Raw genomic sequence first — 56313 nt, forward strand, 5'->3', positions numbered from 1 at the left:
CGTCGTAGCGCCCCTCGGTTACCCAGTACGTGGAGATGTAGCAGCCCGCGGTGACCGGCTGGGCGACCGCCGACTTCTCCGGGTAGCGCAGGAGCTGGAGGTCGCGGGTCGCCACCCAACGACGGCCCGCGTACATCCAGGGCATGGCCATCGCGCCGGCGTAGTAGTGGTCGTCCTCGTACCAGCGGTTGTACGCGTACTCGTGGCCCGGGTGCGGTTCGACCATGGTGATCAGGGCGTGGCCCGGGTGGACGCCGTACGGGCCGAGGGCGGCCAGTTCGGCGTACGTCTCGCTGCGGGTCTCCTCCGACATGACGTTCCCCTTCCTTCTTCCGCCGGACGCCCATACTCTGACGCTCCGTCAGACAATGCGCCAGAGTCACGGCAACCTACGGCGAGTGAGCCGCAGGGGCGCGCCGGAGGCGAACCGAGCCACAAAAAGGGGTGTTTTCGATGTCACTGCTCGCGGGCAAGACCGTCGTCGTGTCGGGCGTCGGGGCCGGTCTCGGCCATCAGGTCGCGGCGGCCGTGGTGCGCGACGGGGGCAACGCGGTGCTCGGGGCGCGCACGGAGGCGAATCTCGCCAAGTCGGCGGCCGAACTCGATCCGGACGGCGCGCACACGGCGTACCGAGCGACGGACATCACGGACGAGGGACAGTGCGAGGCGCTGGCCGCGCTGGCGGCGGAGCGGTTCGGGGGGATCGACGCGGTGGTCCATGTCGCCGCCTGGGACAGCTACTTCGGCGGCCTGCAGGACGCCGACTTCGCCACCTGGCAGTCGGTCATCGACGTGAACCTGCTCGGCACCTTGCGGATGACCCGCGCCTGCCTGCCCGCGCTCAAGTCGCGCGGCGGCTCGGTTGTCATCATCGGCACCCAGTCGTCGGTGGCCGCGCCGAGCCAGGTGCGGCAAGCGGCGTACGCGGCGTCGAAGGGCGCCCTGACGAGCGCGATGTACTCCCTGGCGAGGGAGCTCGGCCCGCATCGGATACGGGTCAACACTGTGCTGCCGGGCTGGATGTGGGGCCCGCCCGTCGAGGCGTACGTCCAGTTCACCGCGCACACCGAGGGCGTGCCGCAGGCGGACGTACTGGCCCGGCTCACCGAGCGGATGGCCCTGCCCGAGCTGGCCACGGACGGGGATGTGGCGGACGCCGCGGTGTTCCTGGCGTCCGACCGGGCACGCGCCATCACGGGGCAGTCGCTGCTCGTGAACGCCGGCGAACTCATGCGGTAGGTACGGCCGTCGCGGCTCCCTTCCCAGTCGCACGGGACCCGCATCCCGTACGCCCGTCGTCTCTGTCGTCCTGCCGATCGTTGCCGATCGCCGCGGCGATCGCGGTGTCGATCGTCGTGTCGATGTCCTGCTGACGAAGTGCCCGCTCATCGTGTGTTCCACGTCACGAGCACGACAACAGCCCTACGGGTAAAGTAGAGGCAAAATCGTTCTGCTTTCTGATCTGTGTTCATATCTGTGACCGCGAGAGGTCTTGACCGGTCGGTCGAACCAGCGGTTCAATCCCCGAAGTCCCCGCTCCCGCACGGGGGCGCCGCCCATGCACGTACTGGCGAAGTGCCGTCCGGTATCTGCAGGTTCACAAGGCGGACCCCTGGAGGGGGCACATGAACGGTCTCGACTGGGCCGTCCTGGTCGCGTACTTCGGCGTCATGACAGCGATCGGCTTCTGGTCCCACAAGCGTGTCGACGACGTCAGCGACTTCTTCACCGCGGGCGGCAAGATGCCCTGGTGGCTGTCCGGCATCTCGCACCACATGTCGGGCTACAGCGCGGTGATGTTCACCGGCTACGCCGGCATCGCGTACACCTACGGCATCACGTCATACGTCACCTGGGCGCTGCCCATCGCCATCGGCGTCGCCATCGGCGCCAAGGCCTTCGCGCCCCGGCTCAACCGGCTGCGCTCGCGACTGCACGTCGCCTCGCCGCTCGAATATCTCAAGGACCGCTACAACGTACCGACGCAGCAGGCGCTCGCCTGGTCCGGCATCCTGCTGAAGATCGTGGACGTCGGCGCGAAGTGGGCCGCGATCGCCACCCTGCTCACCGTGTTCACCGGGGTCACCCTCACCCAGGGCATCATCATCACCGGTGGCATCACGGCCGTGTACTGCACGATCGGCGGGCTGTGGGCCGACGCGCTCACCGAACTCGGCCAGTTCGTCATCCAGTTGCTGGCCGGTGTCTCGATGCTGGTCATTGCGCTGAACAAGATCTCCGACCAGGGCGGGTTGTCCAAGGCCCTCGACTCGCCGAAGCTGGACGGTCACGGGGACGGCTTCGCGGGCCCGTATCTCACCGTCTTCTTCATCGCGTATCTCTTCATCAAACTCTTCGAGTACAACGGCGGCATGTGGAACCAGGCCCAGCGCTACATGGCCACCGGCAGCGCCAAGCAGGCGACGCGCTCGGCGTTCCTGTCCGCCGGGCTGTGGTTCGTGTGGCCGGTGATCCTCTTCATCCCCATGTGGCTGTCGCCGCTCCTCGTCACGGCGAAGAAGCCCGACGGGTCGGACGCGTACGGCCTGATGACCGAACAGCTCCTTCCGCACGGCCTGTTGGGCCTGGTCGTCGTCGGGTTCTTCTCACACACGATGGCCATGTGCTCGTCCGACGCGAACGCGATCGCCGCCGTGTTCACGCGGGATGTGATGCCGGTGCTGTCGAAGGCCGCGCGGGCCTGGGACACCCGGGCCGGGCTGATCGCGGGCCGCGTCACCACCGTCGCCTTCCTCGGCTTCTCCATGGCGGTGGCGACCCAGGTCAACTCCCCCACGTTCAAGGACATCATCACGGTCGTCATCAAGTGGGTGGCCGGTCTGATGGGCCCGATCGCGATCCCGTTCATCCTCGGCCTGCTCCGACCGTTCCGTAAGTCCGGCCCGACGGCGGCCCTCACCAGCTGGGCCTGCGGCCTGCTCGCCTTCTTCTTCGTCAACTACAACCTGGACTTCTCCCAGCGCACGGACGTGAAGCTGGAGTACCAGGTCTCCCTCCCGATGGCCATCTCTCTCGTCCTGTACATCCTCATCGGCTTCCTCAAGCCCGAGGACACGCCTGAGCGGGACGCGATCATCGAGAAGATCAACACGGATGACGACGGGGCGGCGGCCGTGGCCATTCCCGCGCCGGCGGGGGCGGGCGACGGGGTGGCGACCCCGGTCAAGGACTAAAGGACCAGTGGTTTCCCGCGCCCCGTCAGGGGCGCGGGAAACCACGCGACCAGCCCCCACCCACCCGCACCCGAAAGACAAACCCGGGGGGGGGCTGGGGGTGCAGCCCCCCGGGGACGGGAATGGGCAGGGACGGCGGGGGCGGAAAACCCGTAGGCCTCAGCCCCGCGGATACCGGCTCAGCCACCCGGGAGACGACCCCCCGGGCCCATGCAACGCAGGCCCCTGCGTCATCTCCATCGCGAAGTCGTCCGCGAGGACCAGCATCGTGGGACGGCCCTCCAGCTCGGCCAGCCAGGCCGGCGGAAGGGCCGTCTCGCCGTGCAGGGCTCCCAGCAGCCCTCCGGTGAGGGCACCCGCCACACCCGAGGGCCCACCCTGGTTCACCGCGAGGCGCAACCCGTGCCGGATGTCCTCGCCGACCAGCGCGCAGTACACCGCGACCGCGAGCAGCCCCGCCGCCGTACCGTCCCCGGCGAGCTCCTCGACCCGCCCGGGCGACGGCAGCCCCTGCCGTACGGCGCCCAGAGCGTGCTGGAGCGCGTCGGTGACGGGCTCGTGCCCCGGCCGCGCGGCGAGCATCGCGAGGGCCCGCTGCACGGCCGCGTCGAGGCTCTCGCCGCGGGCCAGCGCGTGCACGATCACGGCGTACGCGCCCGCCGACAGATACGCCGTGGGGTGCCCGTGCGTCTGCGCGGCGCACTCGACGGCGAGCTGCACCACGAGCTGCGGCTCCCAGCCGACGAGCAGCCCGAAGGGCGCGGAGCGGGCGGCTGCCTCGGGCCCGAGCTCGCCGGGGTTCTTGGGCGCGTCCAGCGTGCCCATCGTCTCGTCGCCGAAGCCGAGCAGACAGGAGCGGGCCGGGTCGCGGCGGGCGTACAGCCACTCCTCGCGGGCCAGCCAGCCGTCGTCCTTGCGGCGCTCGTCGGGCCCCCAGTCGCTCTGGGTGGCCGCCCAGCGGCGGTAGGCCCGGTGCAGGTCGGTCGGCGGATGCCAGGCGCCGGTGTCGCGGCGCACCTGGGCGCGGATCAGTCCGTCGACGCTGAACAGCGTGAGCTGAGTGAGATGCGTGACGGCGCCGCGTCTGCCGTGTCCGAAGGCCAGATCGGTGAGGCCCTCCGCGCCGTACGCCTCCCGGATCTCCGCCAGGCCGAGCCCGTCGGCCGGCGTGCCCAGGGCGTCGCCGACGGCCGCGCCCAGCAGCGTCCCGCGCACCCTGCTCCGGAAGTCCTGCTGTTCGGCACGGCCCCAGACGGCACCGGCTGTCGCACCCACCGAGACCTCCCCAGGAACCGTCCGTACGTCCGACAGCTCAGCACTGTAATCGAACGGGAATGGTCGGTTCAGGGACCGGATCGGTATGCGAAATGTGACCCACCAGATCCCAACAGATCACTTCTTAACATCGTTCAGTCGCCCCTTCCGGTCATGCCGCTTCCCCTCCCGTGTCACTCCGCGTATCGCGCCCGGATGGCGTCCCGTGCCTCCCTCACCCGCTCCAGCCGGGGCCCGAGGCTGACCCGGTCCGTGCCGGGACTCTCCATGAGTTCGCCGAGCAAATCGGCCAGCCAGGCCATGTCGACCCACTCGCGGGGCTCGGAGAGCAGCCGGGTGAGGCGGTCGTCGAGGGCGGGCCAGTCCGCCAGGCCCGCGTCGATCACGGCGTACAGGAAGTCGGAGGCACCGCTGGTCAGATCCCAGCCGGAGGCCGGCCCGGCGGCCGCCTGCCACAGCGGCCGGGCGGCTGCCGCCCCTTCGTCGCCGCCGACCGTCATCGCAAGACAGAACGCGCCGCCCGCCGCGTGCCGCGCGCGCATCCGCTCGGCCGTGCGCCGCGCCTTCGCCCACTCCCCGGACTTGCGCTCCGCCCGCGCCAACTCATCCAGCCCGGCTGGCTCTTCGAGACCGTGTGCGAAGGCGGCGGTCAGCGCGTCCTTCGCCTCCGCGGCACGGCCGTACAGCAGATGGACCTGGGCGAGCGTGTGATGCGCCCAGGCCAGGTCGTCGGCCTCGTCCCCTCTCCCGACGTAGTGCTCCAGACCGGCCAGGCCATCCTCCGGGCGGCCCACCGCCAGCAGGGTGATGATCCGCCGCATCCGGTACCAACTCCCGTCCGGATCGAGGGCGACGGCCCGGTTCAGGTCGGCCAACGCCTCGCGGAACAGGCCCAGTTCGTGCAGGACGGCGCCCCGGCAGCCGTTCGTCCACGCGTTGTCCGGGTCGAGTTCGAGCGCCCGGTCCAGATCGGTGCGGGCTTCCTCGAAGCGGCCGAGACAGCGCAGCGCCTCCCCCCGGTTCCACAGCACCCACGCGTTGTCGGGCCACAGCTCCGCGGCTCGCTCGGCATCGGCGTACGACCGCTCGTAGACGGCGAGCCCGCGGTGCACCGCGGACCGCTGGACGAGCGCCCACGCGTAGGAGGGGTAGAGCTCCAGGGCGCGGTCCAGATCCGCGAGCGCCTCCTCGTGGCGGCCGAGCCTGGTGCGGGAGACGCCGCGGCTCGCGTACGCCGACGCGTACGCGTCGTTGAGCGCGAGCGCCCGGTCGTAGTCGACGAGAGCTTCCTCGTCCCGACCCGCGCCCCGCAGCGCGTCGCCCCGCTCGCAGGCCACCCAGGCCAGGTCCGGGGCCAGCTCGACCGCCGTGTGCAGATCGGCGATCTGCTCGTCGTGCTCACCCCGCGAACGCCGCACCCGGGCGCGCCGCACGAGCGCCCAGATGTGTCCCGGGTCGAGTTCGAGCGCCCGGTCGAGGTCGGCGAGGGCGGCGCCGGTGCGGCCCATGCTGTGCCGGGTGACGCCCCGGGAGGCCCAGGCGCCCGCGAGTTCGGGGTCGATCGCGACGGCGCGGTCCAGGTCGTCGATGGCCTGCTCGTAGTGGCCCGCGATCCGGTGGTAGTCACCGCGGACGAACAGGATCCGCGCCTTGCCCGGACTGAGTGCGTCCGCGCGGTCCAGGTCGGCGATGGCGCCCTCGTAGTCGCGCTGTTCGGCGCGCGTGACACCGCGACCGTAGTACGCGCGCTCCAGTTCCGGGTCGAGCGCGAGGGCCGCCTCGTACTCGACGAGTGCCCGCTCGAAGTCGCGGTCCACACGATGGCCGAGCCCGCGCAGCATCCGGGCGACGGCCTGGCCGCGTGCGTCCAGCCCGCCCCGGTTCAGCAGCAGCGCGAGCGTCTCGTGGGCGCCGTCCTCCAGCTCCTCCAGCAGGTCGCGCCCCCACTTCTCCACGGTCCCCGCGTCCGTGTCCGCGCCCGCCTCGACGAGCACCCGGGCCCACCGCCGGGCCACGGCAACGCCCTCGCCACAGGCGTCGACGACATCGCGCAGGACGGTGGGCAGCGCGTTCCGCTCCCTCGCGCACAGCAGGTGATACGCCTCCGCGAGCCGCAGCTCGCGCCACTGCTCGTCGCCCCACAACTCGTCCTCGGCCAGGCCCGCTCCGGCCTCCGTCCGCCACCCGGCGAAGGTCTCCGCGAGGCGGGTGTGCCGTTCGGTCCAGCCGCGTGGGGAGCGTCGGCGTTGCAGGCGCAGCATCGGGGCCCGTACGACGTCGTGGTACTGGACGCGGTCGCCGCGGTCGCTGACGAAGGGCAGCCCGCGCAGCCAGGCGAACAGGGCGTCGGCCTCGTCGTCCGGGCAGTCCACGGCGGCCCGGAAGACGTCCGCGTCCAGGCGGCGGGGCAGGGCGCAGGCCAGCGCGGCGGACCGCCTTACCGGGTCCTGCTCCCACTTGAGGAAGCGTTCCACGGCCGTCGCGCTCGGGTCTCCGACGTCGTCGGGGTCGCCGGGCCGGGACTCGGCGAGCGTCGACACGAGGACGGGGAGCCCGCCGGTGAGCCGCAGCACCTCCTCGACGACCGGCTCCGCCACCACGCCCCTGTCGGCGAGCAGCCCCCGCGCTTCGGCCTCCGTGAAGGGCTCCAGGGGTACGTCCGTCACGAAGTCCGGGAAGCCGCCCCAGCGGGCGGTGTCGAAGGGCCGCTGCCCGGCCGTGACGACCACGACGTTCGCGGGCAGCGCGCCGTGCCGGTCCGTCGTCATCACCTCGTGCAGCCAGCCGTCGAGGAACGGGCCGGTCCGCTCGTACGTGTCGAAGAACAACACGAGCCAGGGGGCGTCATCGGCGGCCTTCGCCAACTCGCCGAGCAGCACCGGAGTGAGCACGCGCTCGGGCGACAGGACGAGCTGTACGTCGTCCTGGTTGCGGAAGCGGGCGGTGAGCCCGGCCCGCAACCGGTCGGCGCCGTGCGCGAGTTGGGCCGCGTCCAGAGCCCCCGCGAACGGGCCGACGACAGGCACCAGACCCAGCCCGACCAGACTGGCCCGGGCTGCGATGATGCCGGCCGGTGACGGCTGCGGCTCCAGCGTCTCCACGACCGCCGACTCCGCCTCGTGGCGCCGCTCCCGATGCGCGGCCAGCAGCCGGTCCAGCTCCTTGAACCGGTGCCCCTGCCGGGCGAACTGCGCGCTCACCGCCGCCATCGCCTCGGGCACACTGCCCACGCCCTCGTCGACGTACGCGGTGAGCGCCCCGCGTTCCCGCGCGAGCTGCTCCAACTCCCTTACGAGGAAGGTCTTTCCGACCCCTGCATTGCCGTGCACATGGAACAGGAACCGGTGCCGCTCGTCCTCCGGCCGGAGGTCGAAGTTCGCCCGGAACGCGGCCCGTTCCGAACCCCGGCCCACGAACCCGGCACGCCTGCGCTGCCGGATCAGCTCCTGCATCGACGGCCGCGCCTGCGCCACCCGTACGTCCCCTCGTCCGCCCGCCTCAGACCTCGCGCGTCTTCATTCTGGTCTTCATTCTGGCCGAATGTGCGCGGGCTGTACCGGACAGCGCGGGGAAAGAGACCGGCATGGCCACCCCCACCACGCGCGCCCTCCCCCTCACCGCCACCCTCCTCACCGGCACCGTCGCCCTCTACATCGCCCTCGTCGCCTTCGGGAACATCACGGACTTCGGCACCAACCAGCAGTTCGTGCGGCATGTCCTGGCGATGGACACGACCTTCAAGGACGACGACCTGATGTGGCGGGCCGTCACCAGCAAGGGCCTTCAGGACGCGGCGTACATCGCCATCATCGTCTGGGAGACCGTCGCCGCCCTCGTCCTCATCTACGGGACCTGGCTCTGGGCCCGTCACGACCACCCCCGCGCCCGCCGGATCTCCACCTACGGCCTGCTGATGGTCATGCTGCTGTTCGGCGCCGGGTTCATCGCGATCGGCGGCGAGTGGTTCGCGATGTGGCAGTCGCAGGACTGGACCGGGCTGGAGGCGGCGACCCGGGTGTTCCTGCTGAGCGGGGTCGTGCTGCTGGTCGTCCACCTGCCGTTCGGACAGACCGGCTCGGCTGCTTGACCAGGGCCGCCGTCGTGCCGCCGTCCCTCACTCGAGCACCGGCAACAGCTCCGGCAGATGACCGTCGGAAGCGGCCGCCGCCCGCTGCCGCTCCTCCGGCACCTCCCCGTACAAGGTCGTCCGCGGCTTCGCCGGACGCCCCGCCGCCTCAGCCACCGCGATCAGGTCCTTGACCGACTTGTAGGAGCCGTACGACGACCCCGCCATGCGGGAGATGGTCTCCTCCATCAGGGTGCCGCCCAGGTCGTTCGCGCCCGAGCGGAGCATCTCCGCCGCGCCCTCGGTCCCCAGCTTCACCCAGCTGGTCTGGATGTTGGGGATGTGCGGGTGCAGGAGGAGGCGGGCCATCGCCACGACCGCGCGGTTGTCGCGGGTCGTCGGGCCGGGGCGGGCGATGCCGGCCAGGTAGACCGGGGCGTTGGTGTGGATGAAGGGGAGGGTCACGAACTCGGTGAAGCCGCCGGTCCGCTGCTGGATGCGGGAGAGCGTGCGGAAGTGGCCGAGCCAGTGGCGGGGCTGGTCCACATGGCCGTACATCATGGTGGAGGAGGAGCGGATGCCCAGTTCGTGGGCGGTCGTGACGACCTCGATCCACGTGGCCGCGGGCAGCTTGCCCTTCGTCAGGACCCAGCGCACCTCGTCGTCGAGGATCTCCGCCGCCGTGCCGGGGATCGTGTCCAGTCCGGCCTCCTTCGCGGCGGTCAGCCACTCGCGGATCGACAGGCCGGTGCGGGTGGCGCCGTTCACCACCTCCATCGGGGAGAAGGCGTGCACGTGCATGCCGGGAACGCGCTCCTTCACCGCCTTGGCGATGTCGAAGTAGGCCGTGCCGGGCAGGTCGGGGTGGATGCCGCCCTGCATGCAGACCTCGACCGCGCCGACGTCCCAGGCCTGGGCGGCACGGTCCGCCACCTGCTCCAGCGACAGCGTGTAGGCGTCCGCGTCGGTGCGGCGCTGGGCGAAGGCGCAGAAACGGCAGCCGGTGTAGCAGACGTTCGTGAAGTTGATGTTCCGCGTGACGATGTACGTGACGTCGTCGCCGACCGCCGACTTGCGGACGTCGTCCGCGATCCGGCAGAGCGCGTCGAGCGCCGGGCCGTCGGCGTGCAGCAGCGCGAGCGCCTCGTCGTCGGTCAGCCGCGTCGGGTCGTCGGCGGCCGTCGCGAGCGCCGCGCGTACGTCGGTGTCGATGCGGGAGGGCACCATCCCGGGCGCCGCGGCCTCGCGGAGCGCCTGCCAGTCGCCGTAGACGACGTCGAAGTCGTCCCGGCGGTCGCCGGTGCGTCCCTCGGTGTCGATCGACACGTGCAGGTCGGTGCGTCCGGAGGAGGTGAAGGCCTCTTCCGGCTCCTGCCACGGATGTCCCTCGACCACCGCGTCCTCGCGGGCCAGGCCCGTCTCCGGGTCTGCCAGCGCGCGGACGTGCGGCAGCAGCCGCGGGTCCAGCCAGGGCTCGCCGCGCTGCACGAACTCGGGGTAGACGCAGAGCCGTTCGCGCAGCGCGAAGCCCGCAGCGGCCGACTCCGCGGTGAGCAGCTCGATCTGCGGCCAGGGACGTTCCGGGTTCACGTGGTCGATGGTCAGCGGCGAGACCCCGCCCCAGTCGTCGATCCCCGCGCCGATCAGCCGCCCGTACTCGCTGTCGACGAGATTCGGCGGCGCCTGGAGGCAGGCCGCCGGGCCCATGATGTGCCGAGCCACCGCGACCGTGGCAACCAGCTCGTCGAGCTCCGCGTCCGGCATGCCGCGCATCGCGGTGTCCGGCTTGGCGCGGAAGTTCTGGATGATGAGTTCCTGGATGCCGTGGTACGACCGCGACACACGGCGGAGCGCGAAGAGGGACTCGGCGCGCTCCTCGTAGGTCTCGCCGATCCCGATCAGCAGGCCGCTGGTGAACGGGACGGAGGAACGGCCCGCGTCCTCCAGTACGCGCAGCCGCACCGCCGGTTCCTTGTCGGGCGAGCCGTAGTGCGGCCCGCCCGGCTCGGACCACAGCCGGGTGGCCGTGGTCTCCAGCATCATGCCCATGCTGGGCGCGACGGGCTTGAGCCGCTGGAAGTCGGTCCACGACATCACCCCGGGGTTGAGGTGCGGAAGCAGCCCGGTCTCCTCCAGAATGCGGATCGAAATCGCCCGTACGTACGCGATCGTGTCGTCGTACCCGTGCGCGTCCAGCCACTCGCGGGCCTCGGGCCAGCGGTCCTCCGGCTTGTCGCCGAGCGTGATCAGGGCTTCCTTGCAGCCGAGTTCGGCGCCCCGGCGTGCGACGTCGAGGACCTCGTCGGAGGACATGAACATCCCGTGGCCCGCCCGGCGCAGCTTGCCGGGCACGGTGACGAAGGTGCAGTAGTGGCATTTGTCCCGGCACAGCCGGGTCAGCGGGATGAAGACGCTCTTCGAGTACGTGATGACGCCGGGGCGGCCCGCCGCCTCGAGCCCCGCGTCCCGCACCCGGGCCGCGGACGCGGCCAGGTCGTCGAGGTCCGCGCCGCGCGCCCGCAACAGCACCGCCGCCTCGGTGACGTCGAGTGCGACGCCGTCCCGCGCACGCTTGAGCGCGCGTCGCATGGAGTTCGCCGTCGGCCCGGTTCCGGGAGTCGCGGAAGTCGTCATCCTTCGAGCATACGATCGCGTTGATCAGGCGTTACAGGCCTGGGCGTATTCCTCGCGCGCGGCGGATCGTTACAGGGTGGTACTGGAACCGGGCGAGCGGGTCCGGCGGAGCGTCGCGGGGGGTGACAGCAGTCGGGCCTCCGCACAAGCCGCAGCAGCAGGTTCAGCGCAAGCCGCGGCCGCCGGTCCCGTGCAAGCCGCCGGTTCCGCGCAAGCCGCCGATTCCCTTCCCGTGCACCGGCGTTCACGGCCGAATACCAGGGTTGTACGTGTCACACCCTCCGCCCACCATGTCATGTCACTGTCACGCTCGACACCTGGGAGCAGCAGCATGTGCGAGGACGACCACGGAAACGGGATGGCCAGACGCGCCCTGATCGTGACGGGTGCCGCCGCCGCGCTTACGTTGGGAAGCGTGAGCTTCTCCAACGGCCCCGCAGCCGAAGCGGCAAGCAACCAAGAGACGAAGACGGTACGCGGCACTCTTCCCATCGGGTCGCCGGACTTCGTGTACCTCCCGGTCGAAGTCCCGCACGGCGTACGGGAGATCAAGGTCGCCTACACCTACGAGAAGCCGTCCGTGCCGGCCGGCACCATGGGCAACGCCCTCGACATCGGCATCTTCGACGAGCGCGGCACCGAGCTGGGCGGCCGGGGCTTCCGCGGCTGGTCGGGCGGGGCGCGCACGGAGTTCTTCCTCCGCGGCGACGACGCGACCCCCGGCTACATCCCCGGCCCCATTCGCCCCGGCACCTGGCACATCGCGCTGGGCCCGTACACGGTGGCGCCGCAGGGACTGCCGTACGAGGTCACGATCACGCTCACGTACGGGGAGCCCGGTGTCGTCGCGCAGCCGACGTACCCGCCCTCGAGGGCCAAGGGCCGCGGCCGCGACTGGTACCGCGGCGACTGCCATCTGCACTCCTGGTACTCGGACGGCCGCCGCACCCCCGCCGAGATCGCGGCGCTGGCCCGCGCGGCAGGGCTGGACTTCATCAACACGTCCGAGCACAACACCCACTCCTCGCACGCGCATTGGGCGGACCAGGCGGGCGACGACCTCCTGATCATGCTCGGCGAGGAGGTCACGACGAGGAACGGCCACGTCCTGGCCCTCGGCACGGACCCGGGCACCTTCGTCGACTGGCGCTACCGGGCCCGCGACAACCGCTTCGGCAAGTACGCGCGCCAGATCCGCCGCGCCGGGGGCCTGGTCGTCCCCGCCCATCCGCACGCCACCTGCATCGGCTGCGGCTGGAAGTTCGGCTTCGGGGAGGCGGACGCGGTCGAGGTGTGGAACGGCCCGTTCACCCCCGACGACGAGGTGTCCCTCGCCGAGTGGGACAACACGCTGGTCGCCGCCGTGCGCTCCGGCCGCGACTGGATCCCGGCGATGGGCAACAGCGACGCCCACCGCGACCCCGACCCGATCGGCACCCCCCAGACGGTCGTCCTCGCCGACGACCTGACCCGCGAGGCCATCCAGGCCGGCATCCGCGCCGGCCGCTCCTACGTGGCCGAGTCGAAGCTGGTCTCCCTCACCTTCACGGCATCCGGCCCCAAGGGCGAACACGCGGGCATCGGCGAACGCCTCCACGTGGACAAGGACACCCCGGTCACCATCCGCCTGGAGGCCACCGGCGCTCCCCGCTGCACGATCCGTTTCGTCACCGATCAGGGCGTGCTCTTCACCAGCGCGCCCCTGCCGGTCTCCGGCTCCGGCACGGCCGAGTGGCAGACGACGGCGGCGTACGCGGCGTACGTGCGGGCGGAACTGCGCCACGAGGTGGCGGTGGGCCCGTTGCCGGGAGCGATGGCGGCGTTCACGAATCCGGTTTTCCTGGGGGCGCCCGGGGAGCAGGAGTAACACTCAGAAGCAGCCGCGGTCGAGCCGGTCCGGAAGTGGCTACGGGAGCCACGGGTGAGGGGGCCCCGGGCCGGCCGAGCGGCTGCGGAGGATGGGCGGCGGCTCAGGCTTCCAGCGTGCGCAGGCCCGGGCAGGGAGTGACAACGCACGGCGTCCGGTGCGGAGCCGTGGGTGGCGCAGGAGGTGTCAGCGGTCGGCGATGTCCTCGCGGAGGCCGTCGGAGAATTCCCACCACGACAAAGGAAGCCAGTCGCCGTTGATGAAGGCGTCGACAGTCGCGCCTCGACCGCGGACGGTCACGGTCGTCCCTGGCGGGTAGGTGGTGCCGGAGAGCCCTGGTACGGGGACAAGCAGGGTTCCCAGTCGCTGTGCTGACACGTCTCGTCCTCCCTCTCCATTGTTTTCTCGGTACGGCGGCAGTTGATTATTCATTCAGATATTACCGGGTTGTCCTATCGAGCAGGCCGGAGAATCATGAGAGATAGGTCACGCGGCAAAAAGCGGGGCGGGCGCGTGGCACATGGACACACGCGTCACCGAGCGGAGGTCGCGATCATGAAGGCCGTCGTTTACAAAGGACCGTTCACCGTTGCGGTCGAAGACGTTGAAAAGCCGAGCATCCAGCATCCGAACGATGTGATCGTACGGATCACCTCCACCGCCATATGCGGCTCCGATCTGCACATGTATGAGGGCCGCACCGCCGCTGAGCCCGGCATTGTCTTCGGACACGAGAACATGGGAATCATCGAGGAACTCGGCCAGGGCGTCACCGCGCTCAAGGAGGGCGACCGCGTCGTCATACCCTTCAACGTCGCCTGCGGGTTCTGCACCAACTGTGTCGAGGGATTCACCGGATTCTGCCAGACCGTCAATCCCGGTTTCGCGGGCGGAGCTTACGGATATGTCGCCATGGGGCCCTGGAAGGGCGGCCAGGCCGAATATCTGCGCGTTCCCTACGCCGACTTCAACTGCCTGAAACTGCCGCAGGGAAACGAGCACGAGAGCGATTTCATATTGCTCGCCGACATCTTCCCCACCGGCTACCACGGCTGCGAACTCGCCCAGGTCCGGCCCGGGGAGAGCGTCGCGGTGTACGGCGGTGGGCCCGTTGGTCTCATGGCCGCCTACTCGGCTCTGATCCGCGGCGCGAAGAAGGTGTTCGTCGTGGACCGGGTCCCCGAGCGGCTGCAGAAGGCCGAGGAGATAGGCGCGGTTCCGATCAACTTCGCCGAAGGCGACCCGATCGAGCAGATCAAGGAGCAGACCGAGGGCATCGGCACGGACAAGGGCGTTGACGCCGTCGGCTATCAGGCGATGGCGCGCGGCACGGACCAAGAGGAACCGGCGACCGTCCTGAACTCGCTCGTCGGCACGGTCCGAGCCACCGGAGCGCTCGGCGTGCCAGGCCTCTATGTCCCGTCCGACCCCGGAGGCCCGGACGATCAGGCCAAACACGGCATGCTCTCCGTCGCGGTCGGCAGGCTCTTCGAGAAGGGCCTGCGGATGGGCACCGGGCAGTGCAACGTGAAGCGCTACAACCGGTACCTGCGAGACATGATCATCGAGGGCAGGGCAAAGCCCAGCTTCGTCGTCTCCCACGAACTGCCCCTGGATCAGGCCCCGTCGGCCTACGACAAGTTCGACAAGCGGATCGAGGGCTACACAAAGGTGGTGCTGCACCCGTAGGTCCGGCACGTGTACATCCCCGGGTGCCGCAGGCGCACCCGGGGATCTCTCACCTCCGGCCCTACTCGGGCGGCGCGTTCGAGAGGCGGTCCAGCCACTCGGAGAGCAGGGCGCCCTCGGCCGGGGTGAAGGCCGGGTTCGGGGTCTGCCGGAGGAGGGCGCCCAGGCGGGTCGCGGTGGCGGGGACGCCGCTCTCGGCCGGGGTGGTCGGGGACGGCGTACGGGATTGCGTCACGTCCGGGGTGAAGACCACCGTGTGCACCGCGTCCCGTACCCGGCGGGAGACCGTGCGGTCGGTGAAGGTCGCCGGGCGGGAGACCAGCATCAGGGCGACGCCGACATTGGCGGACATGATGATCTGGGCGGCCAGCTCCGGGGCGAGGCGCACCTTGCCCTGTTCGGCGGCTCGGCGAAGGTCCGCGGTGAGAATCTCGTGGGACTCCAGGGCCGCGGCCGGCGGCGTACGCATGGCCGGGGAGTTCATGAGGCGGTAGAGGTTCGGGTTCTGGAGTGCGAACTCGGTGTGGGTGTCCCAGCCGTCGCGCAGATCCTGGACCGGGTCGGTACCGGGGCGGCGTTCGCGCTTGGTCGCCAGGTACTTCTCCCACCCGTGGTCGACGACCGCCGACAGCAGGCCCTCCTTGTCCCCGAAGTGGCGGTAGAGCGCCGGGGCGCCGACCCCGGCGGCCTCGCAGACCGCCCGGGTCGAGACGTCCCCGTTCGGGGACTCCGCGACCAGGGCGGCCGCCACTTCGAGAATGCGCGCTTTCGTACTCACGGGAGCGACGCTATCCGAGGTCGTACGGCTGGTCGTGCGCCTGGTCGCAAGGCTGGTCATACGGCCGTCTCGTGCGGGGCGAGGAGGTCCTCCAGGCCGATCCTCGTCAGGAACTCCGCCCGGATGCGGTCCGCGACCCGGCTGACCTCCTCGGAACCGTCGTTCGACGGGTCGACGTGGACCCGGAAGGGCCGCTTTCCGTGCGGAGTGCCGACGACCTCGACGATCGCGTCGGCCACCTGGGACACGTCCGCGTCAGCGGGCGCGAGGGCGGCCAGGCGCTGGGCGACCTGGTCCATGAGGCCCGCGTAGCGCTCCTCGTACGCCGGGATCACGGTCTGCTCGGAGGGGTGACCGCCCGTGGCGAAGTGGTTCGTGCCGGAGGTGAAGGCGCCCGGCACCACGATGGTCGTCTCGATGCCGAAGCGGGCCAGCTCGGCGGCGTACGACACGGCGAGCGCGTCCATCGCGGCCTTGGCGGCGAAGTACGGCGCGAGATACGGCGGGGTGCCGCCCCTGCTGGACGTGGAGCCGACCCACAGCACCAGCCCGTGCCCCTGTGCGCGCAGGTGCGGCAGCGCGGCCCGGTTGACGCGCTGGGTGCCGAGCACGTTGGTGTCGTACACCGCGGCCAGTTCCTCGGGGGTGAAGGCCTCGGTCGGGCCGGTCACCATGTGGCCCGCGTTGTGGACGACGACGTCCAGCGAGCCGGTCTGCGCCAGCACGGTGTCGACGGCGGCGTTCGCCGACTCCTGGGAGAGGACGTCCAGTTCGACCGTACGCAGATCCACTTGGTGCTCTGCGGCATACGCCTCGGCCTCCGTGACACGGCTCGCGTTGCGGCCCGCCGTGTCACGCATCGCCGCGTAGACCGTGTGTCCGGCGCGGGCGAGTGCGCGGGCGGACAGGGCGCCGAAGCCGGAACCAGCGCCGGTGATGAGGATCGTCTTGCCTGTGACGGACATGGTTGAACTCCAAGGGTGAAAGGTCGGAGGGATTACGCGATGCCGCCGTTGGCCCGGACCACCTGGCCGTTGACCCAGCGCCCGGCCGGTCCCGCCAGGAAGGCGACGACCCCGGCGATGTCCTCGGGGGTGCCGAGGCGCTCCAGCGGCGACTGGGCGGCCATCCGCGCGATGGTCTCCTCGTCCTTGCCGTCCAGGAACAGGGCGGTGGCGGTCGGCCCGGGGGCCACGGCGTTGACGGTGACGTCCCGGCCGCGCAGCTCGCGGGCCAGGATCAGCGTCATGGCCTCGACGGCGCCCTTCGTGGCGGCGTACGCGCTGTAGCCGGGGATGGCCAGCGCCAGCACGGAGCTGGAGAAGTTGATGATCGCGCCGCCCGCCCGCAGCCGGCGCGCGGCCTGCTGGTCGACGACGAACGTGCCGCGGATGTTGGTGCGGTGCATCCGGTCGAGGGCGTCGAGGTCGAGGTCGACGAGCGGTGCGAGGGTCATGACGCCCGCCGCGTGCACGAGGACGTCGACCCCGCCGTACGCGGACTCGGCCGCCTCGAAGAGGGCGGCCACCTCGGTCTCGTCGGCCACGTCGGCGCGGACGGCGATCGCCCGGCCGCCGGCCTCGGTGATCGCGGCGACGGCCTTGTCGGCCTCGGCCTCGTTGCCCGCGTAGTTCACGACGACGGCGTAACCGTCGGCGGCCAGTCGCTCGGCGGTTTCCCGGCCGATGCCGCGGGATCCGCCGGTGACGACGGCCACGCGGGGGGAGGTGCTCGACGGCTCGTACTGCTCGCTCATGGCGTTGCTCCTTGTCGCTGCTGGGGTAGCGATGATTCGCTCCCCGACAGAAGCAACGCTAACACCGATGCGGTAGCGACGCTACCCCCGGCCGTAACATCGCTACGCCCGCCCCACCGGCCCCGTGTAATTTCATTGGCGACGAACAGGAGAGGCGGCCCCCACATGACGCGCTACGCCGAGCTCAAGTACCGGATCGTCACGCCGTTCCAGCGGCGCGTCGGCAACCCGGTTCTGCGCCGTCTGCCGATTCAGACCGTGCTGGAGACCACGGGCCGGAAGTCCGGCCTGCCCCGCCGTACCCCGGTGGGCGGCCGTCGCGTCGGCGACTCCTTCTGGCTGGTCTCCGAGTACGGGGAGAGGTCCCAGTACGTGCGCAACATCCGCGCGGACGCGCGGGTTCGCGTCCGGATCAGGGGCCGCTGGCACAGCGGCACGGCCCACCTTCTCCCGGACGACGATCCCCGGGCCCGTCTGAAGACGCTGCCCCGGATGAACAGTGCGGCTGTCCGGGCGGTGGGGGGTCGGTTGCTGACGGTGCGGGTGGACTTGGAGGACTGAGTTTCTTCGCCCCCTCCGCCCCTGCCCATTCCCGTATCTGGGGGCTGCGCCCCCAGACCCCCCGCCAAACGATTGCGCAGTTCCCGCGCCCCTTTTCAGGGGCGCGGGGAACTGCGCGACCGGGGTCCGGGGCGGAGCCCCAGCCTCACCCAGGCCAGACGATCGCCTGCACCTCGCTGTACGCGTGCAACGCGTACGACCCCACGTCCCTGCCCACGCCGCTCTTCTTGAAGCCGCCGAAGGGGGCCTCCATGTTGCGGCCGACGGTGTTCACGCCCACGCCGCCGGCCCGGAGGCGACGGGCGACGCGGAAGGCCCGGGCGACGTCGCCGGACCAGACGTAGTCGATCAGGCCGTAGTCGCTGTCGTTCGCGAGGGCGACGGCCTCCTCCTCGTCCTCGAAGGGGACGACCACGACGACCGGGCCGAAGATCTCCTCACGGACCACCCGCATGTCGGGGGTGCAGTCGGCGAGCAGGGCAGGGGCGACGTAGAAGCCGCGTTCGAGAGCGGGGCGTTGGCCGCCCGTGACGACCCGCGCCCCTTCCTTCCGGCCCAGCTCGATGTACGACTCGACGCGGTCCCGGTGGGCGGAGGAGATGACGGGGCCGACCACCGTCCCCTGCTCCCGCGGATCGCCCACCTTCATGTACCCGGCGTACGCCGCGAGTTGCTCCACCAGGCGGTCGTGCACACCCCGCTGCACCAGTACCCGTGTCGGCGCCGTACAGATCTGCCCGCTGTAGAACGAGAACGTCGTGCCGATCCCCGACACCGCCGACTCCAGGTCGGCGTCGTCGAAGACGACCGCCGCGCCCTTGCCGCCCAGCTCCATCAGTTGCCGTTTCATCCCCCGGCCGCACACCTCGGCGATCCGCTGCCCGACGGCGGTGGACCCGGTGAAGCTCACCATGTCCACGTCGGCACAGTCCACCGCCGCCTCCCCCACCTCCGGGCGCGAGCCGCTCACCACGTTGACCACCCCCGGCGGCGCGCCCGCCGCCTCCAGCGCCTCCGCCATGCGGTACACGGACAGCGGGTCCTGCGGGGCCGGCTTCACCACCACCGTGTTGCCCATCGCCAGCGCGGGGGCGATCTTGCCGGCCGGGTTCGCCCAGGGGTTGTTGTACGAGGTGATGCAGGTGACGACGCCGACGGGCTGGCGTACGGCCAGCGCGCCCATCACGGCCGCCTTGCCGAACGGCCCGGCCTCGTTGATCTGCGGTGGCAGCGGCTGCTCGACGGGCTCGGCCTTCGCGTAGCGCCGGAAGCGGGCCACCCCGACGCCCACCTGCATTCCGCGCGCCGTCCCCGTCGTCGCGCCGCTCTCCGCCTGGGCGAGTTCGGCGTACGGGACGAAGTTGCGCTGGATGATGTCCGCCGCCCGGCCGAGGACGGCGGCGCGCTCTTCGGCGGGCGTGCGCGACCACGCCTCGAAGGCCTCGCGGGCCGCGGCCGCGGCCGCGTGCACCTGCTCCCGTGAGGCTTCCGGCGCCCGCCCGACGACGCCCTCGGTCGCCGGGTCGATCACCTCGTAGTACCCGTGGTCGGGCGCGACCCACGACCCGCCGATGAACAACCGCTGCTCGTCATCGCTCACTTGGTGCTCACCGTCCGCGTGTCCCGTCCGGAGCGCAGCACCTTCCCGGGCACCGCCCCCGTCACCACATCCCGCCGTATCGCCTCGACCCCGTTGACCCACACGGCGCTCACCCCGATCGCCTTCGAGTCGAGACGCGGACTGTCTCCCGGCAGGTCGTGCACCAAGGTGGCCTTCCCGGCGTCGATCCGTTCCGGGTCGAAGAGCACGAGGTCCGCATGCCACCCCACCTCGATACGTCCGCGCTCGCGCAGCCCGAACAGCCGCGCCGGATCGTCCGTGAGCATCTGCACGGCCCGCTCCAGCGTCACCAGCTTGCGTCCGCGCAGGCAGTCGCCGATGAAACGGGTGGTGTACGGGGCTCCGCACATGCGGTCCAGATGGGCGCCCGCGTCGGAGCCGCCGAGCATGACGTCCTGGTGCTGCCAGGTCTCGGCGCGCAGCGCCCATGAGTCGGGGTCGTTGTCGGTGGGCATGGGCCACAGGACCGTACGCAGGTCGTCCTTCGCGCAGATCTCCACCAGGCACTCGAACGGCTCCTGGCCGCGCTCGGCCGCGATGTCGTTCACGACCCGGCCGGTCAGGCCTTCGTTCGCCGCGCTGTACGTGTCCCCGATGACGTACCGCCCGAAGTTGGCGAGCCGCCGGAAGACGCCCGCCTCCTTGGAGTCCGCGCGCCGCAGCATCTCGGCCCGCACGTCCGGATCGCGCAACCGAGCGATCCGCTCGGGCACGGGCAGTCCCAGGATCGGCCCCCAGCCGGGGATCAGGTTCAGCGCGCAGAAGGTGCCGAGCGACATGTTCATCGGCGTGAGGATCGGCATGGTGAGCGCGACGACGCGGCCGCCGGCCTTGCGGGCGCGCTCGCTGGCCTCCAGCTGCCGGGGAACGCGCTCGGGGACGGCGGCGTCGATGGTCAGGACGTTCCAGTTGAGCGGGCGGCCCGCCGCCGTGCTCATCTCCACGAACAGATCGATCTCGGCGTCGCTGAACTGGTCGAGACAGCCGGCCACGATCGCCTCGATCTGGGTGCCCTCGTGCTCCCCCACCGCCTTCGACAGAGCCAGCAGCTCGGCGGGTTTCGCGTGCCGGGAGGCGACCGGCTTCCCGGCACCGTCGGAGTGCGTGGAGGACTGGGTGGTGGACAGGCCCCACGCTCCGGCGTCCATCGCCTGGTGGAAGAGGGCGAGCATCTGCGACAACTGCTCCTCGGTGGGCTGCCCGCCCACCGCGTCCGGCCCCATCACATACCGCCGCAGCGCGCAGTGCCCCACCATGAAGCCCGCGTTGACGGCGATCCGCCCCTCCAGGGCGTCCAGGTACTCCCCGAAGGTGTGCCAGTTCCAGGGCGCACCCTCCTCAAGCGCGACCAGGGACATGCCCTCGACCTTGGACATCATGCGACGCGTGTAGTCGGCGTCCTCGGGTCGCGCGGCGTTGAGCGGGGCGAGGGTGAAGCCGCAGTTGCCGCCCGCGACCGTGGTGACCCCGTGGTTCAGGGACGGGGTCGCGTACGGGTCCCAGAAGAGCTGGGCGTCGTAGTGCGTGTGCGGGTCGACGAAGCCGGGGGCGAGGACGAGCCCGGCGGCGTCCTCGCTGCTACGGGACGGCTCGGTCACCGTACCGATCACGGCGATACGGCCGTCGCGTATCCCCACGTCCGCGGTGTACGCGGGCGCGCCCGTCCCGTCCACGACGGTCGCGCCCTTGATCAGGTGGTCGAGCATCGCGGCGGAACCCCCTAAGCAGCCTGACGGAACCGGGTGGTCCGATGCACCGGATCCGTGTCGATCTTCGGAATCACGTGCTCGCCGATCAGCCTGATCGTCTGCAGCGTGTACTCGGGCGGGACTCCGACCGGCAGTCCGAAGGAGAGCTGGTCGGCACCCGCCTGCTCCCAGCGCTTGCACTGGGTGAGCACCTCGTCAGGGTCGCCGCAGATCAACAGCTCCTCCTCGATGAGGAGTTCGACGAACTCCTCGTTGTACTCGGGGAGCGTCTCGGGCCAGACAGGGAAGCCCTCGGGGCGCGGGAAGGTGTCGTGGTAACGGAAGACGAGGGAGGGCAGGTAGTGCAGCCCGCCGCCGACCGCGATCCGGATGGCCTCCTCGTGCGTCGGCGCGCAGATCGCGGTCGTCGTCACCATCACGTTGTCGTTGACGAAGTCCCCGATCGGCTCGGCGTTCACGACCGCCGTCTTGTACTGCTCGAGGACCCACTCCATGTCGGAGACCTTCTGCACGCTGAAGCCGAGCACCCCGAGGCCCTTGCGGGCGGCCATGGCGTACGAGGGCGGCGACCCGGCGGCGTACCACATGGCCGGGTGCGATTTGCCGTACGGCTTGGGCAGCACCTTGCGCGGCGGGAGCTGCCAGTGCTTGCCCTTGAACCCGGCGTACTCCTCCTGGAGCCACATCTTCGGGAACTCGGCGATGGTCTCTTCCCAGATCTCCTTGGTGTAGTTCATGTCGGTGATGCCGGGGAGGAAGCCGAGGATCTCGTGCGAGCCGGCGCCGCGGCCGCTGCCGAACTCGAAGCGGTTCTCGGAGAGATGGTCGAGCATGGCGACCTTCTCGGCGACCTTCACCGGGTGGTTGACCTGGGCGAGCGGGTTGAAGATCCCGGAGCCGAGGTGGATGCGGTCCGTCGCGTGCGCCAGATAGCCGAGGTAGACGTCGTTCGCCGAGAGGTGCGAGTACTCCTCCAGGAAGTGGTGCTCCGACGCCCAGGCGTACTTGAAGCCGGACTTGTCCGCCTGGATGACGTACTCGGTCTCCTCCATCAGCGCCTTGTGCTCCGCGAGCGGATCGGTCTCGGCCCGCTTGCCCACGTATCCCTGTACAAAGAGCCCGAATTCCAAGGAGGTTCACCGTCCCCAAGTTAGGATCAGCCTAATCTGACGTACCGTCAGATTTATCTGCCGCCGACTGTTGCACCGCGCCCATGCACCGTCAATAGCTGACGCCATGTCAGCTGGTGACTCGATGCGCGATCAGAGAACACTCACGCCCGCCAGCCACCCTCCGTCGATCACGAACGGCTGTCCGGTGATGTACGAGGAGTCCGCGCCGGTCAGGAAGAGGGCGAGGCGGGCCACCTCCTCCGGCCGGCCGATCCGGCCGAGCGGCACGAGCTTGCGGTACAGCTCGTCGAGCGCCTGAGAGGCCGCCGCACTGTCGGCGGGGTCGGCGTCCGGGTCGAGCTGGGCGGGGTTGCTCATGGCGGTGTCGATGGCACCCGGACAGACGGCGTTGACCCGGATCTTCTTGGCGGCGAGCTCCAGGGCGGCGACCCGGGTCAGCCCGACGATGGCGTGCTTGGTCGCGGAGTACGCCCCCACCCACGCCATTCCGGTGAGCCCCGCGTACGAGGCGGTATTCACGATGGTCCCGCCGCCTGCCGCCGCGATCTCGGGGGCGACGGTCTTGATCCCGAGGAACACCCCGACCTGGTTGACCTGCACGATCTGCTGGAACTCGTCGAGAGGCGTGTCGACCAGCTCGTTGAAGCGGAGGATGCCGGCGTTGTTGACGAGGCCGTCGATGCGCCCGTACGCCGCCTTCGCGGCCGCCGTCGCCGCGCGCCAGTCGGCCTCCTGGCTCACGTCGAGGTGCACGTAGCGCGCGCCGATCTCCTTGGCCAGGGTCTCCCCCTGATCGTCGAGCACGTCGGCCACGACGACCTGCGCGCCCTCCTCGACGAACAGCCGCGCCTCCTGCTCGCCCTGCCCGCGCGCCGCACCGGTGATGAGGACGACGCGTCCGTCCAGCTTGCCCATGCCCTGACTCCCTAGTTGAGGTGGGGCGCGACATCCGCGCCGAACGCCGCTATCTGGTCGATGAGTTCGCCGCGGCTCCTGCTGCGGAACCGCACCTGTATCTGGTGCACGCCCATCGCGCGGTACGCCCGCAGCGACTCGGCGAGCGCCTCGGGCGCCCCGTGCAGCGTGCGCCGCCCGACGTCCCAGCCGGGCTCACCGACATAGAGGGGCTCGGTGATCGCACCGACGACGACGGGCTCGGTGATCCCCGCGTCGTCCCTGATCCAGCGCAGTTTGGCGATCTGCTCCGGCAGCCGGTCGCGCGGATCCCCCTGCGGCAGCCAGCCGTCTCCCCGGAGCGCGGCCCGGCGTACGGCGGCGGGCGAGGACCCGCCGACCCACACGGGCACCCGCTCCTGCGCGGGCCGCGGCCGCTGTCCGAGCCCCTCGAAGTCGTACAGCTTCCCGTGGTGAACGGGGAATTCGTCCACTCCGAGCGCGGCGCGCAGCGCGTCGATGGACTCGTCGAGGACCGCGCCGCGCCGCCCGAAGTCGGCCCCGACCGCCTCGAACTCCTCCGGTACGTGTCCGGCGCCGACCCCGAGGATCAGGCGGCCCCCGCTCAGGTGGTCGAGGGTCGCGTACTGCTTCGCGGTCACGAGCGGATGCCGCAGCCCGACGATCGCGACATGACTGAGCAGTCGTACGCGCTCGGTCACGCCCGCCAGGTAGGCGAGGGTGGCGACGGGGTCGTACCAGATGGTGCTCATCGCGGGAGCCAGGCGTCGCGGGATGGCGACGTGGTCGCAGCTCGCGAGGTACGCGAAGCCGGAGCGGTCGGCGGCGCGGGCGATCTCGACGAGGTCCTCGGGCCCGGCGCCCGCCTCCCACGCCTCCGCGTAGATGGTGCTCTGCGACTGGATCGGGAGCTGCATCCCGTACGCCAGTCGCCCTTCGGGCAGCACATGCATGGGCGCGCACCTCTTATCTGACGGTCCGTCATCTCATCGCGCTGCCCGCCATGGTCGTAGCTGACGGACCGTCAGACAAGGGGTTGGACGGTGGGACCGGTATTCAGGGCGCCCAGAGGCCGTCGCCCGTGAGCCCCAGCAGATCGATCGCGTTGCGCCGCACGATCCGGTCGACCACGTCCGCGTCGAGGTGTCCCATCTGGGCCTCGCCGACCTCCCTGGACTTGGGCCAGGTGGAGTCGGAGTGCGGGTAGTCGGTCTCGTAGAGGACGTTGGCGACCCCGATGGCGTCGAGGTTCTTCAGTCCGAAGGCGTCGTCGAAGAAGCAGCCGTAGACGTGCTCGGCGAAGAGTTCGGACGGCGGACGGTGGACCTTGTCGGCCACGCCGCCCCAGCCGCGGTTCTCCTCCCACACCACGTCGGCGCGTTCGAGGATGTACGGGATCCACCCGATCTGCCCCTCCGCGTACATCACCTTCAGGTTCGAAAAGCGCTCGAACTTGCCGCTCATCAGCCAGTCGACCATCGAGAAACAGCAGTTGGCGAAGGTGATGGTGGAGCCGACGGCGGGCGGGGCGTCGGCGGAGGTCGACGGCATGCGGCTGGACGAGCCGATGTGCATGGCGATGACGGTGCCGGTCTCGTCGCAGGCGGCGAGGAAGGGGTCCCACTCGTCGGTGTGGACGGACGGAAGCCCCAGATGCGGCGGAATCTCGGAAAAGGCCACGGCACGTACGCCACGGGCGGCATTGCGCCGTACTTCTTCCGCCGCAAGTTCGGCGTCCCAGAGCGGAATGAGGGTGAGCGGAATGAGACGCCCCCGGGCAGCCGGCCCGCACCACTCCTCCACCATCCAGTCGTTGTAGGCCTTCACCCCGAGAAGGCCCAGCTCACGGTCCTTGGCCTCGGTGAACGTCTGGCCGCAGAAGCGCGGGAAGGTGGGGAAGCAGAGGGCGGACTGGACGTGGTTGACGTCCATGTCGGCCAGACGCTGGGGGACGTCGTACGACCCCGGCCGCATCTGCTCGTACGTGATGACTTCGAGGCGTATCTCGTCCCTGTCGTATCCGACGGCGGTGTCGAGGCGGGTGAGCGGCCGGTGGAGGTCCTCGTACACCCACCAGTCGCCGATGGGGCCGTCGTCGCCCGGGCTGCCCATGACGGGTGCGAACTTCCCGCCCAGGAAGGTCATTTCCTTCAGGGGTGCGCGGACGATGCGGGGCCCGGTGTCCTGGTACTTCGCGGGCAGCCGGTCGCGCCAGACGTCGGGGGGCTCCACCGTGTGGTCGTCCACCGAGATGATCTTCGGGAAGGTCCGGGATGTCTCCATGGTCTCCATGAGGTTCACGGTAGCGCTGATCTGACGGTCCGTCAGCTAGCCTGCGGGCACCTCCGGGTTGAGTGAATCCGCGCCAACGTGTGGGGAGACGTTGTGAGGGCCTTGTGGTGTACCGTGCGGCGCCCTGTGATCGAGGTCTCCCACGGCTGACGCATCCGCCATGAACAAGGCAAACTGGCGTCGTTGTACTGACGGTTCGGCAGGGGGACAGCGATGGACGGTGTGCCGCGAGTACCGGAGCAGCGGCGTCCCGAGGAATCGGCGGCGTTGCGCTTCAGCGTGCTCGGACCGGTGCGCGCCTGGCGCGAGGACGAGCCCCTGCCGGCGGGGTCACCGCAACAGCGCGCCCTGCTCGCCGCGCTGCTGCTCCGCGAGGGCCGCACGGCGACGGCTTCCGAGCTCATCGACGCCCTGTGGGGCGACGAGCCCCCGTCCCAGGCACTGGCCGCCGTACGCACCTACGCGTCCCGGCTCAGGAAGGCGCTGGGCCCCGAGGTCCTGGTCAGCGAGTCGGGCGGTTACGCGATCCGGTCACTCGGGGAAGGCGCGCTGGACCTGGCCCGGGCCCAGGAGCTGGCGGCGGATGCCGAGAAGGCGCGTAGCGCCGGAGACCTCTGCCGGGCCCGCGAGCTGCTTCGGGACGCGCTCGGCCAGTGGGACGGGGAGCCGTTGGCGAGCGTGCCCGGACCCTACGCGGAGACGCAGCGGGCACGCCTGGAGGAGTGGCGGCTGCAACTGCTGGAGTCCCGACTGGACATGGACCTGGAGCAGGGCTGCCACGCGAAGGCGGTCTCCGAGCTGACCGCCCTGACCGCGGCGCACCCCCTGCGGGAGCGGCTCCGCGAGCTGCTGATGCTGGCGCTGTATCGCTCCGGCCGCCAGGCGGAGGCGCTGGCCGTCTACGCGGACACACGGCGCCTGCTGGCCGACGAGCTGGGAGTGGACCCGCGGGCGGGCCTGAAGGAACTCCAGCAGCGCATCCTCCAGGCGGACCCCGGCCTGGCGGAACCCTCCGCGCCGCCGGCCGAGCCCGCGGCCGCACCCGTCCGCCCTGCCCAACTCCCCGCCACCGTCACGGACTTCACGGGCCGCACCTCCTTCGTCCAGGAACTGAGCGACGTCCTGGCCTCCGCCTCCTCCGCCGAGGGCCGGGTGATGGCGGTCTCGGCGCTGGCGGGGATCGGCGGCGTGGGCAAGACGACCCTCGCGGTACATGTGGCGCACCGGGCGCGCGGTGCCTTCCCGGACGGGCAGCTGTACGTGGACCTGCAGGGCGCGGGGGCACGGGCGGCGGAGCCGGAGACGGTGCTGGGGGCCTTCCTCCGGGCCCTGGGCACGGCGGACTCGGCGATCCCGGACTCCCTGGAGGAGCGCTCGGCCCTGTACCGCTCGGTCCTGGACGGCCGCCGGGTGCTGGTACTGCTGGACAACGCCCGGGATGCCGCACAGGTGCGTCCGCTGCTCCCCGGCACCGAGGGCTGCGCGGCGCTGGTGACATCGCGGGTGCGCATGGTGGACCTGGCCGGGGCCCACCTGGTGGACCTGGACGTGATGTCCCCCGAGGAGGCATTGCAGCTCTTCACGAAGATCGTCGGCGAGGAGCGGGTCGCCTCCGAACGGGAGGCCGCGCTGGACGTGGTGGCGGCGTGCGGCTTCCTGCCCCTGGCGATCCGCATCGCGGCATCCCGCCTGGCCGCCCGCCGCACCTGGACCGTCTCGGTCCTGGCGGCGAAGCTCGCCGACGAGCGCCGCCGCCTGGACGAGCTCCAGGCGGGCGACCTGGCCGTCAAGGCCACCTTCGAACTCGGCTACGGCCAGCTGGAGCAGGCCCAGGCCCGGGCATTCCGCCTGCTGGGCCTGGCGGACGGGCCCGACATCTCCCTGGCCGCCGCGGCCGCGGTCTTGGATCTGCCGGTCGAGGCCACGGAGGACCTGCTGGAGTCCCTCGTCGACACCTCCCTGCTGGAGTCCGCGGCGCCCGGCCGCTACCGCTATCACGACCTGGTACGGCTCTACGCGCGTGCGTGCGCGGAGCGGGACGAGCAGCCGCCGAGCGAGCGGGATGCGGCCATGTCGCGGTTGCTGGACTTTTATTTGGCGACCACTGCTGGGGTCTATGAGATCGACCGCCCCGGAGACCGGCTGGTGGATCACCTCGAGGCCACGGAGTATCCGGGCCTGGTGTTCGAGGATCGGCACCAGGCTCAGGACTGGCTGTATGCCGAGGCGGTCTGCACGTTGGCCTGCGTACGTCAGTCAATGAGCCCGCAGACCTTGGCACGCGCCGTCGATCTCCTGTGGGCAGCCTGTGATCTGGCCGAATCAGGGGCGAACTCCAAGGAGTACGAGGCCATCGCCGAAGCCGCGCGCACCGCAGCCCGGAAGGTCGCGGCCCCGCGGGCCGAGGCCCGGGCTCTCACGACCCTCTCCTTCGTACACCACATCACCGGACGCTTCGACTCGGCCGACCAGGCAGCCACGCGCGCCCTGGAACTGGCCCTCGCCACCGGCGATCCCCTGACCAGCTGCTGGTCGTCCAACATCCTCGGCGTGATCGCGCTGTACCAGAACCGGCACGAGGACGGAGAGGCGCACCTGACCCGAGCCATCGAGAACTTCCGCGCCTGCGAGGACCGTCCGGGCGAGGCGAGCGCTCTGTGCAATCTGTCCCGCATCCACCTCGCCGCCGGACGCACCGCGAGCGCTGTGGCTCTGGCCCAGCAGGGGACGGCCATGTACGACGACATGGGCCACGCGCTGAAGGGAGCCAACGGCCGGTACGCCCTGGGGCTCGCGCTCACGCAGAGCGGACAGCTCTCCCAGGCTGTCGACCGCCTGCAGGAAGCCCTCGAGGTGTTCCGAGACAGCCGCCAACGGCTCTGGGAAGGCATGACCCTGTTCCGTCTCGCCGAGGTCGACCTCACCTCCCGGCGTCCCGCACAGGCTGCCGCGAACGCCGAGTTGGCGCTGACCGTTCTCCGTGGGATCGGCGGCGACTGGCGACGCGGCAACGTTCTCACTGTGCTCGGTCGGGCCCTGAGCGGAATCGGGCAGATTGGTCGTGCGCAGGTCTGCTGGCGGGAAGCCCTGGACATCTTCGAGGCTTTGGGCGCATCGGAGGCCGCTGAGGTGCGAACTCTCCTCAAGCCACTCGCCGTCGCCTGAGCGCGCGCCTGCACGTTCATCGTTCGTTTATCGCCGCCAGGCACTCTCAACCTGTCGATCCGTCGCGTCGGGGGGCAGACGAGATGACAAACGGCCGCACCTTAAGGTGAATCGGCCCAGAAGTGCCCGTCCGGCGACCCTCGGGGGAGTTGCCGGGCGGGCCCTTTCCGACTACCGCAACCGCATCGATGAAGAACTGCCAGGGGAGCCAGTCATGAGCGACACCAACAGCACCGACAACGTCCACGCCACCGACGAGCCGACGGCCACCACGGACAACGTGCACGCCACCACCGAGCCGCTCACCGGCAAGAACCCGATCGCCCCGGGCGAAGAGACCGGCGACGCGTCCACGGACAACGTCCACGCCACGGACGAGCCTGCCTAGGACCCACACCACACGGGGATCGGCCGCGACGGCGCGGAGGGGGAGCCGTCGCGGCCGATGTGCGTCCTGTGCAGGGTTCAGGTCAATCAATGGCGGGAACCATTCGAACCTATCGAACAATTGCCCCCCCCTGACGCTAGCGTCACTCGGTGTCCCGAAGCCCTCTCTCCAACAGGAGTTGGCATGACTCGCACCAAGAAGGCTCTCGTCACTGTCGCCATCGCCGTGGCTGCAGCGGGCGGAGCCTCAGTCCCCGCGTTCGCCAACACCCACGTCACGGTCACGCCGGACAACACGCACGTCACGGTCACGCCGGACAACACCCATGTCACTGGCGCCACGGAGTAGCGCTGCACGAGCTGATCAGTTCATCCCTCGAGGAGGGCCGGGCCACGCCCGGCCCTCCTCGCCGTATCCGGCGTGAGCGCTTCCGCCAGCTCGCACCAGACCGTCTCGCCCGCCGGCTCCTGCTCCACTCCCCACCGCAACGCCACCGCATCGAGCTGAACATCCGCGCAGGGCTCCTCCAGGTGCTGGCGCAGGGGTTCGGGATCCCAAATGCGAACTGTGGAACTGTGCGGGGCAGTTGGGGAATGGGCGGGAAGCCGTGGCGCGACGCAAGGACATCGACGGCTCGGAGAGCGTCCCGACCGTCTACGGCAAAGAGTTGCGATGGACGCGGCGGCCATCGTGACGGCGCCCCCGCACTCCTGTTCCCGACCTCCGCCTGGAACGCCTTCCTGACAGCCCTGAGCAGAGTTGGGAAGGGAGTAATTGGCAGATCCGTTCCACGTTCCTGACGCAACAGCCCAGCTGCACACGCCCACTCGTGGGACGTATCTGCCAATTACTGTGCCTAGTGCGGGTCTCAGCTGGTTATCCATAGGGCCAAGGGGCGTGCCCGCTGCCTCTGGGAAAGTGTGCCCGTGGAGCGCACGGAGTTGACGACGCTCGTGGACGGGGGCGTGTTGCTCATCTCGCGGGCTCTGGCAGCCGGGTGGCCGCGGGCCTCCCTCTTTCCACGGCTGGGCGCGGAGGGATGGACGCGGGTCCAGACGGGCGCCTGGGTGCAGCCGGGGCGGGAAGTGGACGTCGTCATACGTCTCAGGGCCACACAGCTCCTCAAACCTCAGCTCGTCGTGAGTCACCGTTCGGCGGCCGTCCTCTGGCGGATCGAGACGCTCAGCCGGGCCACAGAGACCCCGTGGAGTTCACCGACCCACAGCTCTGCTCCCGCCGTGAGGGGAAGGGCGTACGCGTGCATCGCATCCCCCTCGTGACCGCCGACGTGGCGGAGCGGAACGGCCTGTGGGTCACCGCCGTCGACCGCACGCTCGCCGACCTGCTGCGGGCCGGGCCGAGGGACGAGGCCCTCGTCGCCGTCGCCTCGGCCCTGTCCTGGCGTACGGTCGGCCGGGTGCGCCGCGCTCCCCTCACCACCGTCAGCGCACTCACCGCCGCGCTGGACACCTCCCTCCAGGGCACGTCCAGGGCCCGCAGACGGCTGCAGCTGGCCGACCCGGGCTCCGGGTCACCCGCCGAGACGATCGCCCGCTTGCGGATGCGCGACGCTGGCCTGCGCCCCGAGTCCCAGGCCGAGCTGCGTACGCCCGACGGCCGCCACCGCTTCCTGGACTTCCTGTTCCGGGCCGAGGGCCTGGGGGTGGAGATCGAGGGCTACGCCTACCACGGCACCCGGGATTCCCACCGCCGTGACGTGTACCGCTTCAACCAGATCCTCCGGTGCTCGGAAGTCCGTGCGCTCCTGCGCTACACCGCCGAGGACGTCTTCCACCGCCCTGCACGGATGATCCAGGAGATCCGTGCGGCCCTGGTTGCCGCCGCGACCGGCCCGCCTGCAGGCAGCCTCGCCGAGCCCTGAGCCGCACCCTCATCCGTCCCCCGCGAGGGCCGACTTCGACTTCTCGGCGCCTTCAAGTGGCTGTTGGGGCCGCTTGAAAACGCCGGTCCCCGCAGCCGCCTGGCAGTGACTGTGTTGAGGTCGCTGAAGGCCTCCCCAGAGTCATTCCTGTCCGCGACGCGAAGACCCCGGAAGGCCCCGTCCTGCTGTTCCGAGCCACAGCCTGGTCCGCCACCGTCGCCCCCTCACCTCCCCCGCAACTCCCCCTTCACCACCTTCCCGCTCGCATTCCGCGGCAGCTCCCCCACGAACTCCACCACCCGCGGCACCTTGTAATTCGCCATCTCGCGCCGTGACCAGGCGATCAGGTCGTCCGCGGTCACTACGGCCCCCGCCCGGCGGACCACGTACGCCTTGCCCACCTCCCCCAGCCGCCCGTCCGGAACCCCGATCACCGCCACGTCGGCCACATCCGGGTGCAGGCCCAGCAGTTGCTCTATCTCCGCGGGGTACGCGTTGAAGCCGCCGACGATGAACATGTCCTTGATGCGGTCGGTGATGCGGAGGTTGCCGGCGTCGTCCAGGACGCCGACGTCGCCCGTGCGCAGCCAGCCGTCGGCATCCAGGACGGCCGCCGTGGCGTCCGGGTCCTCGAAGTAGCCCTGCATGACGTTGAAGCCGCGGACCAGGACCTCGCCCGGGGAGCCGGCTCCAAGGGGCACCCCCGTCGAGTCCACCACCCGCACCTCCGTGCCCGGGATCGCCCGCCCGGAGGTCGAGGCGATCACCGGTGGCGCGTCTCCCCGGCGGCACATCGTGACGATGCCGCTCGCCTCGGAGAGGCCGTACGCCGTCAGCACCGTGTCCACGCCGAGTTCCGAGCGCAGGCGTTCCACCAGGCGCAGCGGCACCACCGCCGCGCCCGTCACCACCAGGCGCAGAGCCGAGAGGTCGTACGTGTCCCGGGACGGGTGGTCCAACAGCGACTGGTGGAGGGTGGGCGGGCCCGGGAGGACCGAGATGCGTTCCGATGCGATGTTCGCCAGCACCGTGTCCACGTTGAACACCGGCTGCGGGATCATCGTCGCGCCGCGCATCAGGCAGGCCACGATGCCCGCCTTGTAGCCGAAGGTGTGGAAGAAGGGGTTCACGATCAGGTAGCGGTCGCCCTCGCGGAGGCCCGCGAGGTCGCTCCAGATCTCGTAGCCGCGGAGGGTCTGCGCGTGGGTGATCAGCGCACCCTTCGGGCGGCCCGTGGTTCCCGACGTGAAGATGATGTCCGAGGGTGCGGAGCCGGAGAGGGTGTCGGCCCGCTGTCGTACGTCCGCCGCTCCCACGCCCTCCCCGTCCGCCAGGAAGTCCTTCCAGGTACGGAAGTCGGCGGGGGCGTCGTCCGCGAGCACCACCACCTGCTCCAGGTACGGAAGGCCGGGCAGCGGGCCGGATCCTGGGCCCTCGCCGGACGCCCTCCGCAGCGACGCCACGTACGACGTCCCCAGGAAGGTTCCGGTCACGAACAGCAGTTTCGCGCGACTGCGCGACAGGACGTACGCCGCCTCCGTGCCCTTGAAGCGGGTGTTGAGGGGGACCAGGGTCGCTCCCGCGGAGACCGCGCCCAGCGCGGAGACGATCCAGTCGAGGGTGTTCGGGGCCCAGATGGCGACCCGGTCGCCCCGTCGTACCCCGCTCGCCATGCAGGCCGCCGCCGCGCGCTCCACTCGGGCGCCCAACTCGGCGTACGAGATACGGGTACGGCCCTCGACGACCGCCTCGCGGTCCGCGAAGCGCGTCGCCGCCGAGCGCACCAGCCCCGGGATGCTGCCCCACTCCAGGTCCCCGCGCATCGCACGCCTCCCCATGACCGACGACCACTAGCTGACTGACCGTCAGATTAGCTGTAGCCTGACGGCCTGTCAGCAGTCGGGACTCCATCGGGAGGTGCGCGCATGGCGGGAATCAAGGACGCCACCGCCGTCGTCGGAATCGGGCAGACCCCCTTCGCCAAGCAACTCCCCGAATCCGAGAAGACCTTGGCCTGCCGTGCCATCCTCGCCGCCCTCGACGACGCCGGGATCGCGCCCGCCGAAGTCGACGCCCTCGCCTCCTACACGATGGAGGAGACGGACGAGGTGGAGGTGGCCAAGGCCGTCGGTTTTGGTGACCTCAGCTTCTTCAGCAAGGTGGGGTACGGAGGGGGTGGCTCCTGCGCCACCGTCGCGCATCTCGCCGCCGCCATCGCCGGCGGACAGGCGACGGTGGGGGTCGCCTGGCGGTCGCGGAAGAGGGGATCCGGCCCACGACCGTGGAAGAACACCAGCGTCCAACTCCCCACCCCCGCCCAGTGGACCCGCCCCTTCGGGCTCCTGCGCCCGGCCGATGAGATCGGCATGCTGGCCCGCCGGTACATGCACGAGTACGGCGCCACCCGCGATCACCTCTTCAATGTCGCGCTCGCCTGCCGCAACCGGGCCAATCAGAATCCCGCCGCGATCATGTACGAGCGACCCCTCACCCGCGAGATGTACATGACCTCCCGCTGGATCAGCGAACCCCTCTGCCTCTTCGACAACTGTCTTGAGACCGACGGGGCGTTGGCATGCGTCATCGTGTCCGCCGAGCGGGCGCGGGACTGCCGGCAGCGGCCCGTGTACGTCCACTCCGCCGCCCAGGGCCTGCCCGCCCAGCACCACGGCATGGTCAACTACTGGAACGACGACCCGCTCACCGGGCCCGCCTGGACCGCCGCCCGACACCTGTGGAAACACGCCGACTTCACACCTGAGGACGTGGACGTGGCGCAGATCTACGACGCGTTCACGCCGCTCATACCGCTCTCGTTGGAGGGATACGGCTTCTGCGGACGGGGGGAAGGCGCGGCCTTCACGGAAGGGGGCGCGCTGGAGATCGGCGGACGGCTGCCCATCAATACGGGGGGCGGCGGTCTCAGCGAGGCGTATGTGCACGGCTTCAACCTCATCAATGAGGGCGTGAAGCAACTGCGGGGCACGAGCACGGCGCAGGTGCCGGGGGCGGCCACCTGCCTGGTCACGGCGGGGGAGGGGGTCCCGACCTCCGCCCTCCTTCTGAGGGCCTGAGGGCCTGAGGGCCTGAGGAGCTGAAGGAGCTGAAGAGGCTGAAGGAGCTGAAGGAGCTGACATGAAGACCGGCATGAACGAGTCCCTGCTCTCCCCCGTCCTCGACGACGACGGAGCGCCTTTCTGGCAGTACGCCGCCCAGGGCGAACTCCGGATCCAGGCGTGCGCCGACTGCGACGAACTCCGCTTTCCGCCCCGGCCCTGCTGCCCGCACTGCCACTCCTTCACGAGCGAGTGGCGGAAGATGAGCGGGAGGGGGCGCGTGTGGTCGTACGTCATACCGCATCCGCCGCTCCTGCCCGCCTACGCGGAGCAGGCCCCGTACAACGCGATCGTGGTGGAGCTGGCGGAGGCCCCGCGGATACGGCTCGTGGGGAATCTGGTGAGCGGGCCCGAGGCACCGCTCAACTCCGTTCCCCCGGAGCGGATAAGGATCGGGGCACGGGTGCAGGCGGTCTTCACGGAGGTGAACGGCATGTCCGTGCCGCGCTGGGTTCTGGAGCGGCCGTGAGCGGCGGTGATGGTCACCTGAGGGTCAGCGCCGACAAGGACACCGGGGTCGCCGTCCTCACTCTCGACCGGCCCGAGAAGCTCAACGCCATCGACCTCGATACGGCCGCCCAACTCACCTCCACATGGCGGGAGTTCCGCTACGACGACTCCGTACGGGCCGTCGTCGTCACAGGAGCGGGTACGCGGGCCTTCTGCACAGGGATCGACCGGGGCGTGGTCGTTCCGCAGCCCAACTCCCCCTACATGGTGGACGATCCGCTCGTCGCGATCGGGCCGAAGGCGAACGACCTGTGGAAGCCGGTGATCGCGGCCGTGAACGGGATCGCGTGCGGGGGTGCCTTCTATCTGCTCGGGGAGGCCGAGTTCATCGTGGCGGACGAGGGGGCGACGTTCTTCGACCCGCACACGACGTACGGGATGGTCAGCGCGTACGAGTCCATCCACATGGCGCTGCGGATGCCGTTCGGGGAGGTGGCGCGGATGGCGTTGATGGGGACCGCCGAACGGATCTCCGCGCGGCGGGCGTACGAGGTGGGGTTGGTGTCCGAAGTCACCGCCCCTGGTGAGGTGTTGGCGGCTGCCGTCGACTGTGCCGCCGTCATCGCCTCGTATCCGGTCGAGGCCGTGCAGGGGACCGTGCGGGCGTTGTGGCTGGCCAAGGAGGCGGCCCGCGCGGCCGCGCTCGCGCATGCTCCGCAGCTCGTCTCGATGGGCAACCTTCCGGGGGAGGGGCAGGCGGGGCTCTTCATGGCCCGGCGGCCCGGTTTTCGGTTGCGATAGGGCTACTCGGCGGTACCCGGGGCACGGACGGCGTCGCGTGGCGGGGTCGTCGCACTCGGCGTAGCGTCTGCACCGAGAGCGGGGGCCGCGCCCGCTCCCCTGAGCGACGGCCGCCGTACGGAGCCCCTTCCGTGGCCGGTACGACGGCCGTCACGGGTGAGTTTTTTCGCCCCCTCCGCCCCTGCCCTCCCCCACTCTCGGCTTCGCTCGAGCGGGGGGACCCCCATCGTCCCTGGGGGCTGCCGCCCCCAGACCCCCGCCAAAAGACTGCGCAGTTCGCCGCGCCCCCGAAAGGGGCTCGGGGAACTGCGCTACAAGCTCCCACGGGTGGGGGCGGCTGAGCGAGGAAACTCCCACCCCAGCCCCCGTCACGTCGTCCGAGCCGTCCCCGTCCCCTTTTCCGCGTCCAGCGCGTACACGCAGCGGTCCTTGCTGCAGGCGTAGACGACGCCGTCCTTGACGACGGGAGCCCCGGTGATCTCCCCGCCCGTCGCGAGCTTCCAGCGGAGCCGGCCGTCGTCCGCCTTCAGGGTGTAGAGGAGATGGTCCGTGGAGCCGAAGTGGATGCGGCCCTCGGCCACGGCGGGCGCGCCCACCAGGTCGCCCCCCGCCTGGAACCGCCACTTCGGCGTGCCGGTGACGGCGTCGAGCGTGTAGAGGCCCTTGCCGCTGCCCACGTGGACATGCCCCGCAGCGACGAGGACCGGCTCGATCGAGGCGCGCGACTCGGTGGCGATGCGCCAGCGGTCGCGCCCGTCGGTGGCGTCGAGGGCGTACACCGTGCCCAGGTAGTCGGCCAGGTAGACGCCACCGCCCGTCACAGCCGGGCCGGGCACGAAGGCCGGCGGGGAGAGGAAGACGGCGGGCGCCTCGAAGTGCCAGCGGACATGACCGCTCGCCACGTCGACGGCCAGCACACGGGTTCCGGCGGAGACGTACACGTAGCCGTCGGGCGCCTGCGCCAGGCGCACCGGGACTCCGCCGCACGACGCCGCATCGCCGATCGGGTACGACCAGCGCTCCTCACCGGTACGGGCCTCCAGGGCAAGCAGCCGGGCGTCCTTCCAGACGTACACCGTGCCGTCGTGGACGGCGGGTCCGGCCTCCGGGGACTCGAAGTCCGTCTGGGCGCCGGTGATCTCCCACAGTTTCTGCCCGTTGGAGGCCTCCCAGGCCTGTACGCCGCCCCCGCGCGTGCCGGTGACGACCGTCCCCCGGTCGGCCTTGAGCGAGTACACCCAGGCGTCGGTGGACAGTCGCCACAAGTCACCGCCCTCCCGGGCGTCCAGGGCGAAGAGCGTCGGCCCGTCGGACGCATGGATCCGGCCGTCCGCCACCGCCATCGACCACGCCACATCACGCGTCTTGAAGCGGCGCCGGCCGGTCGCCACGTCCAGCGCGTGGACCTCGAAGGAGGTGACGTAGACCAGGTCGTCCGCCACCGACGGCGTACCCCATACGTCGTTCGACATGCGGAAACGCCAGGGGCGCCAGCCGGAGGCCGACTCGGCGGGCGGGGGCGGTGCCACGGTGGGCGCGGGATCGGCGCCGTTCACGCCGGCGCGCGGCCGGGACCAGGATGCGGCGAGGCCCGCCTCGGGAGGAGGTGCCTTGACGGCGGCGGCGCGGGCGTCGGCGACGCGCGGCCCGGGGCCGATGGGCACCTGGGCACCGGCGAGCCGTACCGGACCGCTGTCGGGCGCCCCGACGGGCACGGGGGCGTGCGAGGGAGGCGGCGGCACGACCGGGCGTCCACCACTGCGCCCCCCGCCACTCGACGACGGCTTCACCGCGGGACGGCCCCCACGGCGCGCCTCGATCAGGCCCACCGCCCGCTCGGGCAGCCACGCGGACGCCGTACCGCTGTCGTCGGAGCCGGAGCCGAAGAGATGAGGAGCCAGCTGCGCCTGGAGGTCGGCCGGGTTGGGGCGTCCCGTCGCCTCCATCTGCATGCAGGACTCGATGAGCGGACGGAGTTCGTCCGGGAGCCCCTCCAGGTCCGGGCCCTCCCGCAGCAGCATGAAGACCGTCTCGACAGGGTTGGCGCCATGGAAGGGCGCGTGCCCCGTGGCGGCGAACACCAGCATCGAGCCGAGCGAGAAGACGTCGCTCGCGCCGGTCACGCTGCGCGAGTCCTTCGCCTGCTCGGGCGACATGTACGCGGGCGTACCGACGGCGACGTTCGTCATCGTCAGGCGGGTGTTCGAGACGCCGGACGCGATGCCGAAGTCGATGACACGCGGTCCGTCCTCGACGACGAGGACATTGGAGGGCTTGAGGTCCCGGTGCACCAGACCCGCGCCATGGATGGACTGCAAGGCCTCGGCCACACCCGCCGCCAGCCAGCGCACCGCCTGGGCCGGGAGCGGCCCGCACTCATTCACTATTTCCTCGAGCGAGGGCGCGGGCACATACGCGGTGGCCAGCCACGGCACGGCCGCGCGCGGGTCGGCGTCGACCACGGCCGCCGTGTAGAAGCCGGAAACCGCCCGCGCGGCCTCGACCTCTCGTGTGAAGCGGACCCGGAACAGCTGGTCCTCGGCGAGTTCCGTCCTGACCGTCTTGATCGCCACGCGCCGGCCGGAAGCCGAGCGCGCGAGATAGACCAGCCCCATGCCGCCGGCACCCAGCCGTCCCAGCACCTCGAACGGCCCGATCCGCCGCGGATCGTGCTGCGTCAGCTGATCCACCACTTGCCTGCCACCTCCCCGTACGGGCCACGTCATCCACGTATGAACGCGGCCCCGTGCAGCGTCTCACCACCGCACCGCCATGGCGGCACGCACCCCGATTCTTCCTGGCTCGGCCACAGGTTGCGAACCCGGGGGCGAATCGGGGTGTCTCGGGACAAAAGCCCCACGTATCACCGTTGAAGTACGGCGAACGACGCCCCCTGATTGTCCGTGACCACGGCCACCCGTCCGTACGACGTGTCGAAGGGTGTCGCCTGGACCCGTCCGCCGAGCCGTTTCACCGTCCCGAGTACCGCGTCACAGTCTTCGACGCCGAAGTGGACGAGGAAGTGCGGCGGCATTTCGGCCGGGAAGACGTCGGAGACGGGCGCGCGGCCGAAGTCGGGGGTCGCGTCGGGGCCGAAGAGGGCGTCGTGGAAGAGGGCGCCGTAGAACCGGTCGACCGTCGTGGTGTCCCGCGCGTACAGCTCGGCCCAGCAGAAGGAGCCCCGCTCGTGCCGCCTGCCGAAGCCGGCGTGGGTGCCGGCCTGCCAGAGGCCGAAGACGGCACCCTCCGGGTCGGTCACGAGGGCCATGGTGCCCAGGGAGTCGACCGGCGTCGGTGCCGTGATGAGCTGGCCGCCCCCGTCGGTGATGCGCCGGGAGAGTGCGGTGGCGTCGGGCGTCGCGAAATACACCGTCCATACGGTGGGCATCCGGCCGTCCCACTTGGGCGTAAGACCGGCGACGGGCTCACCGTCGAGGTGCGCCAGGCCGTCGGGGCCGTACCCCTCGGCGAATGTCCAGCCGAAGAGCTCGCCGTAGAAGCGCTTGCCCGCCTCCACGTCGGGGAGCTGCGCGTCGACCCAGCAGGGCACGCCTTCTCGGAAATCAGAGGAAACGTCTGATTCGGCCATGCGGTCAAGCTAACGGCCTTTCATCCACCGCGCGCGGTGGCTCACACTCCACCCACACCCCGGCCGCATCCCCCGACTACCCACGCTCCTCCACACCCGCACCCCCCGCCACTCCACACCCGCACCCCCGCCACTCCACCGATATCGGCCCCGCACCCCACCGCCACCCCACCGATATCGGCCCCGCAGCCACCCAAGCACCCCATTTGCAGTCGGCCGAATCGCGCTCCGATCACCCCTCGGTAAGCTGACGGCATGACAGGACAAGTGCGTACCGTCGACGGCCGCGTGGCCGGACGGCGAGGGCAGGCGACCCGGCAGAAGCTGCTCGACTGCCTCAGCGAGATGCTCAGCTCCTCGCCCTACCGGGACGTCAAAGTCATTGATGTCGCCCGGAAGGCGGGCACTTCACCGGCGACCTTCTATCAGTACTTCCCGGACGTCGAAGGCGCCGTCCTTGAGATCGCCGAGCAAATGGCCACGGAGGGCGCTGGGTTGACCCAGCTGCTCGAAGGGCGTTCCTGGGTCGGCAAGGCCGGCTGGCAGACCGCACAGGAACTCGTCGACGGCTTTTTGGAGTTCTGGCGCAAGAACGACGCGATCCTCAGGGTCGTCGATCTGGGCGCCGCCGAGGGCGACAAACGGTTCTACAAGATCCGCATGAAGATCCTGAACTCCGTGAACAACTCCCTTACGGACACGGTCGCCGACCTCCAGGCCAGGGGCAAGGTCGACAAGGACGTGAACCCCGCGGCGATGTCCGGTTCCCTTGTCGCCATGCTCGCTGCGGTGGCTTCGCACCAGAAGGGTTTCCAGACGTGGGGCGTCAAGCAGGCTGAACTCAAGCCCAATCTGGCGCTGTTGGTGCACCTCGGCGTGACCGGGAAGAAGCCGACGAAGTAGTACGCCCCTTCCCTGTTGCCCCCAACTCCTGTCATGCAGGCGGCAGTCCACCGGTGTGGGCTGCCGCCTGCTGCGCTGTGGTGGCCGTCGAGGCTCTATGCGGGCAGCGGGCGGTCCGTCACCACGTGCTTCATCACCAGCGTCGACGTCAGCCGCTGCACGCCCGGCAGCGTCGCCAGCCGGTCGTCGTAGAGCCGCTGGAAGGCCGCGAGGTCGGCGGTGGCGACCCGCAGCAGATAGTCCGGCTCCCCGAAGAGCCGTTGCGCGTCCAGTACGTGGGGGATGTCGGCCAGCGCGCGCTCGAAGTCGGCGACGGTGTCCCGGTCCTCCTGGCGCATCGAGACGAAGACCAGCGCCTCGAAGGTCAGGCCCACCGCGGCCGGGTCCACGACCGCGCGGTAACCCCGGATGGCGCCGGAGCGCTCCAGCTCCCGCAGTCGCCGATGACACGGCGAGACGCTGAGCCGCACCCGCGCGGCCAGCTCGGTCACGGTCAGCCGCCCGTCCTGCTGGAGCTCGGCAAGAATCTTCTGGTCCACGGCGTCCATGAGGCAGATCTTCCCCCGGAATCCCCGATCATGGGCAAATTTCGAAAACACCTTTGGGGCAATCGCGCCTAATGTCCCCAGCATGGAATGGGGAATGGACTGGGGAATGGTCACGGCGTTTCTCGCCGTGGATCTGCTGCTGGTGTGCGTGCCGGGTGCGGACTGGGCGTACGCGATATCCGCGGGACTGCGCGGCCGGTCGGTGCTCCCCGCTGTCTCGGGACTCGTCGCCGGGTACGCCGTGCACACGCTGCTCGCGGTGGCCGGGCTGGCGGTCCTGGTCGCGGGCTCGCCGGGCCTGCTCACCGCGCTCACCATGGCGGGGGCGGGGTATCTGGTGTGGCTGGGGTGGGGGGTCCTGCGGAGGCCGGCGACGCCGCAGGTACCTGAAGGCGGCGACCTTGCCGCTCCGGTGGCGGCCGGAGCCGACGCTGCCGCACTGGTAGCCGCCGGGGCCCACACCACCGCACCGGTAGCCGCCCGAGCCCACACCACCGCACCGCCGGCGAGCGCCGAGCCTCCCGCCCCCGCCCCTTCCCCCTCTCCCTCCCCCTCTCGCTCCCGAGCGTTCCTCCGCGGCGCCGCGATCAGTGGCCTCAATCCCAAGGGCCTGCTGCTCTACCTCTCCGTACTGCCGCAGTTCCTCAGGCCGGCGGCCGGGGCGCCGGTGGCCGCGCAGACCGCCGTGCTCGGTGCGGTCCACATGGCCTGCTGTGCCGCCGTCTACCTCGGCGTCGGCGTGCTGGCCCGCGCCGTCCTGGGGGCCAGGCCGGCCGCGGCCCGCGCGGTGGCCCGCACCTCCGGGGCCGCGATGCTCGGCATCGGCGGGTTTCTGCTGGTGGAGCGCCTGGCCACGCTGTGAGGCCGAACCGACGGACGGCACCGCCCCTCGGTCAGACGGGGCGGATCAGCTCCCAGGTGTCCACGGCGAAGTCGAGGGTCATGCCGTGCCGCTCGTAGAGCGCGAGCGCGCCGCTGCTGTTGTCGGTGTCCACACCGAGGCCGATCCGGTCGCGGCCCAGCGCCGCGTAGTGCCCGAAGGCATGGCGCAGGAGGTAGCTGCCGAGGCCCCGCCCCCGGGCCCGGCGCAGGACGCCGAGGTGGCCGATCCAGGCCATCGAGGCGCGGTCGTTGTGGGTGCGCAGCACCGCCGCGTCCCCGAGTCCGTCGACGTGGGCGATCCAGATCAGCGACCAGTCGACGCGCTCGGCGTCGATGTCGTCCAGCCACTGTCCGTACGTACGCGGCTGGAAGTCGAAGTGGTCGGCGAAGGACTCCTGGAGCAGTGCGTGGGCGCGCCGCCGGTCCGGCTCGGCGGGACAGGGACGCAGGGTCACACCGGGCGGAGGCGTCGGCGGCAGGTCGGTCGCGCCGGACAGGTCGCGGGCCAACACGTTGTAGCGGCGGACCGGGCGCCAGCCTCGGCCGCGCAGTGCGTTCAGGTCCAGGGTGGGATCGATGTTGAGGTGCAGGTGCACCACCGCCCGCGACGCACCGTTGGCGGCCGCCCGCTCCGCGGCCCTGGCCTCCATCAGGTCGAACAGGTGCAGTGCGGCCTGCGACCGGTCGGGCAGCGTGTAGTGGTCCATGTCGATCCGCTCGCCGCCGGAGTCGTCCCACAGCAGGCCGTATCCGATCAGCCGGTCCCCGTCGAAGAGCAGCCAGGAGTCGCGCTCCAGCTCCACCTCGGGATGCTTCAAGTCGGCCTGGACCTCGGCCAGTTCGGTGTCGGCGCGGCCGATCTCCAGCAGGTCGATCTCGTTGAGCAGCGCACACACCGCCGCCGCGTCGTCGAGTGTCGCCGGGCGCAAGGTCAGACCGGGCGGAGGGGTGGGCAGCGTCATGGACCCACTGTCCGGCGACGGGCGCCCGGCCCGCAACGGACTTTCCCGGGCGCCCGGACGGGTTACGGACACCCGGACAGGGTTACGGGCGCCCAGGCGGAGTCACGTCCTTCAGCGCCGCACGATCCGGAACAGCCTGATCTCACGGTCGACCCGCGCCTGATACGTGGCGTAGGGCGGCCAGAACGACAGCACCGCCTTCCACGCCGCGTCCCGCTCCTCGCCCTCGAGGAGATGAGCGGTTACCGCGATGTCCTCGCCCTTCCAGCTGATCTCGGCGTCGGGGTGGGCGAGGAGATTGGCGGTCCAGGCGGGGTGGTCCGTACGCCCGAAGTTGGAGCCGATGAGGATCCAGCTTCCCGGGCCGCCATCCGGTGCGGCGCCCTCGGGCATGCAGGCCAGCGGCGTCCGCCGTTCCAGCCCGCTCTTCGCGCCGCGCGCGGTGAGGATGACGCCCGGCAGCATCTGCGCGCTGAGCAGCACCTTGCCGCGGGTCAGCCGGTGCACGGCGCGGTCGAGGGCGGGGACCAGGTGCGGGGCGACCCGGGCGAAGGCCCGCGTCGAGGACACCTTCTGCACCAGCCGGACCCCGGGAATCCTCCTCGGCCCCGCACCTGAACCCATGCCCGGTCCCATACCTGGTTCCTTGTCCGGTCCCGCACCTGATTCCGCGCGCGCACCTGCACCTCGTCCCGCACCTGATTCCGTGCCCGGCCTCGCAGACGGCCCCGTACCCGATCCGCTGCCCGGCGCCACACCCGATCCCATACCCGGCCCCCCGCCCGATCCCACAGCTGGTTCCCCGCCCGGCCCCTCCGCCTCGGCCATCAGACCGCCACCTCCCCGCCGTCGAAGAGGCGCGCGGCGTCGGCGGCGTACCCCCGCAGCCGATGCACCGGACCGAAGAGCAGTTCGTCGCCGGAGGCGCGCTTGAAGTAGAGATGGGCCTCGTGCTCCCAGGTGAAGCCGATGCCGCCGTGCAGCTGGATGCCCTCGGAGGCGGCGGTGCGCAGCGCCTCCAGGGCCTGGGCGAGCGCGAGCGCACCCACCCGTTCCCCGCCCGCACCGGCCGCCCACGCGGCGTAGTACGCCGCCGACCGCGCCGCCTGCACCCCCACATACACATCCGCGAGCCGGTGCTTCACCGCCTGGAAGGACCCGATCGCCCGCCCGAACTGCTCGCGCTGCCGCACGTACTCGACGGTCCGCTCCAGCGCGCGGTCGGCGGCACCCACGGCCTCCGTGGCGAGCACGGCGGCGGCGGTGTCCCCGACGGCGGCGAGCGCGGCGGGCACGTCGGAGCCGTCGTCGCCGAGCAACTCGGCCTCTACGTCCCGCAGTTCGACCCGGGCCTGCGGCCGTGTCTCGTCCAAGGACGTCTGCCGCACTCGTACGAGCCCCTGGACGCCCTCTCGTACGAGGAACAGCAGCGTCCGCGACCGAGCGAAGCCCCCTGTGTGCGCGGCCACCACAAGCAGCCCCGCGCTGTGTCCGTCGAGCACCTGTGCCGCCTGCCCGTAGAGGCGCCAGGCGCCCTCGGCCCGCCGCGCCTGTACGCCTCCGGCGCGCCCGTCGCCCGCCCAGTCCCCGCGGTTGTCGCCGACCAGCCCGAGCGCCGTCGCTAGCCCCGCGCCCGGTACGGCGAGGGCGGCGGTCAGCTCGCCGGAGGCGAGACGGGGCAGCACTTCGGCACGCTGGGCGCCGGTGCCGAGGGCCAGGATCAGCGGGGCGGCGAGGACGGCGGTCGCGAGCAGCGGCGAGGGGGCCAGGGCGCGCCCCGACTCCTCGCAGGCGAGGGCGAGTTCGGTCGCCGAGCAGCCGACACCGCCGTACGCCTCGGGGAGGGCGAGCCCGGGCAGCCCGAGCTGTTGCGCGAGCGCCTCCCACAGTGCCGGGTCGTATCCGGCGGGGGTCCGCACGGCGGCCCGCAGCTCCTCCGGGCCGCAGCGCTTGACCAGCAGCTCCCGCAGAGTGCGGCGGATCTCGTCCTGCTCGGCGGTGAAACGGGCGTCCATGGGTGGGTTCCTCCCGGATCTGACGAGCCGTCATGTTAGGGCGAGGGGTGGCAGATGCACAGGGGTGCGACCACCTCCCGGCGGAGGACTTATCTGATGTACCGTCAGATTCATGACTCCAGGACAGCGGACAGGACAGCGGAGGGTCGCGGTCGTCGGCATAGCCCTCTCCGACTGCGGCCGGGTGGAGCAGGCGACCCCGTACGCCCTGCACGCCCAGGCGGCCCGCCGCGCGCTGGCCGACTCGGGCCTGGACCGATCGGTGATCGACGGCTTCGCGTCGGCGGGCCTGGGCACCCTGGCCCCCGTAGAAGTGGCCGAATACATGGGGCTGAAGCCCACCTGGGTCGACTCCACCTCCGTCGGCGGCGCCACCTGGGAGGTCATGGCGGCGCACGCGGCGGACGCGATCGCGGCGGGCCACGCGAACGCGGTGCTGCTCGTCTACGGCTCGACGGCTCGCGCGGACGTCAAGGCGGGCCGGCGCACGGGAAACCTCTCCTTCGGCGCGCGCGGCCCGCTGCAATTCGAGGTCCCGTACGGCCACACGCTGATCGCCAAGTACGCGATGGCCGCGCGCCGCCACATGCACCAGTACGGCACGACGCCGGAACAGCTCGCCTCGGTCGCCGTCCAGGCCCGCGCGAACGCGGCGGCGAATCCGGAGGCGATGTTCCGCGACCCGATCACCGTCGACGACGTCCTGTCCGGCCCGATGATCGCGGACCCCTTCACCAAGCTGCACTGCTGCATCCGCTCCGACGGCGGCGCGGCGGTGCTGCTCGCGGCCGAGGAGTACGTACGCGACTGCCGTACGGACCCGGTGTGGATCCTCGGCGCCGGCGAGCACGTCTCGCACACCACCATGTCCGAGTGGGAGGACTTCACGGTGTCCCCGGCCGCGGTGAGCGGCCGGCTGGCCTTTCAGCGGGCGGGGGTGCGCCCGCAGGAGATCGACCTCGCCGAGATCTACGACGCCTTCACCTACATGACACTCGTGACCCTGGAGGATCTCGGCTTCTGCGCGAAGGGCGAGGGGGGAGCGTTCGTGGACGCCGGGAAGGGGCGGCTGCTGGTGGGCGGGGAGCTGCCGGTGAACACCGACGGGGGCGGGCTGTCGGCCCAACACCCCGGCATGCGCGGGCTGTTCCTGATCGTCGAGGCCGTGCGTCAACTGCGCGGGGAGGCGGGCGAGGGACGGCAGGTGCGGAGGCCGGACGGGGGGCTGCCGCAGTTGGCCGTGGCCTCCGGCACCGGGGGCTGGTTCTGCTCGTCGGGGACGGTGGTGCTGGGCCGGGGGTGAGCGGGTCTACGGCCGTACGGTGATGGTGGCCTCGTCATTGGACGGGTCGGGTCGTGGCGGCCGGAGTCGAACTCGCTGGGCGGGTCCTTGTCCAGCAGGCTGACAGTCCCCTCCCCCGGATCGCCGAGGCGCACGGTGAACTCGAAGGTGCGGGACTTTCCCGGCCCGAGTTCGCCGATGTCACAGGTGTACGTGAAGCCGTTGCTCTCGCAGTAGGGCCTGAAGACGTCGTCGTCGTACTCCTGCATGGGCTGCTTCAGCAGGGTCAGACCAAAGGGAGGGCTGAACACCAGCTGGGTGGAGGAACCGGAGTCGGCGGGGCCGTTGTTGCGGACGGTGAGGCGGAGCGTGCGCTTGGCGCCGGGGGCGCCGCGCAGGTCGACGTCGGAGACCTCGTAGTCGGCGTGGGTGTCGAGGGCCAGGTACGTGTGACCGCCGCCCTTCGCGAAGGTGCCCTTCGTGTCCTTGGTGACCTCGGGTGCGAGGGTCGGGCCGTCGCCGTAGTCACCGCGTGTCGGACCCGCGAGTGATACTCAGGGGCATGGAACCGGATCTTCATGAGCTGCTGAGATCGCTGCGGGTGTGGGACACGGAGCTGCCCGGCTTCGAGCCGGAGGAGGCCCCGGAGGAGCCGTTGGCCCTGTTCACGCGGTGGTTCGCGGAGGCGGTGGCGGCCGGGCAGCCGGAGCCGCACACGATGTCGCTGGCGACGGCGGGCGAGGACGGCCTGCCCGACGTCCGCATCGTGATGCTGCACGGCGCGGACGCGGCCGGCTGGTCGTTCGCCACGCACGCGACGAGCCGCAAGGGGCGGCAGCTGGCCGCCCGCCCGTATGCCGCCCTCGGCTTCTACTGGCCCGCACAAGGGCGACAGATCCGGCTTCGTGGCCCCGTCGCCGTCGCGCCGCCGGAGGAGGGCCAGGCGGACCTGCACGCCCGTTCCACGGGTGCGCTGGCCGCCGCGCTGGTCGGCCGCCAGAGCGAAGTCCTGCCGTCGCGGGAGGAGTTGGCGCGGGCGTCGGACGCGGCGTGGGACCGGGCCCAGCGGGAGCCGGACGCGCCCGCCCCCACCTGGACCCTGTACCGCCTCCGGCCGGACGAGGTGGAGTTCTTCCAGGGCGACGCCCGGCGCCGGCACGTACGCCTCACCTACCGCCGCGAGACGGACGACGACGGCTGGCTCAAGGAGCTGCTGTGGCCGTGACGTCGTACGTCCCACGGTCGCAGGTCCTGCAGTCTCATGTGCCCGCAGTCTCATGTGCCCGCACTCGCATGTCCTGAAGTCCCACGTCCTGCAGTCCTACATCGTGAAGTCGTATGTCGCGGAGTCCGAGACCGGGCGGTAGCCGATGCGCTGGTAGAGGCCGTTGCTGGTGGGATTGGCGAGGTCGGTGAAGAGCAGTACCTCTTCGGCTCCGGAGGCGAGCGCGGCGCGGCTGACCTCGGCGGTGGCGGCGCCCGCGTAACCGTGGCCGCGAAGGTGGGCCGGGGTGTAGACGGGGGCGACGCGGATCTGCCCGGCGACCTGCGCGGTCGCGCCGGCCATGGAGACGGGGGTGCCGTCGGGGGTCTCCCAGAGGGTGACGCCGCCGTACGAGATCCGGTCGTCGGCCCAGGCGCCGGCGTCGCGCGAGGCGCCATCGCCGATGATCCCAGTGAACTCTTCCCACCAGCGGGCGAGTTGGTCCCGGTCGGCCTCGGTCGCGACCCTGGCCCGGCCGGGCGGCGCGGGCTCGGGCGGCGTCAGCGTGCCGAGGCGGTACAGCCGCTCCTGCCGCCGGAGTGCGACCGTGGCTCCCGCCCGCCGCTGCCAGGCCTCGGCGAAGGCCGTGGCGGTGGCGCGGGCGGCGGAGACCCCGGGCGGGCTGTGCCCCGCCTCCGCGAGCCGGGCGGCGAGGGCGTCCGCGTCCTCCTCGGACAGCGGTGTGACGTTCAGCTGGTACGGCGGTGTCCGAAAGAAGGTCGCCCGTACGGAACCCTCCCGTTCCAGGAACCCGAAGACCGGCGTCCCCTCCCCGAACCCGTGCGGCCCGCGTCGGCGCAACGCGTCCGTCACCGTCAGCGCCACGGTGTGCTCCGCGGGCCGCGAGCGAAGGAACTCCCCGGCCCGTCCGAGAAAGACGTCCAGGTCATGGGTGAGCTGCCAGTCGTACGCACCAGAGTCCATGTCCCATGATCCCCTGGGCCGACCGCGCCGCGCCTCCGATTTACAACGCCTCCGGCAGCCCCCGGATGCGGCTTTACGGCGCTCCGGCAGTCCAAGATGCGGCTTTATGACGCCTCCGGGAGTCCCAGGTGCGGCTCGGGATCCGTAGCCAGCCGCGCGTGCCGATGCTCGTCGCGGAACGCGTCATGCCGCCCCGCCTCGAACATCGCGCCCCGCAGCGTCCCCTCGTACCGGAATCCGCACCGCTCGGCGACGCGGCAGGACACCTCGTGGCCGAGGGCATGGCCCAGTTCCAGGCGGTGCAGGCCGAGGTCGGCGAAGCCGTAGCGGGCGGCGAGGGCCAGGGCGCGGGTGGCGACCTGGCGGCCGCGGGCCTCGGGGAGAACCCAGTAGCCGACGATGGCACGGCTCATGACGTGGTTGATCTCGTTGACACCGATGTGGCCGAGGATCGCGTCGGTGTCCGCGTCCATGACGCAGAAGGAGAACCCGGTGCCGTCCGCCGTGCTCTCGGTACGCGAGCGGAGCGACTCACGGGCGCCGTCGAGGTCCCGGATCATCCTGAGCGGCGTGTTCCAGCGCTGGAACTCCGGGTCGGACAGCCCGCGCAGATACGCCGCGACGTCGGTGTCGGACTCCGTGTTCCAAAGGCGCAGCCGCAGACCGTGACCGCTCAGCTCGGGGGAAGGATGGGTCGCGTGGTGCTCGTGGACGTCAGCCATCCGGCCATTGAAACGCGCCGGCCGTACGGGGCACAGCCCGGGGACCCCTCACCCTCGGCTCACGCCCGGAAAGCCCGGGGGCAGCGGCGTCCGGGGCCGGAAAACCGGCACACCCGCGCGGAAGGCGACCTCCAGCTCCATCCCGACGCGCAGCGCGCCCTCCTCGCACTCCACCACCTCGGTCATCATCCGGGTGCCCTCGGCGAGGTCGACGACGGCGGCGACGTACGGCACACGCTCGCCGAACGGCGGCAGGTCGTTGCGGTGCACGACGGACCAGGTGTAGAGCGTGGCCCGGCCGCTCGCCCGCTCCCACACCACGTCCTCGCTCCAGCAGTACGGGCAGAACTCCCGCGGGTAGTGATGGGCCCGCCCGCACCCACCACAGCGCCGCACCAGCAGTCGCCCCTCGGCCGCCCCGTCCCAGTACGGGCGAGTGAACGCGTCCACCTCGGGGACATCGAACCCCGCGCTCACTGGAACAGTCCGATCGCGCTGTCGAGCGACCACGTCTGCCACGACATTCCGAACAGCCCGACCACCGAGATCAGGGCCATCATCGAGTTCTGCCCCTGCTCGGCCCAGTCGTGGATCATGAGGACGAGATAGAGGACGTTCAGGAGCAGCCCGCCGACCAGGGCTATCGGCGTCAGCAGTCCGGCCACCAGGCCGAGCCCGAGGGCCAGCTCGGCGTACACGACGACGTACGCCATCGTCCGCGGGCGCGGCGCGACCACCACGTCGAAGCCCGAGCGCACCGCGTTCCACCGGTGCTTGGCCGCGACGTCCGCCGCCCACGCGATCCCGGTGCCCCGCTCGAACCAGCCCTTCTTGTCCTTGTGCCGCCAGCTCTCCAGCCACCACAGCCCGAGCCCGATCCGCAGCACGGCCAGCCACTCCGCCCCGCTGAGCCAGATCGTGTCCATGGCCGAACCTCCTGCCGCACGCGGAATCTGACGGTACGTCAGTTCAGCGTACGGAGCATGTCTGCGCAAGAGGCGGGGGCCACTCGCCCCTGCACACCCCACACACAACCAGGTGACCTACGCCACCAGCCCCACCCACTCCTCCTACACCCGTGATCAGTTCGCAACCGATTCCGGTCTTGACCGAGACCTATCAAGCGGGGGCGTGATTACGCTCGCGCTCATGGCCGACTCGACTGCTTCCTCGACGCCCCGCGCGGTGCCGTCCCACGAAGACCGCCCCGTGTACGTGATCGGCGGCGGCCCCGGTGGACTCGCGGCGGCGTACGCGCTGCGCGCCCAGGGCGTACGGGCCGTCGTGCTGGAGAAGTCCGACAAGGTCGGGGCGTCCTGGCGACGCCACTACGACCGGCTGCACCTGCACACGACGCGGCGGCTGTCCGCGCTGCCGGGGCTGGGGATGCCACGCTCGTTCGGGCGGTGGGTGTCACGTGACAACGTGGTGCGCTACCTGGAGAAGTACACCGAACACCACCAGTTGGAGATCGTCACGGGCGTCGAGGTCTCGCGCGTCGAGCCCGCGCCGGACGGCGACGGCTGGCTGCTGCACGCCACCGGCGGCCGCGAACTGACCGGCAGCGCGGTGGTCGTCGCCACCGGCTACAACCACACGCCCCACCTGCCCGACTGGCCCGGCCGCGACACCTACACCGGCGAGCTCCTGCACGCCGGCGCGTACCGCAACCCCGCCCCGTACGCCGGCCGCGACGTCCTCGTCGTCGGCGTCGGCAACACCGGTGCCGAGATCGCCGTGGACCTGATCGAGGGCGGCGCCTCGCGCGTGCGTCTCTCGGTCCGCACGGCCCCGCACATCGTGCGCCGCTCGACAGCCGGCTGGGCCGCCCAGTTCACCGGGATTCTTGTACGGCGGCTGCCGGTCCGCCTCGTCGACCGCCTCGCCGGGCCGATGGCCAAACTGAGCGTGCCGGACCTGTCGGCCCAGGGGCTGCCCCGCCCCGACACCGGGCTCTACTCCCGCGTCAACGAGGGCTCCATCCCCGTCCAGGACGTCGGCCTCATCGACGCCGTCCGCAAGGGCCAGGTGGAGATCGTGGCCGCGGTGGACGGTTTCGAGGACGGCAAGGTCGTGCTCGCCGACGGCGACCGGATCGGCCCGGACGTCGTCATCGCCGCGACGGGGTACCTCCGCGCGCTGGAGGCTGTCGTCGGGCACCTCGGCGTACTCGACGACCGCGGACGCCCCGTCGTGCACGGCGCCCGCACCCCCAGGAACGCCCCCGGCCTGTACTTCACCGGCTTCACCAACCCCATCAGCGGCATGTTCCGCGAACTCGCCCTCGACGCCGAGAAGATCGCGAAGGCGGTGGCCCGCTCCGTGACGCGGAAACCGTCCTCCGTCACGCGCTGATTTCAGCGGCGCCCGGCATACGAACTCTCAACTCCCTGACGTGCCACGCGTGTTACGCGTGCGTCAGATGTGGCGAGAGTGCTGTACCGATGCGGCCAGGGGGGCCAGAATGCGAGCCCTGCTCACTTTCCAGCTCCACCCAACCTCTCGCATTCGACGGAGGATGAACGTGGCACGCGAAAGACAGCCCTCCCCTCAGCCATCACCCCGACTCTCCCGGCGCTCGCTTCTCGGCGGTGCCGCCGCGACCGGGCTCGCGGGGGTCGCCCTCACCGGCGTCGCCGCAGGCACCGCATCCGCCGCCACCGCCTCCCGCGAGGCCGACGTCGCCGTCGTCGGCGGCGGGCTCGCCGGACTCACCGCGGCCCGCGATCTGGTGGCGGCCGGCAGGTCCGTGGTCGTCCTGGAGGCCCGCGACCGCGTCGGCGGCCGGGTCGTCAACCTGAAGCTGGCGAACGGCGGCTTCACCGAGGGCGGCGGCGAGTTCATCGGCCCCACCCAGGACCGCATCAAGGCCCTCGCCGACTCCCTGGGCGTGGCGACCTTCGCCACGTACAACACCGGCAAGAACCTCCTCTACAAGGACGGCACCCGCACCCCCTACGCCACCGACGGCCCGCTCGGATCGGTCCCGCCCATCGACGTCGCCGGGCTGGCCAACGCCGCCGCCGTGCAGGCCCTGCTCGACGACATGGCCACGAAGGTGCCGGTCGACGCGCCCTGGACCGGCGCCAAGGCCGGGGAATGGGACCGGCAGACCTTCGAGACCTGGCTCAGGGCGAACGCCGTCATCCCGTCCGCCAAGTTCCTCTTCGACGTGGCCTGCACGTCCATCTTCTCGGCACAGCCCCGCGAACTCTCCCTCCTCTACGTCCTCTTCTACATCGCCGCCGCCGGCAACGCCTCGACCCCCGGCACCCTGGAACGACTGACGGAGACCGCCACCGGCGCCCAGGAGAGCCGCTTCGTCGGCGGTTCCCAGCAGGTGCCGATCAAACTCGCCGCGACCCTCGGCGACCGGGTGGTGCTCAGCGCCCCGGTCCGCTCCATCACCCTGTCCGGCGGCACCTATCTGGTGACCGCGGACGGGATCACGGTGACCGCCCGCCGCGTCGTCGTCGCCCTGCCGCCACCGCTGGCCGCGCGCATCACGTACGACCCGCTGCTGCCCGCCGACCGCGACCAGCTCAGCCAGCGGCTGCCGATGGGATCGATCGGCAAGGCGATCGCGGTGTACGACACCCCGTTCTGGCGCGCCGACGGTCTCAACGGCCAGGTCGTCAGCGACACCGGCATCGTCCGCTCCACCTTCGACAACTCGCCGCCCGACGCCTCCTACGGCGCCCTGATGGGCTTCATCGAGGCCGACGAGATGCGCGCGTTCGACGCTTCTTCGGTCGACGAGGTCAGGGCGGCCGTCCTCAAGGACTACGCCACCTACTTCGGCGACAAGGCCAAGTCCCCCACCTCCTTCGTGCTCCAACGCTGGGACAACGAGGGCTTCTCCCGCGGCGGCCCGGTCGCCTACGCCCCGCCCGGCGTCCTCACCGAGTACGGCCCGGCCCTGCGCAGGCCCGCCGGCGGCATCCACTGGGCCGGCACCGAGACCTCCACCTACTGGAACGGCTACATGGACGGCGCCGTCCGCTCCGGCGAGCGGGTGGCGAAGGAGGTCCTGGCGGCGCTGTGACGGGTCGCTGACTTCCCTATGGCGTTCCTGACCTCCGTGTGGCGGGTACCACCAAGGTGCCCGCCTCACAGGTCTTTGCCTGCACAACAGTTCCTGACACGGCGTCAGTTAAGTAATCTGACACTGCGTCAGTTAGAAGTTGGCTGTCACACAGGAGCGGGCGGACCGATGCTTGGATCAACCCACGGCACCCTCACCACCGACTCCCGCCGGGCCCGGGTCATCGCCTGCGGCGAGCAACCCTCACCGGTCGTGCACGGTCGGCCGGCCGAGGTCGACGACCTCGACGTCAGCGGCCGCCCGCTGTACGCCGACGCACCCGACCTGGACCGCTTCTTCCGTCCGGAGTCCGTGGCCGTCGTCGGCGCCTCGGACGCCGAGGGGCGGCCGAACACCGGCATCACCCGGCAGCTGATCGCCTGGGCCGAGCGGGTCGGCGCCCGGCTGCATCCCGTGCACCCCACCCGTCAGTCGGTCTTCGGCATACCCTGCTCCCCTTCCGTCGCGGACCTGCCCGAGCAGGTCGACCTGGCCGTGCTGCTGGTCGGCGACCCCCTTCCCGTGATCGAGCAACTGGCCGAGGCCAAGGTGAAGTTCGCTGTCGCCTTCGCCTCCGGGTTCGCCGAGACCGGAGCCGAGGGCGCCGCCGCGCAGACCCGCCTCACCACCGCCGTCCGCCGCTCCGGCCTCCGGTTGCTCGGGCCCAACACCAACCTCAACGCCTTCGAGAAGTTCCGCGACGACCTCGACGGTCCCGCGATCGCGCTCATCACCCAGTCCGGCCACCAGGGACGGCCGGTGTTCGCGATGCAGGAGCTGGGCGTGCGGCTCTCCCACTGGGCACCCACCGGCAACGAGGCCGACCTGGAGACCGCCGACTTCATCTCCTACTTCTCCGAACAGCCCGAGGTCGGCGCCATCGCCTGCTACGTCGAGGGCCTCAAGGACGGCCGTTCCTTCCTGCTCGCCGCCGACCGCGCCGCCCGGCGCGGGGTGCCCGTCGTCGCGGTCAAGGTCGGCCGCACCGAGACCGGCGCCCGCACCGCCGCCTCACACACCGGCAAGCTGACCGGCGCCGACACGGTGGTGGACGCGGCGATGCGGCAGTACGGCGTGATCCGCGTCGACGGACTCGACGAACTCCAGGACACCGCCGCCCTGTTGGCGCGGGCCCGCACCCCCCAGGCCGACGGGGTCGTCGTCTATTCGATCTCGGGCGGCACGGGCGCGCACTTCGCGGACCTGGCGAGCGAGGCGGGCCTGTCCCTGCCCACGCTGTCGTCCGACAAGCAGGCCGAGCTGCACGAGTGGATACCCGAGTACCTGAACGTCGCCAATCCGGTCGACAACGGCGGCCACCCCGTCGGCGACTGGCGCGGCCGGAAGATCATCGACGCGATCCTCGCCGACCCTGCCGTCGGGGTGCTGATCTGCCCCATCACCGGGCCCTTCCCGCCCATGAGCGACAAGCTCGCACAGGATCTGGTGGACGCGGCGGAGCAGACGGACAAGCTGGTGTGCGTGGTGTGGGGGTCGCCGGTCGGCACGGAGGCCGCGTACCGCGAGACGCTGCTCGGGTCGTCCCGGGTCGCCACCTTCCGTACGTTCGCCAACTGCATCACCGCCGTCCGCGCCTACCTGGACCACCACCGGTTCGTCTCCGCGTACCGCTCCCCCTTCGACGAGGCGCCGCGCACTCCCTCGCCCTCCTTTCGCAAGGCGCAGGCGCTGATGCGTCCCGGGCAGCAGCTGAGCGAGCACGCGGCCAAGCAGCTGCTGCGCGCGTACGGGATCCGCGTGCCGCGCGAGCAGCTGGTGACCAGCGCGGCGGCATCCGTGCGGGCGGCGAGCCAGGTCGGCTACCCCGTCGTCATGAAGGCCTCCGGCGCGCAGATCGCCCACAAGAGCGAACTCGGTCTGGTGAAGATCGGGTTGACCTCCGCCAGTCAGGTCCGCGACGCCTATCGCGAGCTGACCGACATCGCGCACTACGAAGGGATCTCGCTCGACGGGGTGCTCGTGTGCCAGATGGTCGAGCGGGGCGTCGAGATGGTCGTCGGCGTCACGCACGACCAGCTCTTCGGGCCGACCGTGACCGTCGGGCTCGGCGGTGTCCTCGTCGAGGTGCTGCGCGACACGGCCGTCCGTGTGCCGCCCTTCGGCGAGGACCAGGCACGGGCCATGCTGTCCGAGCTGCGGGGCCGGGCGCTTCTCCACGGGGTCCGCGGGGGGCCGCCGGTCGATGTGGACGCGTTGATGGAGGTCGTGATCCGGGTGCAGCGCATGGCGCTCGAACTCGGGGACGACATCGCGGAGTTGGACGTCAATCCGCTGATGGTGCTGCCCAGGGGACAGGGAGCCGTCGCGCTGGACGCGCTGGTGGTGTGCCGCTGAGCGGTCGCCCGCGCTGTCACGCCTCCTGAGCACGAGGCCCGCCACTCCCCGTACGAAACGGAGTACCCCCATGTCCGACTCCCCCCGTGAATCCCGTGAATCCGGCGAATTCCATGAGTCCCGTGAAACTGCTGAATCCCGTGTAGCTCCCGAATCCCCTGCATCTGCCGAAAAGTCCCTCAACTCATTGATACTTCACGCCACTGACAACGCCGTCTCGTGGATCACCCTCAACCGCCCCGAGGCGATGAACGCCCTCACCTGGGACCAGCGGGAACGCGTGATCGCGCTGCTCGCGGAGGCGTCCGCCGATCCGGACGTACGGGCCGTCGTGATCACGGCGACCGGCCGCGGCTTCTGCGCCGGCGCGGACCTGCGCGGGGGACCGCCGGCCCGGGAACGGGTGCCCGGAGACGTCGCCCGCACCATCCGCCGGGGCGCCCAGCGCCTGATCGCCGCCGTCCTCGACTGCGAGAAACCGGTGATCGCGGCGGTCAACGGGACGGCGGCCGGGATCGGCGCGCACCTCGCCTTCGCCTGCGACCTCGTACTCGCCGCGGAGCCGGCCAAGTTCATCGAGGTGTTCGTGCGGCGCGGGCTCGTCCCCGATGGCGGCGGGGCCTATCTGCTGCCCCGCCTCATCGGTCCGCAGCGCGCCAAGGAGCTGATGTTCTTCGGCGACGCGCTGACGGCCGTGGACGCGGAACGGATCGGCCTCGTCAACAGGGTCGTGCCGCCGGACGAGCTGGAGAAGACCGCCCGTGAGTGGGCCGAGCGCCTCGCCACCGGCCCGACCCGCGCCCTCGCCCTCACCAAACAGCTGGTCAACGCCTCCCTCGACACCGACCGCGCGGCCGCCTTCGCCGCCGAGGCGGCCGCACAGGAGATCAACATGACGACGGCCGACGCCAACGAGGGGGTCGCGAGTTTCGTGGAGCGGCGCAGCCCTCGGTACAGGGGCCGCTGAGTCAGTGGTGCGGCCGCCGGGTCAGTCCCGCTTCAAGATGCGCAGGTCCCCCGAGTCGGGGTCGCCGAACAGCACGAACAGCTCGGGGCGGGCCGCGCTGCCGCCGATGGTCCAGTACGTGTCGTGGCCGCAGTCCTCGATGTGTACGACGACGCCGTCGCGCCGCGAAGGATCACCCGTGTCGACGTACGGGTCGTAGCGGCCCTCGGTGTCGAGGAACCAACTCCCCGTCCCTTCACAGCGCGTGAAGTCCTTGGTCGTCACGTCCCCGAACTCGGGCTGGGCCGGCAGCGCGGTGAGCTCGGCCCGGCCGCCGGCGCGCAGCCGCAGCACGGCCCCGCCGTCGCCCCGCCAGACTCCCCCGAGCTGCCCGGCGGACAGCTTCGGGGGCTCGTACTCCTTGATGAGTCCCGTGGACAGGCCCACGACGCCCGCGCCGGCGACCAGCACGCACGCTCCGAAGGACGTGAGCGCCGAGCGGACCCAGATGCGGCGGCTGCGCGGGACGCGGCCCGTGGTGCGCT

48 protein-coding genes and 1 pseudogene (2 of these 49 running past the window's edge) are annotated in these 56313 nt (G+C 71.0%); 23 read left to right on the forward strand and 26 right to left on the reverse strand.

The features are described from left to right. Window positions 1–313 carry the 5' portion of a hypothetical protein gene (locus tag ACZ4RZ_RS32040; protein ID WP_467749893.1) on the reverse strand. It extends 527 nt beyond the left edge of the window, so the window shows 313 of its 840 coding nt (coding positions 1–313); it begins with the start codon at window positions 311–313; its stop codon lies beyond the left edge, outside the window. A 140-nt stretch (window positions 314–453) separates the two neighbouring features. On the opposite strand from ACZ4RZ_RS32040, the gene ACZ4RZ_RS32045 reads away from it, so the two are divergent. Together ACZ4RZ_RS32045 and ACZ4RZ_RS32050 are read left to right on the forward strand one after the other, a co-directional pair. Continuing rightward, window positions 454–1239, forward strand: a complete 786-nt coding sequence (locus ACZ4RZ_RS32045; protein ID WP_467749895.1) for an SDR family oxidoreductase — start codon at window positions 454–456, stop codon at window positions 1237–1239. 386 nt (window positions 1240–1625) lie between these two features. Then, window positions 1626–3194 (forward strand): sodium:solute symporter family protein, encoded by a 1569-nt coding sequence (locus tag ACZ4RZ_RS32050; RefSeq protein WP_467749896.1) that lies wholly within the window; start codon window positions 1626–1628, stop codon window positions 3192–3194. A gap of 159 nt (window positions 3195–3353) precedes the next feature. Here ACZ4RZ_RS32050 and ACZ4RZ_RS32055 read toward each other — a convergent pair whose 3' ends face one another. Continuing rightward, window positions 3354–4469: an ADP-ribosylglycohydrolase family protein gene (locus ACZ4RZ_RS32055; protein ID WP_467749898.1), complete on the reverse strand. Its 1116-nt coding sequence runs from the start codon at window positions 4467–4469 to the stop codon at window positions 3354–3356. 173 nt (window positions 4470–4642) lie between these two features. Further along, window positions 4643–7921: a tetratricopeptide repeat protein gene (locus tag ACZ4RZ_RS32060; RefSeq protein WP_467750129.1), complete on the reverse strand. Its 3279-nt coding sequence runs from the start codon at window positions 7919–7921 to the stop codon at window positions 4643–4645. A 131-nt stretch (window positions 7922–8052) separates the two neighbouring features. Here ACZ4RZ_RS32060 and ACZ4RZ_RS32065 point away from each other — a divergent pair, with 131 nt between their 5' ends. Next, window positions 8053–8556 (forward strand): DUF2165 domain-containing protein, encoded by a 504-nt coding sequence (locus ACZ4RZ_RS32065; RefSeq protein WP_467749899.1) that lies wholly within the window; start codon window positions 8053–8055, stop codon window positions 8554–8556. Window positions 8557–8583: 27 nt separating this feature from the next. Here the strand turns inward: ACZ4RZ_RS32065 and ACZ4RZ_RS32070 are convergent, their stop codons facing one another. Further along, window positions 8584–11169, reverse strand: a complete 2586-nt coding sequence (locus tag ACZ4RZ_RS32070; protein WP_467749901.1) for a bifunctional FO biosynthesis protein CofGH — start codon at window positions 11167–11169, stop codon at window positions 8584–8586. 331 nt (window positions 11170–11500) lie between these two features. Between ACZ4RZ_RS32070 and ACZ4RZ_RS32075 the strand changes: the two genes are divergently transcribed. After that, window positions 11501–13036 carry a CehA/McbA family metallohydrolase gene (locus ACZ4RZ_RS32075; RefSeq protein ID WP_467749903.1) on the forward strand — a complete coding sequence of 512 codons (1536 nt, stop codon included), beginning with the start codon at window positions 11501–11503 and terminating at the stop codon, window positions 13034–13036. A gap of 186 nt (window positions 13037–13222) precedes the next feature. Here ACZ4RZ_RS32075 and ACZ4RZ_RS32080 read toward each other — a convergent pair whose 3' ends face one another. Beyond that, the gene (locus tag ACZ4RZ_RS32080) at window positions 13223–13414 is read right to left on the reverse strand and encodes a hypothetical protein (protein ID WP_153286821.1); all 192 of its coding nucleotides are present in this window, start codon (window positions 13412–13414) and stop codon (window positions 13223–13225) included. A 177-nt stretch (window positions 13415–13591) separates the two neighbouring features. On the opposite strand from ACZ4RZ_RS32080, the gene ACZ4RZ_RS32085 reads away from it, so the two are divergent. Then, the gene (locus ACZ4RZ_RS32085; protein ID WP_467749906.1) at window positions 13592–14725 is read left to right on the forward strand and encodes a glutathione-independent formaldehyde dehydrogenase; all 1134 of its coding nucleotides are present in this window, start codon (window positions 13592–13594) and stop codon (window positions 14723–14725) included. A 61-nt stretch (window positions 14726–14786) separates the two neighbouring features. Here the strand turns inward: ACZ4RZ_RS32085 and ACZ4RZ_RS32090 are convergent, their stop codons facing one another. Genes ACZ4RZ_RS32090 through ACZ4RZ_RS32100 form a run of 3 tightly spaced genes read right to left on the reverse strand, consistent with a single transcriptional unit; the run spans window position 14787 to window position 17259 of the window. Continuing rightward, on the reverse strand, window positions 14787–15503 hold the full coding sequence (locus ACZ4RZ_RS32090) for a TetR/AcrR family transcriptional regulator (RefSeq protein WP_467749908.1): 717 nt from the start codon (window positions 15501–15503) through the stop codon (window positions 14787–14789). Between the two features lie 56 nt (window positions 15504–15559). After that, on the reverse strand, window positions 15560–16468 hold the full coding sequence (locus ACZ4RZ_RS32095; RefSeq protein WP_467749910.1) for an SDR family NAD(P)-dependent oxidoreductase: 909 nt from the start codon (window positions 16466–16468) through the stop codon (window positions 15560–15562). Between the two features lie 32 nt (window positions 16469–16500). After that, window positions 16501–17259: an SDR family oxidoreductase gene (locus ACZ4RZ_RS32100; protein WP_467749912.1), complete on the reverse strand. Its 759-nt coding sequence runs from the start codon at window positions 17257–17259 to the stop codon at window positions 16501–16503. A 165-nt stretch (window positions 17260–17424) separates the two neighbouring features. On the opposite strand from ACZ4RZ_RS32100, the gene ACZ4RZ_RS32105 reads away from it, so the two are divergent. Then, a complete protein-coding gene (locus ACZ4RZ_RS32105; RefSeq protein ID WP_467749914.1) occupies window positions 17425–17820 on the forward strand; it encodes a nitroreductase/quinone reductase family protein in 396 nt (131 codons plus the stop codon). A gap of 145 nt (window positions 17821–17965) precedes the next feature. On the opposite strand, the gene ACZ4RZ_RS32110 is transcribed toward ACZ4RZ_RS32105, so the two are convergent. From ACZ4RZ_RS32110 to ACZ4RZ_RS32135, 6 genes are all read right to left on the reverse strand, one after another. After that, window positions 17966–19420 (reverse strand): aldehyde dehydrogenase family protein, encoded by a 1455-nt coding sequence (locus tag ACZ4RZ_RS32110; protein WP_467749916.1) that lies wholly within the window; start codon window positions 19418–19420, stop codon window positions 17966–17968. Beyond that, window positions 19417–21147, reverse strand: coding sequence for an N-acyl-D-amino-acid deacylase family protein (locus ACZ4RZ_RS32115; protein WP_467749917.1), 1731 nt, complete (start codon window positions 21145–21147; stop codon window positions 19417–19419). The genes ACZ4RZ_RS32110 and ACZ4RZ_RS32115 overlap by 4 nt, the downstream gene beginning before the upstream one ends. Before the next feature lie 14 nt (window positions 21148–21161). Next, entirely contained in the window at window positions 21162–22280 is a 1119-nt protein-coding gene (locus tag ACZ4RZ_RS32120; protein WP_467749919.1) for an LLM class flavin-dependent oxidoreductase, read from the reverse strand. A gap of 132 nt (window positions 22281–22412) precedes the next feature. Continuing rightward, entirely contained in the window at window positions 22413–23198 is a 786-nt protein-coding gene (locus ACZ4RZ_RS32125) for an SDR family NAD(P)-dependent oxidoreductase (protein WP_467749921.1), read from the reverse strand. Window positions 23199–23209: 11 nt separating this feature from the next. Then, entirely contained in the window at window positions 23210–24151 is a 942-nt protein-coding gene (locus ACZ4RZ_RS32130; protein WP_467749923.1) for an LLM class F420-dependent oxidoreductase, read from the reverse strand. 103 nt (window positions 24152–24254) lie between these two features. Further along, complete coding sequence (locus ACZ4RZ_RS32135) at window positions 24255–25481, reverse strand: amidohydrolase family protein (protein WP_467750130.1); 1227 nt, start codon at window positions 25479–25481, stop codon at window positions 24255–24257. 222 nt (window positions 25482–25703) lie between these two features. Between ACZ4RZ_RS32135 and afsR the strand changes: the two genes are divergently transcribed. The 5 genes and pseudogenes from afsR to ACZ4RZ_RS32160 form a co-directional block, all read left to right on the forward strand. After that, window positions 25704–28655: an SARP-family global regulator AfsR gene (afsR, locus tag ACZ4RZ_RS32140; protein WP_467749925.1), complete on the forward strand. Its 2952-nt coding sequence runs from the start codon at window positions 25704–25706 to the stop codon at window positions 28653–28655. A 214-nt stretch (window positions 28656–28869) separates the two neighbouring features. Further along, the gene (locus tag ACZ4RZ_RS32145; protein ID WP_369247326.1) at window positions 28870–29043 is read left to right on the forward strand and encodes a hypothetical protein; all 174 of its coding nucleotides are present in this window, start codon (window positions 28870–28872) and stop codon (window positions 29041–29043) included. Between the two features lie 183 nt (window positions 29044–29226). After that, window positions 29227–29391, forward strand: coding sequence for a hypothetical protein (locus tag ACZ4RZ_RS32150; RefSeq protein WP_467749927.1), 165 nt, complete (start codon window positions 29227–29229; stop codon window positions 29389–29391). Window positions 29392–30247: 856 nt separating this feature from the next. Further along, window positions 30248–30925: a hypothetical protein gene (locus ACZ4RZ_RS32155; RefSeq protein WP_467749929.1), complete on the forward strand. Its 678-nt coding sequence runs from the start codon at window positions 30248–30250 to the stop codon at window positions 30923–30925. A 107-nt stretch (window positions 30926–31032) separates the two neighbouring features. Continuing rightward, window positions 31033–31260: pseudogene (locus tag ACZ4RZ_RS32160) on the forward strand (DUF397 domain-containing protein); the annotation flags it as partial. On the opposite strand, the gene ACZ4RZ_RS32165 reads toward ACZ4RZ_RS32160, so the two are convergent. Then, window positions 31150–32748, reverse strand: a complete 1599-nt coding sequence (locus ACZ4RZ_RS32165) for a FadD3 family acyl-CoA ligase (protein ID WP_467749931.1) — start codon at window positions 32746–32748, stop codon at window positions 31150–31152. The pseudogene ACZ4RZ_RS32160 and the gene ACZ4RZ_RS32165 sit on opposite strands and share 111 nt — an antisense overlap. Window positions 32749–32850: 102 nt before the next feature. Here ACZ4RZ_RS32165 and ACZ4RZ_RS32170 point away from each other — a divergent pair, with 102 nt between their 5' ends. From ACZ4RZ_RS32170 to ACZ4RZ_RS32180, 3 genes are all read left to right on the forward strand, one after another. Further along, a complete protein-coding gene (locus tag ACZ4RZ_RS32170) occupies window positions 32851–33999 on the forward strand; it encodes a lipid-transfer protein (RefSeq protein ID WP_467749933.1) in 1149 nt (382 codons plus the stop codon). 61 nt (window positions 34000–34060) lie between these two features. Next, window positions 34061–34510, forward strand: a complete 450-nt coding sequence (locus tag ACZ4RZ_RS32175; protein ID WP_467749935.1) for a Zn-ribbon domain-containing OB-fold protein — start codon at window positions 34061–34063, stop codon at window positions 34508–34510. Beyond that, the gene (locus ACZ4RZ_RS32180) at window positions 34507–35292 is read left to right on the forward strand and encodes an enoyl-CoA hydratase/isomerase family protein (protein ID WP_467749937.1); all 786 of its coding nucleotides are present in this window, start codon (window positions 34507–34509) and stop codon (window positions 35290–35292) included. Before ACZ4RZ_RS32175 ends, ACZ4RZ_RS32180 begins: the two co-directional genes overlap by 4 nt. Window positions 35293–35660: 368 nt before the next feature. Here the strand turns inward: ACZ4RZ_RS32180 and ACZ4RZ_RS32185 are convergent, their stop codons facing one another. Both ACZ4RZ_RS32185 and kbpA read right to left on the reverse strand, forming a co-directional pair. Beyond that, on the reverse strand, window positions 35661–37985 hold the full coding sequence (locus ACZ4RZ_RS32185; protein ID WP_467749939.1) for an outer membrane protein assembly factor BamB family protein: 2325 nt from the start codon (window positions 37983–37985) through the stop codon (window positions 35661–35663). A gap of 170 nt (window positions 37986–38155) precedes the next feature. Continuing rightward, window positions 38156–38881: an AfsK-binding protein KbpA gene (kbpA, locus tag ACZ4RZ_RS32190; RefSeq protein ID WP_467749941.1), complete on the reverse strand. Its 726-nt coding sequence runs from the start codon at window positions 38879–38881 to the stop codon at window positions 38156–38158. A gap of 255 nt (window positions 38882–39136) precedes the next feature. Between kbpA and ACZ4RZ_RS32195 the strand changes: the two genes are divergently transcribed. Beyond that, window positions 39137–39784, forward strand: a complete 648-nt coding sequence (locus tag ACZ4RZ_RS32195) for a TetR family transcriptional regulator (RefSeq protein WP_467749943.1) — start codon at window positions 39137–39139, stop codon at window positions 39782–39784. Between the two features lie 95 nt (window positions 39785–39879). On the opposite strand, the gene ACZ4RZ_RS32200 is transcribed toward ACZ4RZ_RS32195, so the two are convergent. Beyond that, the gene (locus ACZ4RZ_RS32200; RefSeq protein WP_189186274.1) at window positions 39880–40332 is read right to left on the reverse strand and encodes an Lrp/AsnC family transcriptional regulator; all 453 of its coding nucleotides are present in this window, start codon (window positions 40330–40332) and stop codon (window positions 39880–39882) included. Between the two features lie 94 nt (window positions 40333–40426). On the opposite strand from ACZ4RZ_RS32200, the gene ACZ4RZ_RS32205 reads away from it, so the two are divergent. Continuing rightward, entirely contained in the window at window positions 40427–41194 is a 768-nt protein-coding gene (locus ACZ4RZ_RS32205; protein WP_467750131.1) for a LysE family translocator, read from the forward strand. Between the two features lie 31 nt (window positions 41195–41225). Here ACZ4RZ_RS32205 and ACZ4RZ_RS32210 read toward each other — a convergent pair whose 3' ends face one another. The 3 genes from ACZ4RZ_RS32210 to ACZ4RZ_RS32220 all read right to left on the reverse strand — a co-directional run bounded on the left by ACZ4RZ_RS32210 (window position 41226) and on the right by ACZ4RZ_RS32220 (window position 44191). Then, complete coding sequence (locus ACZ4RZ_RS32210; RefSeq protein WP_467749945.1) at window positions 41226–42176, reverse strand: GNAT family N-acetyltransferase; 951 nt, start codon at window positions 42174–42176, stop codon at window positions 41226–41228. Between the two features lie 111 nt (window positions 42177–42287). After that, window positions 42288–42800, reverse strand: a complete 513-nt coding sequence (locus tag ACZ4RZ_RS32215) for a nitroreductase family deazaflavin-dependent oxidoreductase (protein WP_467749947.1) — start codon at window positions 42798–42800, stop codon at window positions 42288–42290. A 203-nt stretch (window positions 42801–43003) separates the two neighbouring features. Further along, window positions 43004–44191 carry an acyl-CoA dehydrogenase family protein gene (locus ACZ4RZ_RS32220; protein WP_467749949.1) on the reverse strand — a complete coding sequence of 396 codons (1188 nt, stop codon included), beginning with the start codon at window positions 44189–44191 and terminating at the stop codon, window positions 43004–43006. Window positions 44192–44303: 112 nt separating this feature from the next. Here ACZ4RZ_RS32220 and ACZ4RZ_RS32225 point away from each other — a divergent pair, with 112 nt between their 5' ends. The 3 genes from ACZ4RZ_RS32225 to ACZ4RZ_RS32235 are packed head-to-tail and all read left to right on the forward strand — an operon-like array spanning window position 44304 to window position 46698. Then, the gene (locus ACZ4RZ_RS32225; protein WP_467749951.1) at window positions 44304–45494 is read left to right on the forward strand and encodes a thiolase C-terminal domain-containing protein; all 1191 of its coding nucleotides are present in this window, start codon (window positions 44304–44306) and stop codon (window positions 45492–45494) included. Window positions 45495–45547: 53 nt separating this feature from the next. Then, window positions 45548–46024: a hypothetical protein gene (locus ACZ4RZ_RS32230; RefSeq protein ID WP_467749953.1), complete on the forward strand. Its 477-nt coding sequence runs from the start codon at window positions 45548–45550 to the stop codon at window positions 46022–46024. 11 nt (window positions 46025–46035) lie between these two features. After that, entirely contained in the window at window positions 46036–46698 is a 663-nt protein-coding gene (locus ACZ4RZ_RS32235) for a pyridoxine/pyridoxamine 5'-phosphate oxidase (RefSeq protein ID WP_467749955.1), read from the forward strand. Between the two features lie 96 nt (window positions 46699–46794). Here the strand turns inward: ACZ4RZ_RS32235 and ACZ4RZ_RS32240 are convergent, their stop codons facing one another. The 4 genes from ACZ4RZ_RS32240 to ACZ4RZ_RS32255 all read right to left on the reverse strand — a co-directional run bounded on the left by ACZ4RZ_RS32240 (window position 46795) and on the right by ACZ4RZ_RS32255 (window position 49309). After that, complete coding sequence (locus tag ACZ4RZ_RS32240; RefSeq protein WP_467749957.1) at window positions 46795–47661, reverse strand: GNAT family N-acetyltransferase; 867 nt, start codon at window positions 47659–47661, stop codon at window positions 46795–46797. Window positions 47662–47765: 104 nt separating this feature from the next. Further along, window positions 47766–48383 carry a GNAT family N-acetyltransferase gene (locus ACZ4RZ_RS32245; protein WP_467749959.1) on the reverse strand — a complete coding sequence of 206 codons (618 nt, stop codon included), beginning with the start codon at window positions 48381–48383 and terminating at the stop codon, window positions 47766–47768. A gap of 48 nt (window positions 48384–48431) precedes the next feature. Then, window positions 48432–48860 carry a Zn-ribbon domain-containing OB-fold protein gene (locus tag ACZ4RZ_RS32250; protein WP_467749961.1) on the reverse strand — a complete coding sequence of 143 codons (429 nt, stop codon included), beginning with the start codon at window positions 48858–48860 and terminating at the stop codon, window positions 48432–48434. Continuing rightward, complete coding sequence (locus tag ACZ4RZ_RS32255) at window positions 48857–49309, reverse strand: DoxX family protein (RefSeq protein WP_369247344.1); 453 nt, start codon at window positions 49307–49309, stop codon at window positions 48857–48859. Before ACZ4RZ_RS32255 ends, ACZ4RZ_RS32250 begins: the two co-directional genes overlap by 4 nt. A 223-nt stretch (window positions 49310–49532) precedes the next feature. On the opposite strand from ACZ4RZ_RS32255, the gene ACZ4RZ_RS32260 reads away from it, so the two are divergent. From ACZ4RZ_RS32260 to ACZ4RZ_RS32275, 4 genes are all read left to right on the forward strand, one after another. Continuing rightward, the gene (locus ACZ4RZ_RS32260) at window positions 49533–50738 is read left to right on the forward strand and encodes a flavin-containing monooxygenase (protein WP_467749963.1); all 1206 of its coding nucleotides are present in this window, start codon (window positions 49533–49535) and stop codon (window positions 50736–50738) included. A 163-nt stretch (window positions 50739–50901) separates the two neighbouring features. Further along, window positions 50902–52428 carry a flavin monoamine oxidase family protein gene (locus tag ACZ4RZ_RS32265; protein WP_467749965.1) on the forward strand — a complete coding sequence of 509 codons (1527 nt, stop codon included), beginning with the start codon at window positions 50902–50904 and terminating at the stop codon, window positions 52426–52428. A 168-nt stretch (window positions 52429–52596) separates the two neighbouring features. Next, complete coding sequence (locus tag ACZ4RZ_RS32270; RefSeq protein WP_467749967.1) at window positions 52597–54822, forward strand: acetate--CoA ligase family protein; 2226 nt, start codon at window positions 52597–52599, stop codon at window positions 54820–54822. 70 nt (window positions 54823–54892) lie between these two features. After that, the gene (locus ACZ4RZ_RS32275) at window positions 54893–55789 is read left to right on the forward strand and encodes an enoyl-CoA hydratase/isomerase family protein (RefSeq protein WP_467749969.1); all 897 of its coding nucleotides are present in this window, start codon (window positions 54893–54895) and stop codon (window positions 55787–55789) included. Between the two features lie 21 nt (window positions 55790–55810). Here the strand turns inward: ACZ4RZ_RS32275 and ACZ4RZ_RS32280 are convergent, their stop codons facing one another. Then, a protein-coding gene (locus ACZ4RZ_RS32280) for a hypothetical protein (protein WP_467749971.1) crosses the window boundary here: on the reverse strand, window positions 55811–56313 show its 3' portion. 466 nt of this gene lie beyond the right edge of the window; the window shows 503 of its 969 coding nt (coding positions 467–969); its start codon lies beyond the right edge, outside the window — the gene reads right to left on this strand; the stop codon is at window positions 55811–55813.

It is taken from the genome of Streptomyces sp. NPDC027189 (assembly GCF_055566975.1).

Bases quoted from the DNA above. Each gene is read 5' to 3' on its own strand.
- ACZ4RZ_RS32045 (WP_467749895.1), top strand. From the start codon at position 454: ATGTCACTGCTCGCGGGCAAGACCGTCGTCGTGTCGGGCGTCGGGGCC.
- ACZ4RZ_RS32050 (WP_467749896.1), top strand. From the start codon at position 1,626: ATGAACGGTCTCGACTGGGCCGTCCTGGTCGCGTACTTCGGCGTCATG.
- ACZ4RZ_RS32060 (WP_467750129.1), bottom strand. From the start codon at position 7,921: ATGCAGGAGCTGATCCGGCAGCGCAGGCGTGCCGGGTTCGTGGGCCGG.
- ACZ4RZ_RS32065 (WP_467749899.1), top strand. From the start codon at position 8,053: ATGGCCACCCCCACCACGCGCGCCCTCCCCCTCACCGCCACCCTCCTC.
- ACZ4RZ_RS32070 (WP_467749901.1), bottom strand. From the start codon at position 11,169: ATGACGACTTCCGCGACTCCCGGAACCGGGCCGACGGCGAACTCCATG.
- ACZ4RZ_RS32075 (WP_467749903.1), top strand. From the start codon at position 11,501: ATGTGCGAGGACGACCACGGAAACGGGATGGCCAGACGCGCCCTGATC.
- ACZ4RZ_RS32085 (WP_467749906.1), top strand. From the start codon at position 13,592: ATGAAGGCCGTCGTTTACAAAGGACCGTTCACCGTTGCGGTCGAAGAC.
- ACZ4RZ_RS32095 (WP_467749910.1), bottom strand. From the start codon at position 16,468: ATGTCCGTCACAGGCAAGACGATCCTCATCACCGGCGCTGGTTCCGGC.
- ACZ4RZ_RS32100 (WP_467749912.1), bottom strand. From the start codon at position 17,259: ATGAGCGAGCAGTACGAGCCGTCGAGCACCTCCCCCCGCGTGGCCGTC.
- ACZ4RZ_RS32105 (WP_467749914.1), top strand. From the start codon at position 17,425: ATGACGCGCTACGCCGAGCTCAAGTACCGGATCGTCACGCCGTTCCAG.
- ACZ4RZ_RS32115 (WP_467749917.1), bottom strand. From the start codon at position 21,147: ATGCTCGACCACCTGATCAAGGGCGCGACCGTCGTGGACGGGACGGGC.
- ACZ4RZ_RS32125 (WP_467749921.1), bottom strand. From the start codon at position 23,198: ATGGGCAAGCTGGACGGACGCGTCGTCCTCATCACCGGTGCGGCGCGC.
- ACZ4RZ_RS32130 (WP_467749923.1), bottom strand. From the start codon at position 24,151: ATGCATGTGCTGCCCGAAGGGCGACTGGCGTACGGGATGCAGCTCCCG.
- ACZ4RZ_RS32135 (WP_467750130.1), bottom strand. From the start codon at position 25,481: ATGGAGACATCCCGGACCTTCCCGAAGATCATCTCGGTGGACGACCAC.
- afsR (WP_467749925.1), top strand. From the start codon at position 25,704: ATGGACGGTGTGCCGCGAGTACCGGAGCAGCGGCGTCCCGAGGAATCG.
- ACZ4RZ_RS32145 (WP_369247326.1), top strand. From the start codon at position 28,870: ATGAGCGACACCAACAGCACCGACAACGTCCACGCCACCGACGAGCCG.
- ACZ4RZ_RS32150 (WP_467749927.1), top strand. From the start codon at position 29,227: ATGACTCGCACCAAGAAGGCTCTCGTCACTGTCGCCATCGCCGTGGCT.
- ACZ4RZ_RS32165 (WP_467749931.1), bottom strand. From the start codon at position 32,748: ATGCGCGGGGACCTGGAGTGGGGCAGCATCCCGGGGCTGGTGCGCTCG.
- ACZ4RZ_RS32170 (WP_467749933.1), top strand. From the start codon at position 32,851: ATGGCGGGAATCAAGGACGCCACCGCCGTCGTCGGAATCGGGCAGACC.
- ACZ4RZ_RS32175 (WP_467749935.1), top strand. From the start codon at position 34,061: ATGAAGACCGGCATGAACGAGTCCCTGCTCTCCCCCGTCCTCGACGAC.
- kbpA (WP_467749941.1), bottom strand. From the start codon at position 38,881: ATGGCCGAATCAGACGTTTCCTCTGATTTCCGAGAAGGCGTGCCCTGC.
- ACZ4RZ_RS32195 (WP_467749943.1), top strand. From the start codon at position 39,137: ATGACAGGACAAGTGCGTACCGTCGACGGCCGCGTGGCCGGACGGCGA.
- ACZ4RZ_RS32200 (WP_189186274.1), bottom strand. From the start codon at position 40,332: ATGGACGCCGTGGACCAGAAGATTCTTGCCGAGCTCCAGCAGGACGGG.
- ACZ4RZ_RS32205 (WP_467750131.1), top strand. From the start codon at position 40,427: ATGGACTGGGGAATGGTCACGGCGTTTCTCGCCGTGGATCTGCTGCTG.
- ACZ4RZ_RS32210 (WP_467749945.1), bottom strand. From the start codon at position 42,176: ATGACGCTGCCCACCCCTCCGCCCGGTCTGACCTTGCGCCCGGCGACA.
- ACZ4RZ_RS32215 (WP_467749947.1), bottom strand. From the start codon at position 42,800: ATGGGTTCAGGTGCGGGGCCGAGGAGGATTCCCGGGGTCCGGCTGGTG.
- ACZ4RZ_RS32220 (WP_467749949.1), bottom strand. From the start codon at position 44,191: ATGGACGCCCGTTTCACCGCCGAGCAGGACGAGATCCGCCGCACTCTG.
- ACZ4RZ_RS32225 (WP_467749951.1), top strand. From the start codon at position 44,304: ATGACTCCAGGACAGCGGACAGGACAGCGGAGGGTCGCGGTCGTCGGC.
- ACZ4RZ_RS32235 (WP_467749955.1), top strand. From the start codon at position 46,036: ATGGAACCGGATCTTCATGAGCTGCTGAGATCGCTGCGGGTGTGGGAC.
- ACZ4RZ_RS32240 (WP_467749957.1), bottom strand. From the start codon at position 47,661: ATGGACTCTGGTGCGTACGACTGGCAGCTCACCCATGACCTGGACGTC.
- ACZ4RZ_RS32245 (WP_467749959.1), bottom strand. From the start codon at position 48,383: ATGGCTGACGTCCACGAGCACCACGCGACCCATCCTTCCCCCGAGCTG.
- ACZ4RZ_RS32255 (WP_369247344.1), bottom strand. From the start codon at position 49,309: ATGGACACGATCTGGCTCAGCGGGGCGGAGTGGCTGGCCGTGCTGCGG.
- ACZ4RZ_RS32260 (WP_467749963.1), top strand. From the start codon at position 49,533: ATGGCCGACTCGACTGCTTCCTCGACGCCCCGCGCGGTGCCGTCCCAC.
- ACZ4RZ_RS32265 (WP_467749965.1), top strand. From the start codon at position 50,902: ATGAACGTGGCACGCGAAAGACAGCCCTCCCCTCAGCCATCACCCCGA.
- ACZ4RZ_RS32270 (WP_467749967.1), top strand. From the start codon at position 52,597: ATGCTTGGATCAACCCACGGCACCCTCACCACCGACTCCCGCCGGGCC.
- ACZ4RZ_RS32275 (WP_467749969.1), top strand. From the start codon at position 54,893: ATGTCCGACTCCCCCCGTGAATCCCGTGAATCCGGCGAATTCCATGAG.